The 55829-nt window shown below is 72.4% G+C and carries 55 protein-coding genes and 2 pseudogenes (2 of these 57 running past the window's edge); 31 read left to right on the top strand and 26 right to left on the bottom strand.

Annotated features, from left to right (window positions below; translation table 11 throughout):
- Nucleotides 1-516, top strand: the 3' portion of a protein-coding gene (locus OG562_RS43285; protein ID WP_266408008.1) for a UTP--glucose-1-phosphate uridylyltransferase. 417 nt of this gene lie to the left of the window's left edge; 516 of the gene's 933 nt are visible here — the last part of the coding sequence; the start codon falls outside the window, past its left edge; its stop codon occupies nt 514-516.
- On the opposite strand, the gene OG562_RS43280 is transcribed toward OG562_RS43285, so the two are convergent.
- The 7 genes from OG562_RS43280 to OG562_RS43250 all read right to left on the bottom strand — a co-directional run bounded on the left by OG562_RS43280 (nt 499) and on the right by OG562_RS43250 (nt 7453).
- The gene (locus tag OG562_RS43280) at nt 499-1713 is read right to left on the bottom strand and encodes a cytochrome P450 (protein ID WP_266408006.1); all 1215 of its coding nucleotides are present in this window, start codon (nt 1711-1713) and stop codon (nt 499-501) included. The genes OG562_RS43285 and OG562_RS43280 overlap by 18 nt on opposite strands.
- A 38-nt stretch (nt 1714-1751) precedes the next feature.
- The gene (locus OG562_RS43275; protein WP_266408004.1) at nt 1752-3182 is read right to left on the bottom strand and encodes an alpha/beta hydrolase; all 1431 of its coding nucleotides are present in this window, start codon (nt 3180-3182) and stop codon (nt 1752-1754) included.
- 4 nt (nt 3183-3186) lie between these two features.
- Nucleotides 3187-4335, bottom strand: a complete 1149-nt coding sequence (locus OG562_RS43270; protein WP_266408001.1) for a PP2C family protein-serine/threonine phosphatase — start codon at nt 4333-4335, stop codon at nt 3187-3189.
- 94 nt (nt 4336-4429) lie between these two features.
- Nucleotides 4430-5188: an IclR family transcriptional regulator gene (locus OG562_RS43265; protein WP_266407999.1), complete on the bottom strand. Its 759-nt coding sequence runs from the start codon at nt 5186-5188 to the stop codon at nt 4430-4432.
- Between the two features lie 78 nt (nt 5189-5266).
- A complete protein-coding gene (locus OG562_RS43260) occupies nt 5267-5653 on the bottom strand; it encodes a hypothetical protein (protein WP_266407995.1) in 387 nt (128 codons plus the stop codon).
- Between the two features lie 142 nt (nt 5654-5795).
- Nucleotides 5796-7001 carry a serine hydrolase gene (locus OG562_RS43255; RefSeq protein WP_266407992.1) on the bottom strand — a complete coding sequence of 402 codons (1206 nt, stop codon included), beginning with the start codon at nt 6999-7001 and terminating at the stop codon, nt 5796-5798.
- Nucleotides 7002-7126: 125 nt separating this feature from the next.
- A complete protein-coding gene (locus OG562_RS43250) occupies nt 7127-7453 on the bottom strand; it encodes a hypothetical protein (RefSeq protein ID WP_266407990.1) in 327 nt (108 codons plus the stop codon).
- Between the two features lie 164 nt (nt 7454-7617).
- Here OG562_RS43250 and OG562_RS43245 point away from each other — a divergent pair, with 164 nt between their 5' ends.
- From OG562_RS43245 to OG562_RS43235, 3 genes are all read left to right on the top strand, one after another.
- Nucleotides 7618-7830 (top strand): hypothetical protein, encoded by a 213-nt coding sequence (locus OG562_RS43245; protein ID WP_266407987.1) that lies wholly within the window; start codon nt 7618-7620, stop codon nt 7828-7830.
- A gap of 239 nt (nt 7831-8069) precedes the next feature.
- Nucleotides 8070-9722, top strand: a complete 1653-nt coding sequence (locus OG562_RS43240; RefSeq protein ID WP_266407984.1) for a serine/threonine-protein kinase — start codon at nt 8070-8072, stop codon at nt 9720-9722.
- Nucleotides 9719-10363 (top strand): hypothetical protein, encoded by a 645-nt coding sequence (locus OG562_RS43235; protein WP_266407982.1) that lies wholly within the window; start codon nt 9719-9721, stop codon nt 10361-10363. The genes OG562_RS43240 and OG562_RS43235 overlap by 4 nt, the downstream gene beginning before the upstream one ends.
- A 60-nt stretch (nt 10364-10423) precedes the next feature.
- Here the strand turns inward: OG562_RS43235 and OG562_RS43230 are convergent, their stop codons facing one another.
- Nucleotides 10424-11152 (bottom strand): TioE family transcriptional regulator, encoded by a 729-nt coding sequence (locus tag OG562_RS43230; RefSeq protein ID WP_266407980.1) that lies wholly within the window; start codon nt 11150-11152, stop codon nt 10424-10426.
- 90 nt (nt 11153-11242) lie between these two features.
- Between OG562_RS43230 and OG562_RS43225 the strand changes: the two genes are divergently transcribed.
- Nucleotides 11243-12415 carry an erythromycin esterase family protein gene (locus OG562_RS43225; RefSeq protein ID WP_266407977.1) on the top strand — a complete coding sequence of 391 codons (1173 nt, stop codon included), beginning with the start codon at nt 11243-11245 and terminating at the stop codon, nt 12413-12415.
- 37 nt (nt 12416-12452) lie between these two features.
- Here OG562_RS43225 and OG562_RS43220 read toward each other — a convergent pair whose 3' ends face one another.
- The 3 genes from OG562_RS43220 to OG562_RS43210 form a co-directional block, all read right to left on the bottom strand.
- Complete coding sequence (locus OG562_RS43220; RefSeq protein WP_266407974.1) at nt 12453-13691, bottom strand: aminotransferase class V-fold PLP-dependent enzyme; 1239 nt, start codon at nt 13689-13691, stop codon at nt 12453-12455.
- Nucleotides 13692-13873: 182 nt separating this feature from the next.
- The gene (locus tag OG562_RS43215; protein WP_266407971.1) at nt 13874-14050 is read right to left on the bottom strand and encodes a hypothetical protein; all 177 of its coding nucleotides are present in this window, start codon (nt 14048-14050) and stop codon (nt 13874-13876) included.
- A gap of 219 nt (nt 14051-14269) precedes the next feature.
- A complete protein-coding gene (locus OG562_RS43210) occupies nt 14270-15004 on the bottom strand; it encodes an SDR family oxidoreductase (protein ID WP_266407969.1) in 735 nt (244 codons plus the stop codon).
- A 109-nt stretch (nt 15005-15113) separates the two neighbouring features.
- On the opposite strand from OG562_RS43210, the gene OG562_RS43205 reads away from it, so the two are divergent.
- Complete coding sequence (locus OG562_RS43205; protein ID WP_266407966.1) at nt 15114-15776, top strand: TetR/AcrR family transcriptional regulator; 663 nt, start codon at nt 15114-15116, stop codon at nt 15774-15776.
- Nucleotides 15777-15838: 62 nt separating this feature from the next.
- Here OG562_RS43205 and OG562_RS43200 read toward each other — a convergent pair whose 3' ends face one another.
- Entirely contained in the window at nt 15839-16084 is a 246-nt protein-coding gene (locus OG562_RS43200) for a PLD nuclease N-terminal domain-containing protein (RefSeq protein WP_266407965.1), read from the bottom strand.
- A gap of 240 nt (nt 16085-16324) precedes the next feature.
- Between OG562_RS43200 and OG562_RS43195 the strand changes: the two genes are divergently transcribed.
- Entirely contained in the window at nt 16325-17284 is a 960-nt protein-coding gene (locus OG562_RS43195; RefSeq protein WP_266407963.1) for an SGNH/GDSL hydrolase family protein, read from the top strand.
- A 127-nt stretch (nt 17285-17411) separates the two neighbouring features.
- Entirely contained in the window at nt 17412-18563 is a 1152-nt protein-coding gene (locus OG562_RS43190; protein ID WP_266407961.1) for a PP2C family protein-serine/threonine phosphatase, read from the top strand.
- 3 nt (nt 18564-18566) lie between these two features.
- Here the strand turns inward: OG562_RS43190 and OG562_RS43185 are convergent, their stop codons facing one another.
- From OG562_RS43185 to OG562_RS43175, 3 genes are all read right to left on the bottom strand, one after another.
- Nucleotides 18567-20048 (bottom strand): MFS transporter, encoded by a 1482-nt coding sequence (locus OG562_RS43185; RefSeq protein ID WP_266409841.1) that lies wholly within the window; start codon nt 20046-20048, stop codon nt 18567-18569.
- A 350-nt stretch (nt 20049-20398) separates the two neighbouring features.
- Nucleotides 20399-21421 carry a helix-turn-helix domain-containing protein gene (locus OG562_RS43180; protein ID WP_323187625.1) on the bottom strand — a complete coding sequence of 341 codons (1023 nt, stop codon included), beginning with the start codon at nt 21419-21421 and terminating at the stop codon, nt 20399-20401.
- Nucleotides 21422-21458: 37 nt separating this feature from the next.
- A complete protein-coding gene (locus OG562_RS43175) occupies nt 21459-22124 on the bottom strand; it encodes a hypothetical protein (protein WP_266407960.1) in 666 nt (221 codons plus the stop codon).
- Between the two features lie 342 nt (nt 22125-22466).
- On the opposite strand from OG562_RS43175, the gene OG562_RS43170 reads away from it, so the two are divergent.
- Nucleotides 22467-23792 (top strand): lipase family protein, encoded by a 1326-nt coding sequence (locus OG562_RS43170; RefSeq protein WP_266407959.1) that lies wholly within the window; start codon nt 22467-22469, stop codon nt 23790-23792.
- Between the two features lie 28 nt (nt 23793-23820).
- Here the strand turns inward: OG562_RS43170 and OG562_RS43165 are convergent, their stop codons facing one another.
- The 3 genes from OG562_RS43165 to OG562_RS43155 all read right to left on the bottom strand — a co-directional run bounded on the left by OG562_RS43165 (nt 23821) and on the right by OG562_RS43155 (nt 25946).
- Entirely contained in the window at nt 23821-24342 is a 522-nt protein-coding gene (locus OG562_RS43165; protein WP_266407957.1) for a hypothetical protein, read from the bottom strand.
- 197 nt (nt 24343-24539) lie between these two features.
- Complete coding sequence (locus OG562_RS43160) at nt 24540-25391, bottom strand: chitosanase (RefSeq protein WP_323187624.1); 852 nt, start codon at nt 25389-25391, stop codon at nt 24540-24542.
- A 198-nt stretch (nt 25392-25589) separates the two neighbouring features.
- Nucleotides 25590-25946, bottom strand: a complete 357-nt coding sequence (locus OG562_RS43155) for a hypothetical protein (protein ID WP_266407956.1) — start codon at nt 25944-25946, stop codon at nt 25590-25592.
- 345 nt (nt 25947-26291) lie between these two features.
- Here OG562_RS43155 and OG562_RS43150 point away from each other — a divergent pair, with 345 nt between their 5' ends.
- Nucleotides 26292-26402 (top strand): tryptorubin family RiPP precursor, encoded by a 111-nt coding sequence (locus tag OG562_RS43150; protein ID WP_266407953.1) that lies wholly within the window; start codon nt 26292-26294, stop codon nt 26400-26402.
- A 104-nt stretch (nt 26403-26506) separates the two neighbouring features.
- A complete protein-coding gene (locus OG562_RS43145) occupies nt 26507-27553 on the top strand; it encodes a cytochrome P450 (protein ID WP_266407950.1) in 1047 nt (348 codons plus the stop codon).
- A 91-nt stretch (nt 27554-27644) separates the two neighbouring features.
- Here OG562_RS43145 and OG562_RS43140 read toward each other — a convergent pair whose 3' ends face one another.
- A complete protein-coding gene (locus OG562_RS43140) occupies nt 27645-27917 on the bottom strand; it encodes a hypothetical protein (RefSeq protein ID WP_266407949.1) in 273 nt (90 codons plus the stop codon).
- 198 nt (nt 27918-28115) lie between these two features.
- Between OG562_RS43140 and OG562_RS43135 the strand changes: the two genes are divergently transcribed.
- Nucleotides 28116-28814: a hypothetical protein gene (locus OG562_RS43135; RefSeq protein ID WP_266407946.1), complete on the top strand. Its 699-nt coding sequence runs from the start codon at nt 28116-28118 to the stop codon at nt 28812-28814.
- A 155-nt stretch (nt 28815-28969) separates the two neighbouring features.
- Here OG562_RS43135 and OG562_RS43130 read toward each other — a convergent pair.
- Together OG562_RS43130 and OG562_RS43125 are read right to left on the bottom strand one after the other, a co-directional pair.
- Nucleotides 28970-29196, bottom strand: a pseudogene (locus tag OG562_RS43130) (ABC transporter ATP-binding protein); the annotation flags it as partial.
- Between the two features lie 297 nt (nt 29197-29493).
- Nucleotides 29494-31758 (bottom strand): M4 family metallopeptidase, encoded by a 2265-nt coding sequence (locus OG562_RS43125; protein WP_266407943.1) that lies wholly within the window; start codon nt 31756-31758, stop codon nt 29494-29496.
- Nucleotides 31759-32245: 487 nt separating this feature from the next.
- Between OG562_RS43125 and OG562_RS43120 the strand changes: the two genes are divergently transcribed.
- Complete coding sequence (locus OG562_RS43120; protein WP_266407940.1) at nt 32246-32728, top strand: hypothetical protein; 483 nt, start codon at nt 32246-32248, stop codon at nt 32726-32728.
- Between the two features lie 14 nt (nt 32729-32742).
- Here the strand turns inward: OG562_RS43120 and OG562_RS43115 are convergent, their stop codons facing one another.
- Nucleotides 32743-33195, bottom strand: a complete 453-nt coding sequence (locus OG562_RS43115) for a flavodoxin family protein (RefSeq protein ID WP_266407937.1) — start codon at nt 33193-33195, stop codon at nt 32743-32745.
- A 335-nt stretch (nt 33196-33530) separates the two neighbouring features.
- Between OG562_RS43115 and OG562_RS43110 the strand changes: the two genes are divergently transcribed.
- From OG562_RS43110 to OG562_RS43065, 10 genes are all read left to right on the top strand, one after another.
- Nucleotides 33531-33905, top strand: coding sequence for a hypothetical protein (locus OG562_RS43110; protein WP_266407936.1), 375 nt, complete (start codon nt 33531-33533; stop codon nt 33903-33905).
- Nucleotides 33906-34088: 183 nt separating this feature from the next.
- Entirely contained in the window at nt 34089-34499 is a 411-nt protein-coding gene (locus OG562_RS43105; protein WP_266409836.1) for a helix-turn-helix transcriptional regulator, read from the top strand.
- A 70-nt stretch (nt 34500-34569) separates the two neighbouring features.
- Nucleotides 34570-35883, top strand: a complete 1314-nt coding sequence (locus tag OG562_RS43100; RefSeq protein WP_266407935.1) for a DUF3500 domain-containing protein — start codon at nt 34570-34572, stop codon at nt 35881-35883.
- A 236-nt stretch (nt 35884-36119) separates the two neighbouring features.
- On the top strand, nt 36120-36587 hold the full coding sequence (locus tag OG562_RS43095; RefSeq protein WP_266407934.1) for a hypothetical protein: 468 nt from the start codon (nt 36120-36122) through the stop codon (nt 36585-36587).
- A 271-nt stretch (nt 36588-36858) separates the two neighbouring features.
- The gene (locus OG562_RS43090; protein ID WP_266407933.1) at nt 36859-38292 is read left to right on the top strand and encodes an ATP-binding protein; all 1434 of its coding nucleotides are present in this window, start codon (nt 36859-36861) and stop codon (nt 38290-38292) included.
- Nucleotides 38289-38711: a roadblock/LC7 domain-containing protein gene (locus OG562_RS43085; protein WP_266407931.1), complete on the top strand. Its 423-nt coding sequence runs from the start codon at nt 38289-38291 to the stop codon at nt 38709-38711. Before OG562_RS43090 ends, OG562_RS43085 begins: the two co-directional genes overlap by 4 nt.
- Nucleotides 38708-39073, top strand: a complete 366-nt coding sequence (locus OG562_RS43080; RefSeq protein ID WP_266407930.1) for a DUF742 domain-containing protein — start codon at nt 38708-38710, stop codon at nt 39071-39073. Before OG562_RS43085 ends, OG562_RS43080 begins: the two co-directional genes overlap by 4 nt.
- Complete coding sequence (locus OG562_RS43075) at nt 39042-39668, top strand: ATP/GTP-binding protein (protein ID WP_266407928.1); 627 nt, start codon at nt 39042-39044, stop codon at nt 39666-39668. The genes OG562_RS43080 and OG562_RS43075 overlap by 32 nt, the downstream gene beginning before the upstream one ends.
- Complete coding sequence (locus OG562_RS43070) at nt 39665-40915, top strand: cytochrome P450 (RefSeq protein ID WP_266407927.1); 1251 nt, start codon at nt 39665-39667, stop codon at nt 40913-40915. The genes OG562_RS43075 and OG562_RS43070 overlap by 4 nt, the downstream gene beginning before the upstream one ends.
- Entirely contained in the window at nt 40912-42132 is a 1221-nt protein-coding gene (locus OG562_RS43065) for a cytochrome P450 (RefSeq protein WP_266407925.1), read from the top strand. Before OG562_RS43070 ends, OG562_RS43065 begins: the two co-directional genes overlap by 4 nt.
- Before the next feature lie 117 nt (nt 42133-42249).
- Here OG562_RS43065 and OG562_RS43060 read toward each other — a convergent pair whose 3' ends face one another.
- Nucleotides 42250-43788 (bottom strand): helix-turn-helix domain-containing protein, encoded by a 1539-nt coding sequence (locus OG562_RS43060; protein ID WP_266407923.1) that lies wholly within the window; start codon nt 43786-43788, stop codon nt 42250-42252.
- A 214-nt stretch (nt 43789-44002) separates the two neighbouring features.
- Here OG562_RS43060 and OG562_RS43055 point away from each other — a divergent pair, with 214 nt between their 5' ends.
- The 3 genes from OG562_RS43055 to OG562_RS43045 all read left to right on the top strand — a co-directional run bounded on the left by OG562_RS43055 (nt 44003) and on the right by OG562_RS43045 (nt 46892).
- Nucleotides 44003-44623 (top strand): L-threonylcarbamoyladenylate synthase, encoded by a 621-nt coding sequence (locus tag OG562_RS43055; RefSeq protein WP_266407921.1) that lies wholly within the window; start codon nt 44003-44005, stop codon nt 44621-44623.
- Between the two features lie 147 nt (nt 44624-44770).
- Entirely contained in the window at nt 44771-45526 is a 756-nt protein-coding gene (locus OG562_RS43050) for a dienelactone hydrolase family protein (RefSeq protein WP_266407919.1), read from the top strand.
- A 181-nt stretch (nt 45527-45707) separates the two neighbouring features.
- Nucleotides 45708-46892 carry a glycoside hydrolase family 64 protein gene (locus OG562_RS43045; RefSeq protein WP_266407917.1) on the top strand — a complete coding sequence of 395 codons (1185 nt, stop codon included), beginning with the start codon at nt 45708-45710 and terminating at the stop codon, nt 46890-46892.
- A 103-nt stretch (nt 46893-46995) separates the two neighbouring features.
- Here OG562_RS43045 and OG562_RS43040 read toward each other — a convergent pair whose 3' ends face one another.
- Nucleotides 46996-49395, bottom strand: coding sequence for a M4 family metallopeptidase (locus OG562_RS43040; RefSeq protein WP_266407914.1), 2400 nt, complete (start codon nt 49393-49395; stop codon nt 46996-46998).
- 357 nt (nt 49396-49752) lie between these two features.
- Here OG562_RS43040 and OG562_RS43035 point away from each other — a divergent pair, with 357 nt between their 5' ends.
- A complete protein-coding gene (locus OG562_RS43035) occupies nt 49753-50583 on the top strand; it encodes an MHYT domain-containing protein (RefSeq protein ID WP_266407913.1) in 831 nt (276 codons plus the stop codon).
- Nucleotides 50584-51125: 542 nt separating this feature from the next.
- Here OG562_RS43035 and OG562_RS43030 read toward each other — a convergent pair.
- Nucleotides 51126-51233 (bottom strand): annotated as a pseudogene (locus OG562_RS43030) (zinc-dependent metalloprotease); the annotation flags it as partial.
- Here OG562_RS43030 and OG562_RS43025 point away from each other — a divergent pair.
- Both OG562_RS43025 and OG562_RS43020 read left to right on the top strand, forming a co-directional pair.
- Nucleotides 51186-51485 (top strand): hypothetical protein, encoded by a 300-nt coding sequence (locus OG562_RS43025; RefSeq protein WP_266409890.1) that lies wholly within the window; start codon nt 51186-51188, stop codon nt 51483-51485. The pseudogene OG562_RS43030 and the gene OG562_RS43025 overlap by 48 nt on opposite strands.
- A 190-nt stretch (nt 51486-51675) precedes the next feature.
- On the top strand, nt 51676-52704 hold the full coding sequence (locus OG562_RS43020) for an LLM class flavin-dependent oxidoreductase (RefSeq protein WP_266407912.1): 1029 nt from the start codon (nt 51676-51678) through the stop codon (nt 52702-52704).
- A gap of 27 nt (nt 52705-52731) precedes the next feature.
- On the opposite strand, the gene OG562_RS43015 is transcribed toward OG562_RS43020, so the two are convergent.
- On the bottom strand, nt 52732-53706 hold the full coding sequence (locus OG562_RS43015) for a TauD/TfdA family dioxygenase (RefSeq protein WP_266407910.1): 975 nt from the start codon (nt 53704-53706) through the stop codon (nt 52732-52734).
- A 122-nt stretch (nt 53707-53828) separates the two neighbouring features.
- On the opposite strand from OG562_RS43015, the gene OG562_RS43010 reads away from it, so the two are divergent.
- Both OG562_RS43010 and OG562_RS43005 read left to right on the top strand, forming a co-directional pair.
- Complete coding sequence (locus OG562_RS43010; RefSeq protein ID WP_266407907.1) at nt 53829-54659, top strand: aldo/keto reductase; 831 nt, start codon at nt 53829-53831, stop codon at nt 54657-54659.
- A gap of 443 nt (nt 54660-55102) precedes the next feature.
- Nucleotides 55103-55829 carry the 5' portion of a DUF4157 domain-containing protein gene (locus OG562_RS43005; protein WP_266409835.1) on the top strand. The gene runs 710 nt beyond the window's last position, so only the first 727 of its 1437 coding nucleotides appear in the window; its start codon is at nt 55103-55105; its stop codon lies beyond the right edge, outside the window.

The following is a 55829-nucleotide window of genomic DNA, read 5'->3' as shown; positions in this document are numbered from 1 at the left end:
GTCGCCGAAGTCCCGCGCGCCCAGCAGCTGATGCGCGCCTACGAGCGGACCGGCTGCCCGGTGCTGGCCCTCCTGCCGATGGCACCGGCCGACTCGCAGCGCTACGGCGTGCCCGTGGTCGAGGAGGACCTCGGCGGCGGCCTGCTGCGCATCACCGGGCTGGTCGAGAAGCCCGCCCCGCAGGACGCGCCGTCGGCGTACGCGGCCATCGGCGGGTATGTCGTCACCCCCGGCATCATCGACGAACTGCGCGAGCAGACCCGCCGCTGGTACGAGCACCGGACCGGCGAGATCTACCTGACCGACGCCATCAACGCCCACGCCTCCGGGGCGGCGGTGTACGGGCAGGTCATCGAGGGCCGCTGGTACGACACCGGCAACCCGGCCGACTATCTCGTCGCCCAGATGGCCACCGCCCTCGCCCACCCCGAGTACGGGCCGGTCCTGCGCGGCCTGGTCGCCGCGCTCGACGCCGACGGGTCAGAGACGTCAGAAGGGTCAGAAGGTCACCGGTAGCGCCCGCAGCCCCCGGGAGCGCATCGACGGCCTCCAGTGCGGTCCCTCCGGCGGGAGGTCGAGGGTGAGCCCGGGGAAGCGGTCGAGGAGCGCGGCGAGGGCGATCTCGGTCTCCATCCGGGCCAGGGGCGCGCCGAGGCAGTAGTGGATGCCGTGCCCGAGGGCGAGATGACCGCGGGCGTCGCGGCCGAGGTCGAGGCGGTCGGGCTCGGTGAAACGGCGGGGGTCGCGGTGGGCTGAGGCCAGGCACGGCAGCACGGTCTCGCCCGCCGGGACGGTGACCCCGCCGATCGTGACGTCCTCGGTGGGGAAGCGACGCACGGCCAGCGGTACGGGACCGTCGTAGCGGGCCAGTTCCTCGACCGCGCCGCTGAGCAGGCCGGGATCGGCGCGCAGCGCGGCCAGTTGGTCGGGGTGGCCGAGCAGGGAGAGGACGGCGTTGCCGATCAGGTGGACGGTGTTCTCGTATCCGGCGATCAGGATGAGGAAGGCCAGGGACATCAGCTCGTCCTCGCTCAGCCGGTCCTCGTCGTCGCGTACGGCGATCAGGCCGGAGAGGAGGTCCTCGGCGGGGGCGGCGCGCTTGTCGGCGATGAGCCGGGTGAAGAAGCCGAGCAGGGCCCGGACGGCGTCCTTCGCCTGCTGCGGTCGCTCCGGGTCCGGGGCCGTCAGGGCGTCGGTCCAGGACCGGAAGTCGGGCCGGTCGTGCGGGGCGACGCCGAGCAGGCCGCAGATGACGGTGATCGGCAGCGGCGCGGCGTAGGAGGCGATGAGGTCGGCGCGGCCGAGCGGTTCGATCGCGTCGAGCAGTGACTCGGCGGTCTCCCGGATCGGTTCGCGCAGGAGGGCGACACGGCGAGGGGTGAACGCCTGGGACACCAGGCGCCGGATGCGGGTGTGGTCCGGCGGGTCCATGTTGAGCAGGTTGGCGTCCAGCGCCGGCGGCAGCGAGAGCCCGTGGTAGCCGCCGGGCTTGGCGTTGCGTTTGTCGAGGGAGAGCCGGGGGTCGGCCAGCGCCTGGCGTACGTCGTCGTAGCGGGTGACCAGCCAGGCCGGAAGCCCGTCCGTGCCGGTGATGCGGTGGACGGGCCCGGCCTCGCGAAGTCGTGCGTACACGGAGTGGGGATCGGAGTCGGGATCCGCGATCAGCTCGGCCGGGTCGACGAGGGGCTGTTGACTGGGCGTTGTGGTCGACATGGGCCCAGCCTAGACAGCCGCAGGGCGGTCGCCGTCCGTCAGCGCAGTGCGGCGAGGAACGGTGTGAGGGTGTGGGTGAGGGTGTTGTGCCGGGTGGCGGCGAACAGCGGGTCGAGGTGGTTCATGCCGTCGTCCGTGGCGTAATCCGCGTAGGGGACACGGGAGTTGTCCACGACCGTGCGGGCGGCCGTGACGATCGTGCCGCGGGCGTAGCTCGTCTGGAAGGCGTAGAGCGGGACGTCCAGGTCGGCGGTGTGCCGTAGGCGCAGTCCCAGGGAGCGGGCCAGGTCGGTGTCGGCGTAGGGGTCGGTGACGTCGAGGTCCACGGAGAGGCGGGACGGCCAGTACCACTCCCACACGGCTGGTTCGGGGCCGCCCGCGTACGCCGCCGCCACCCGGCTCAGGGGCGTGATGCCGGTGTCGACCCACCCGCGCACCTCACCGGTGTCGGCGATGTGTCCGGAGTGCACGCTGATGTCGTTGGGCCAGCCGAATCCGGCGTCCACCAGCAGGCCCAGCAGACCGGCGTTGGTGATCGGGTACGGCGGCCGCAGGGCGTCGGGCAGCCGGGGTTGGAGGACCGAGCGGCCGTCGGGGTCGGTGTGCGCGTACCAGCCCGCGAGCTGGTACCAGATCTGGGTGCTCTCCGCCCGCGCGCCCAGTCCGACGCCGCTGAGGGTCAGGTCGAAGACGGCCCCGCCGTCGATGGCCGCCAGCCGCTCCCGGACCTCGGCCGGTGAGTTGCGCACGGGCTGACCCGTGCCGTCGAACGCGCCGCGCACGCCGCCGTCGATCAGGACGAGGGCCGCGAGGTCCCGGTGGCCGGCCCGGCCGTCGAAGTCCCAGGCGGCGTAGGCCATCGCGGTGGTGGCGCCCCAGGAGTGGCCGCCGAGCACCACCCGTCGCCGACCGCCGCAGGAGGCGGCCGCTACAACGGTGCGCAGATCGTCCAGGGTCCGGGCCAGGCCCCACCGGGCGGCGAAGGCGGAGGCGGCGGGGTCCTGCGAGCGGTAGCGGCCGTCCAGGTAGTACGCGGCGGGCTGCGCGGCGGCGAACCCGGAGCGGTCGGCCAGGTTCTCCTCGCGTCGGTCGAACGCCCACACCTGCACTCCGGGCAGGGCCGCGACGAGGTCCCGGGCGAGCAGCCGGAAGTCATTGGCGGCTCCGAACATCCCCGGCACGAGCACCACGGTCGTGTGCGCCGTCTCGGGCCCGACCTTGAGCACATGCACCCGGTCCGTCCCGAGCGGACCGCCCCCGTCCCCCACCGCCAACGGGACGTACGGCTCCGAGCCCGTCCCCCGCTCCCGCCCGGCCCCTGCGGCGGTGCCGGCCACCGCGGCCGTCAGGGCCAGTCCGCCGGCCGTTCCGCCCAGCAGCGTTCTGCGCGACAGACCCCGCGTTAACGGCGTGGCCTGCGTCTTCCTCAGGTGTTCCCTGGGCATGTGGTTCATGGGCATGTGGTTCATGGGCTCAGTCTGCGACATCGACAACTTGCGTCACAGGGGTCCCACAGTCGAGGGCCGGGGTCGCCGGTCCGGGGAGGGCCGGTTTGCGGAGCAGGAGCAGGGCGGCGTCGTCGTGGAGCCGGCCGCCCACATGGGCCAGCAGTTCGTCGTGGAGCGCGGTGAGGGTGCGGGCGGGCTCGTCGGACACATGGCGGGCCAGTCCTTCGGCGAGCGGATAGAAGGCGCGGCCGTGGTCGCGGGCCTCGGTGACCCCGTCGGTGTAGAGCAGCAGCTGGTCGCCGTCGGCGAAGGGCAGCGTCTGGAGGTCGGGGGCGTGGCCGGCGAGGGCGCGCAGGCCGAGGGGCGGGGCGGGGTGCGCGGGGTCAACCGGCACGACGGTCCCGCCGTCGCGGACCAGCAGCGGCGGGGCGTGGCCGCAGTTCACCACTTCCAGCTGTCCCGCCCTGGGGTACCCGGCGACCACTGCGGTGACGAAGTCGTCGGCGCCGAGGTTGCGGGCGAGGCTGCGCTCGATCCGGTCGACGACGGCGAGGAGGTCGGGCTCGTCGTAGGCGGCCTCGCGGAAGACGCCGAGCACCAGGGCGGCGGTCCCGACGGCCGGCAATCCCTTGCCGCGGACGTCGCCGACGATCAGCCGTACGCCGTACGGGGTGGGCATGAGGGCGTAGAGGTCCCCGCCGATGCGGGCCTCGGCCGCCGCGGCGCTGTAGCGGACCGCCACCTGGAACGGGCCGACCGTCGCCGGCACGGGCATGAGCAGGGCGTGCTGGGCGGTCTCCGCGACCGAGCGGACGGCCGCAAGCACCCGTTCCCGTCGCCCGCGCAGCGCGCTGGCCAGGCCGCTGGCCAGGGTGACGGTCAGCAGGGCGGACAGGACGGCGGCCAGTTCGGCGTCCGGCACCCCGTCCCGGACGCCGAGGGTGGCGCCGAGCACGACGGCGAGGAGGCCGACGCCCAGGACGCCGCGCGGCCCGTTGGTGGTGGCGGCCAGCGCGGGTCCGGCCACGAGCAGGGGCAGCCAGATCATCCCGGCCGCACCGACGAGGTCGGCGAGCACGAGGGCGGAGACGATCAGCAGGGGCAGCGCGGGCAGTACGTTCGTGGGCGGCCGTATGGGCCGGTGGCCGCCGCCGTGCTCTCGGGCCTGACTCATGTCTCGTCCGCAGTCCTCACCTGTGTGGACACTACCGAAATGTCTGTTTCATCCAGGAAACGGGTTCGTCCGCCGCGTCACAAGGAGAGGATTTTCAGATAGTGAGCGAGAGGCTCCTGGTCACCCGGCCCGCGGTCGGGATCAGCCGCGCCCGGACCTCCGGCAGCCGGGAGAGCCGGTCCACCGGCATGGACACGCCGAGCGAGCCGAGGACGTCCCCGCTGTAGACGGGCACGGCGACGCAGACCGTGCCGAGCGCGTACTCCTCCAGGTCCGTGATGGCCGGGGCCACGGGCGAGGAGTCCAGTCGGCGCAGCAGCTCCGGCAGATGGGTGATCGTCCGGGGGGTGAGGTCGGCGAGCCGGTGCCGGGAGAGGTAGTCCTTGCGGGCCTCGTCGTCCAGTTCTCGCAGCACGGACTTGCCCAGCGCGGTGGCGTGCCCCGCGTCCTCGAAGCCCACCCAGAGGTCGACGCGGGGTGCCCGGGGGCCGTCGACGATCTCGGCGACCCGGATCTCGCCCTCCTCGTAGAAGGTGAGGTAGGCGGCGGTCGCCAGCTCGTCGCGCAGTGCGGCGAGCGTGGGACGGACCCGGCTGAGCAGCGCCTGTGCACGGCCCGTGGTCCGCAGCGTCTGCATCCTGTCGCCCAGGACGAAGCCGCCGTCGTCCAGTTTCCGCAGGTATCCGTCGTGGACCAGCGTCCGCAGCAGGTGGTAGGCGGTGGCCAGGGGCAGCCCCGTCTCGCGCGCGAGCTGTTTCGCCGGCGCGCCGGTCTCGTGGGCGCTCGCCGCCTCCAGCAGGCGGAAGGCCCGCTGGACGGACGTGATGAGCGTGGGGCCGTCTTGCACACCCATAGCAACAGCGTGCTCCAGGGGCGGTGCGGGAGCAAGGGGAGCAGGGTGTTGTTCCGGGGGCCTGGGGCGGGCCCCCGCTCACGCCGCGCGGCGGGTCCTCGGTCCCGGTCCGGCCGTACGGACGGGCGTCGCGGCGGGTATGCGGACGGTCGCCGTCGGGGTGCGGGAGCCGGTGGCCGGGGTGCGGGAGCCGGTGGCCGGGGTGCGGGCGGGGCGGACCCGGTAGGTCGTCTTCGTCGGATCGGTGACGGGCTCGCCGAGGGTGATCCGTCCGGCGGAGCGCAGCAGCTCGCACTCGACGGCGGACAGCGCGACGTAGCAGCCGCCCCGGCCGGTGGCCGAGTCCACCGGCCGCCAGTAGCCGTACACCCGCCGTCCGCCGGCGTGCTCGGTGACGAACACGGGGGTGCGGGAGTCGGAGACGATGCGCAGGATCTCGGATCCGGCGGGGCTCGGCGGCAGCATCGGTGGCCTTTCGTGGGCAGGGACTGGAGACCGCCTACCCGGCGAGGCCGGAGTTGATCTCCCGTCCCGCATCCTTCACCACACCACTGACAACGGGCCCCCGCCGACGCCCTCGTCGACAGGGCCGCCGCACGGATCCGGCTCAGCGCCTGCCGCGCAGCACTGCGCAGACGAAGTCCTCCTGGACCGACCGCAGTTGACGCAGGAGCCGCGGGGCGAGGTCCTGGTTGATCTGGGAGTTGACGGAGAAGGTCAGGGAGCGGCGCCCGTCGGGGGTGGCCGCGATCAGCTGGGTGTAGCCGGGGAAGTTGCCGGTGTGCCCGAGCACCACGCCGCATCGGGTGGTGTAGCGGAAGATGCCGAGCCCCACGGCGTTGCGCCCCGGTCCGGCGGGCTCGGACGCGCCGGCGATCCAGCGGCGCTGCTCACGGACGACGCCACGGCCGTACAGCGCGCCTCCCGCGTAGCCGCGGACGAAGCGGGTCATGTCGTCGGGGGTGGAGACGATGCCGCCCGAGGCCCAGACGCCGGAGGCGCTGAGGATCTCGCTGACGTCCTCCGTGGGCGAGGGCGGGGTCACGTCGTAGCCGTGCAGATAGGGCTTGGGCATGCGGTAGCCCTGGGGCAGGCTCGTGTGGCGCAGGTCCAGCGGCCGGTACACCAGCTGCTCCAGCAGGTGCTCGTAGGGGGTGCGGGTGACGGCTTCCGCCATCAGGGCCACGGCGATGTTGTCGGAGTTGGAGTACAGGTAGCGGCTGCCCGGCCGGAACCTCAGGGGCTCGTCGGCGACGTAGTCGAGCAGTCGGCGGGAGTCGAAGCGGTGGCGGGGGTCGGCGGTGACGATCCGCAGGAACTCGGCGTCCCGCGTGTAGTCGGGCAGGCCGCTGGTGTGGTTCAGCAGCTGACGCAGGGTCACCCGGGCCCATGCCCTGGGCAGGCGGGGCAGGCGCGCGCCGAGGGTGTCGTCCAGGCGCAGGGCGTGCCGGTCGACGAGGGACAGCGCCACGGCGCCGCTGAACGCCTTGGCCGTGCTCGCGATGCGCATGTGGTCCTGCGGGCTGGGCGCGCGGCGGGTGATCAGGTCCGCGACGCCGGCCGCGAGGACCCGTTGGCCGTCGCCGTCGCGGAGCACGGCGATGGCTCCGGGCGGGCCGCCGGGCGTGACGACCAGGTCGTCGAGCCGGCGTTGCAGGGCTACGTCCGTCCCCGGACCGGGCGGCGCGGCGGCGACCGCGGTGGGCGACAGGAGTCCGCTCAGGCAGACGACCATCAGGGAGACCGTCTTCAGACGGGCCCCGAGCGGGCTGCGGCGGTGCGGCGGTACGGGTCTGACGGGGCGGATCGGCATCGGTTCTCCCGGGGCGGTACGGGCGGGGCTGGGCGTCCAGCTTCACCTCGTTCGGCGCGGAGAACTTCTCGTGCTGCTCCAGACGGCCGCAGGACGCAGCGGTGTCCCGGGGCGCTGCGCGGGCGTCAGCCGCCCTCGTCGTCTCCCGCGCAGGGCGGGTAGAAGGGGGTCAGTCCGGCGTTGGGGAGTTCGACCGGGGAGTAGTGTCCCGTCCCCGGTTCCTCCACGGCGTACCGCCGCCCGGTGTCGGGCACCAGACCCGCCGCCCGGTCGCCGAGGTGCGCCAGCGTCGCGTACACGCCGTCGCCGATGTACGCGTACGTCGCCAGGTCGGGGAGGCGGTCGTGGTCGTAGTCGGCGACGGCTATGTCCCTCGTGGCCTGGACCTGGGGCTGGACGGTCTTCTGCCCGCGGCCCGTGTCGGAGAAGGGCCCAAGCCTCAGCTCGGTCACCCGGGGGGGCGATCGGGTCGTCGCCCGCCTGTCGCTCCCCGGCGACGACGACCAGGTCGGTCCGTCCGTCACCGTCGAGGTCGGCCACGGCGGCCCTGACGTACTGCTGGCGGGCCCCGGTGCGGTCGGCCAACGCGCGCACCCCTGCGACGGTTTCCCGGGGCGTGCCGACGCTGAAGGCGATGGTCAGCTGCGCGCCGCCGTGCGACGGGTCGGAGACGCGGTCCGGATCGCCGTCGTCGTTCACGTCGGCGATCAGATCGCCCGAGGTCGTCGTGCACGCGGTGACGGCGGACGGCCCGGTCGGCGGCGGAGGCGGGCTTCCCCGGGAGTCCTCGCAGCCGGCGAGGAGCAGCAGACCGCCGACGACGCCGTAGACGCCGTGCTTGAACCGCCTTCCGTCGATGCTCCGCAACACTGGGACAGGCATCGGCGGGCCCCCTCCCGAGACGCGTGCGCTCAGTATGGAGGAACGACCGGGACGGCCGGGATACGAGCGCTGTACGACCGATTTGTGCGCCCCTGCAACCACGGTGGCCGGAATCGTGTCTCTGGTGCCGTGGCCCGACGCACCTGGGCCACGCAGGCGCGGGCGCGTCGGGGCAGGGGGATGGCGATGAACACATGGGCGGTACCGGGGTACACCGAGTCGCTCGAGCTGGGCTCCGGGGCCAGCGGACGAGTGGTGCTCGCCGTGCACGAGCAGACCGGTCTGCCGGTGGCCGTCAAGTACCTCAGCGAGTCGCTGCGGGCACGGCCCGGCTTCGTGCGCGGCTTCCGCGCGGAGGCGGAGCTGCTCGGCGGGCTGCAGAGCCCGTACGTGGCCGGTTTCTACGAGTACGTGGAGGCGGCGGACGGCGCGGCCATCGTGATGGAGCTGGTGGACGGCGTCTCGCTGCGGACCCTGCTCTCCCGGCAGGGCCCGCTGTCGCCCGAGTCCGCGCTGGCGGTGCTCAAGGGTTCGCTGCTCGGTCTGGCCGACGCGCACCGGGCCGGTGTGGTGCACCGCGACTACAAGCCGGAGAACGTCCTGGTCGCCTCGGAGGGCGTGTCCAAGCTCGTCGACTTCGGCATCGCGGTGGACGCGGGGATCAGTGCCGGTGTGGCCGGGACGCCGGCCTATATGGCCCCGGAGCAGTGGACGGGGGCGCCGGCCTCGCCCGCCGGGGACGTGTACGCGGCCACGGCCACGTTCTTCGAGTGCCTGACGGGCCGTAAGCCCTACTCGGGCGACAACCTCGCCGCGTTGGCGTTCCAGCACGTCGAGGAGCCCGTTCCCGTGGCGGAGGTGCCCGAGGGCGTGCGCGAGCTGGTGCGCCGGGGGCTGGCCAAGACGGCGGCGGGGCGGCCGGCGGACGCGGCGGCGTTCGTGACGGACCTGGAGCGGGCCGCCGTCGCGCACTACGGGGGCGACTGGGAGGAGCGCGGGCGTGCCCGGCTGGCCGCCCTCGTCGCGCTGCTGCTCTTCCTCTCCCCCGCCGGCCGTCTGACGCCACGGACGACGACCGACACGGCTCGCACCGTGCTCGGCCGCGAATCCGCCGGGGGCCGGCTGCACACATGGCGGCCGACCTGGCCGGGAGCCGCCGTGGCGGCGGCCGCCGCACTCCTGGCGATCCTGCTGAGCCAGGGCGCCGGTCCGGGCGGCGGCGGGGACTCCGGCCCGGCGGCGCAGGCCCTGGCCACCACCAGCGCGGCCCCGCTCTCCGCCACCGACCCCCTCCCGTCGACCACGTCGGCTCCCGTGCCGTCGGCCACGACGTCCTCCACGCCCTCCACCACCTCGCTGTCGCCCTCCCCAGCCGACCCCTCCGCGTCCCCGTCGACGCCGGTCGCTCCCCCGGCGTCGCCGCCGACCCCCGGGGCGAGCACGACGAGCGACGCCCCCACGCCTCCCGGCTCCCCCAGCCCGACGACGAGCGCCTCGCCGCCGCCGTCCCCTCCCGCCGTCAAGGACGTCACGGTGACCGGCTTCCGGCAGACGGGCGCCGCGACGGCCACCGCGACCATCACGGTCACCGCGGACGGCACCGGCCCGATCACCGTCACCGTCGACTGGTCCACGGCGGACGCCGGCGCGGGCGCGGGGAGCGCGGACGGCGCGCCGGTGACGTATCGGCGCAGCGGTGCCACGCAGTACACGCTCACCGTCGATCACACCTTCCAGGGAAACGGCTGCTACTGGACCGTGCGGGCCGCCACCAGCCCCGCCTCCGCCGACGGCGGCGCGTCCGAGCAGCTCCTGACCCGGCGATGCGAGCTCCGATGACCACGCCCCGCGACCGCAGGCCCGCACCCGCCACCGGCGCCGAGTACGACTACAGCGCCACCGTGCTGGGCAGCCACTGGGTTCAGCGCCCCGACGACGACACGACGAAGGTCGACGACTCCGACGCCACGATGGCGCTCCCCCGTCCCGACACGGCGGTCCTGCGCTTCGGCCCGGGAGTCACCGCCGCCCTGTCGCACGGCACGAGCAGAACGCTCGCCGCGGCCGCTCCCCTCCCGGCCCTTCCCAACCGCCGACTGCGCCGGCACACGCTCCCCGCGCTCGTGCTGATCGCGGCCCTCGTGTTCCTGTTCTGGCGCCAGCACTCCCCGCCGTCCCTCTCCCTCCGCGACGTCACGGTGACGACCGTCCGGCCCAGCACCGGATGCGACGGAACCGCGGACGTCGTCGGCGTGGTCCGCACCGACGGCCACGGGGAGCTCTCCTACCGCTGGATCCGCAACGACGGCACCTCATCCGCCGTACACCACACGACCGTCGCCCGGGGCCGCCATCAGGTGCGGGTGCATCTGCTGTGGACCTTCCAGGGGCACGGCCACTACGCGGCCGGCGCGGAGCTGCGCGTGCTGTCTCCGGGCTCGGCGACGGCGAAGGTCGACTTCACGTACGACTGCCCGTGAGCCGGCCGGCTCAGAAGTCGCGCAGGCTGGAAGTCGCGCAGGATCAGAGGTCGAGCAGGCTCAGAGGTCGAGCAGGCTCAGATAGCGGCTGAGCCGCGTGGCCGCGTCGAGCATGGCGAGACCCTGCGCGGTCAGCTTGCGTTGCCAGCCGTCCAGGGCGCTCGCCAGTGTGTCGGCGCCGCCGGCCGTTCGGATCTGCTGGACCACCGTGGAGATGTGGTCCAGGGGATAGCCCCCGCGCCTGAGGAGGTGCGCGAGTTCGGCGTCCCGGATGTCGCCCGCGCGGAAGACGCGGTATCCGGTGACCGGGTCGCGTGCGGGCGCGAGGATGCCTACGCCTTCCCAGGTGCGCAGGGTCGCCGGGGTGACCTGCAACTGGTGCGCGAGTTCGCCGATGGTACGGGAGGGGGTACGGGTGTCGGGGTCTGGGCCGGGGGCGGTCGACCGGTCCGGAACGGTCTCGGACTCCGCCGTCAGATGGCCTATCGCCTTCCGCACCGCGTCGAGGGTGTCCCTGTCCCGGAGCAGCTGGCTGTGGCCGCGGTCGATGGCCGCCAAGGCGTCGTCGAGTCCGGCCGCGTGGAGTGCGGTCATGATCCGGCCGGCGACCGGGTACCCGTACGCCGGGACGAGGGAGAGGTAGGCGCGGAGCGCCGCCGCATGCACCTCGGTGTAGATCCGGTAGCCGCTACGGCTGCGTTCGGCGGGCGGGATGAACCCGTCCCGCTCGTAGTTGCGGACCGCCTGGGTCGAGATGCCGTGCTCACGCGCGAGGTCGGTCGGCCGCAAGGTGATCCCCGGTTTGAGACTTCGAAGGACGGTTGAGCGGTGAAGGCTCCAGAAGCCTCAACCGAGCTTTCAAGGATACGCTTGTGACACATGACTCAGGACATACGAGACTTCGTGACTCCGTCATGCGACCTGCTGGCGCTCGGCGAGCCGACCCACCAGGAACCGGCCTTCGGGTCGGTCCGCAACGAACTGTTCGTCCAGCTGGTCGACCTCGGCTTCCGGTCCATCGCCCTGGAGACCGACCGCGTGGCCGCGCTCGCCGTGAACGACTTCGTCCAGGGGGAGGCGGGCACCCTCGACACGGCGATGAGCGAAGGCTTCTCGCACGGCTTCGGAGAGCTGCACGCCAACCGGCGACTGGTCGCCTGGATGCGCGCGTACAACGAGGGCCGCCCCGCACAGGAGCGACTGGCCTTCCACGGCTTCGACGCCCCGATGGAGACGACCAGCGCACCCAGCCCGCGCCGCTACCTCGAACACGCCCGCGCCTATCTGGACTTCGACCTCGACCCCGGCCTCGACCTCGACCTCGCGAACCTCCTCGGCGACGACGAACGGTGGAGCCGTACGGAGGCGGTCATGGACCCCGCCCGGTCGGTCGGCGCGACGGCCGGGGCCGAGCGGCTGCGGTCGATCGCCGACGACATGCTCACCTCGCTGCACGCACGCGCGCCGAAGCTGATCGCGGCGACCTCGCACGCCGAGTGGCTGCGCGCCAGGACACACCTCACCGCCGGTCTCGGCCTGCTGCGCTATCACCGGCAGTCGGCACGGCCCCTCGATGATCAGAGTGCGCGGATATCCGGTCTGGCCGCCACCCGGGACGCGCTCATGGCCCAGAACCTCCTCGACGTCCGAGGCATCGAGGCGCTGCGGGGCCCGACTCTGGTCTTCGCCCACAACCTCCACCTCCGGCGACAGCTGAGCACCATCCGCATGGCGGACCTGGACCTCGACTGGTTCGGCGCCGGCGCCATCGTGGCGTCTCTGCTGGGCGAGCGGTACGGCTTCGTCGCCGGCAGCCTGGGCCGCAGCGAGGCCCTGGGGCTCCAGGAGCCAGAGCCGCACACCTACGAGGGATGCCTACAGCGTCGTACCGCCGGCGCCTGGAGCCTGACCGCGGCCACCGCGATCGCTCCCGCAGACACGCGCACCGACACCACTCCGCGACAGGGTTACTTCCCGCTCGACCGGGAGACCCTCGACACCGCTGACGCGGTGCTGCACATCGGCGTCGGCGCGGCGACGGGATCGCCCTAGCCGTCGGCGGGTGAGCGGCCGACAGGCTCCGCTCGCTTCACGCGACCTGCGCGGCACGCGCCTCGCGCGCCCACTTCTCGACGACGGGCACGCAGTGCTCCGCGAAGTACTCGTAGTCGGAAGGGGTGTTGTAGACGTGGGCGGACAGCCTCAGGTAGCCGAGGCCGGCGAAGCTGGTGAAGGAGGCCTCCACCCCCAGTTCGACGGTCGCACGGTCGCGTAGGGCGTCGGCGTCGATCCGGGTCGCGCCGAGGCCCCGGGGCAGGCGGACCAGGCGCATGCCGGGCACGGGCGTCCCGACGTCCACGGGCTCGGCCGGGGTACCGGCCCGGGCGAAGGCGGCGGCGACGACGCGGGCGCCGTACTCCGCCAGTTCGTCCATGTACCGGCGAGCGGCGTCCCATCCCCAGGCGTCCTCGACGAACTCCAGTGCCGCGGGCGCGGCCAGGCAGCCCGTGGCGTCGAGGGTGCCCTGGTGGTCGAAGCGGTCCGGGAAGGGCTCCTCCGCTCCCCAGGAGTCGATCAGCGGGTGGAGGTCCTCCCGCAGCGGGCCCCGGGCGACGAGCGTCGCGGAGCCGCGCGGGGCGCACCCCCACTTGTGCAGGTTCCCGACCCAGGCGTCGCAGACCAGGCCTTCCAGGGGCGCGGCGAGGAGTCCGGGGGCGTGTGCGCCGTCGACGAGGAAGGCGATCCCGCGCCGTGCGGCTTCGGCGCCCACGCGTTCGACCGGCATCCGACGGGCCGTCGCCGAGGTGATCTGGTCCAGGACGATGAGCGCGACGTCGTCGTCCATCTCGGCCGTCACCGCCTCGTAGGCCTGCTCGGCGTCGGCCGCCAGCGGTACCCGGGCCGTGCGGACCCGGCTCCCCCAGCGGCGGGCGAGCCGCTGCGCGCCCATCGTGACGGCGCCGTAGCCGTGGTCGGTGACCACGATGTCCCCGCCCGGCCGTGCGGCGAGCGCGGCGAGGACGACGCTGACGCCGGCGCTGGCGTTCGGGACGAGGGCCAGGTCGTTCGCGTCGACCCGCAGGTGGTCGGCGATCGGGGCCCGGGCGGCGGCGATCCTCTCGGGCAGCGTCGAGAACCACGCGACCGGAGCGCGCTCCATCTCGGCCCGCAGCGCGTTCTGCCGCTCCTGCGCCACCCGCGGAACCGCTCCGAAGGAGCCGTGGTTGAGATGCCGCCTACGGGGGTCGAGCGTCCAGGCCCGCATCGCCGGCCGCCCATCGGGCAGCAGCAACGGACGTGGCACGGTGGCGACTTCGCCCTCGCTCACGATTCTCCTCGGGTCGTCCCTGGACCATGCCCGGCCGGCATCGGCGCGCGCGCCCACGATACCTGCGCCGCGACCTGCACCGTTTCGGGGCTCCCGACGGGCGTCCCGACACGTCGGGCGACCTCAGAACCTCAGGATTTCAGGGACTCGACAAGGCCTCAGGAGCTCAGGAGCTCAGGAGCTCAGGAGAAGAATCCCCGCGGCGCGGGCAGACCGGGCGTGAAGGAGGAGGGGGCTCTCATGACGCGGTCGAGGTCTCGCTGGATGCGTTCGGCCTCGCCGCGCACCTGGGCGGGCACGTCACCTCGTTCGATGATGAGGCGGTGGTAGATCGGAGTGTCGTCGAAGACGGGGGTCACCGAGGTGGCTCTGCTTTCGTGGACGGTCGGGCTGGCCGACGCGGCGGGACTTGCTTCGGGCGCGGCCGCCGATCCGACGGGCCGAACGGGGGCTTCCGTGACGTCGCCTGACGGCCCGACAACGAACCGTTGGCGTCGACATCATCGCATTGTCCCCGACGCGGCCCGGGGTGGGTGACCACAGAGCGGACATCACACCCCCACGGTCCACCCGCCGCCTCAGGCGATCCCGCCGTTGGCGAAGAGGACCTGCCCGTTGACCCATCGGCCCGGTCCGGCGAGGAAGGCCACGGTCTCCGCGATGTCCTCCGGGGTGCCGAGGCGCTCCAGCGGGGGTTGCGCGGCGAGGCGGTCGATCGTCTCCTGGTCCTTTCCCTCCAGGAAGAGCGGGGTGGCGGTGGGCCCGGGCGCGACGGCGTTGACGGTGACGTCGCGGCCGCGCAGCTCCCGCGCGAGCACCAGCGTCATCGCCTCGACGGCGCCCTTGCTCGCCGCGTACGAGGCGTAGCCGGGGAAGGCCAGCCGGGTCACCGAGGTGGAGAAGGTGACGACGGCGCCGCCGCCGCGGACCCGGCGGGCCGCCTGCTGGGCGACCACGAAGGCGCCGCGGACGTTGGTGCGCATCATCCGGTCGAACGCGTCCAGGTCGAAGTCGGCGACCGGCCCCAGGGTCATGACTCCCGCGGTGTGCACCACGACGTCGAGCCCGCCGAAGGCCCGCTCCACGGCGTCGAACGCCTCGGCCATGGCCCTTTCGTCGGCGACGTCGCCGGTGACCGCGAGCGCCCTGCCGCGGCCCGCCTCGATGGCGGCGACGGTCTCGTCCGCGGCCGCCTTGTTGCCCGCGTAGTGGACGCCGACCGCCATGCCGTCGGCGGCGAGCCGCTGCGCGACGGCTCGGCCGATGCCCCCGGAAGCGCCGGTGACGAGTGCGACCCGTGTGCTGTCGGACATGATCCTGCCTGCCTCTCAGTTATGAACGTAAAGTCCATATAATCATGTGGTGAACGCAGCGTCCATATGCCAGGGTGGGCCGGTCGGACGATGCTCGGGAGGGCGGCGCATGCAGGAACGGTCGGATCGCGACACCCCACGGGCACGGCGGGGCCGGGGGCGGCGGCCCGCGGACGAGGTGCGCGCCGACGCCCTCGACGCGGCCGGCGCGATGCTGCTCGACCGGGGCATGGGCGCGTTCACCATCGAGGCGGTCGCCGACCGGGCGGGCGTCAGCAAGACGACGCTCTACAAGTGGTGGCCGTCGAAGGGGGCGCTCGCCCTGGACGGCTACTTCCACGCCGTCGAGTCCGTGCTGGCCTTCCCCGACACCGGCGACATCGAGGCCGACCTGACGGAGCAGCTCCGCGCCTTCGTCCGGGTGCTCACCGAGACCCCCGCCGGACGGGTCGTCGCCGAGCTCATCGGCCAGGCCCAGACCGACCCCGACCTCTGCGCCGCCTTCCTGGAGCGCTACTCAGGCCCCCGGCGGGAGCTCGCGGTCCAGCGGATACAGCGGGCGCAGGAACACGGGCAGCTACGGGCCGACGTCGACCCCGAGGACCTGGTGGACCAGCTCTGGGGCGCCTGCTACCACCGCCTTCTCCTGCCCAACCTGCCCGTCACCGAGGAGTTCGCGGTGCGTCTGGTCGCCAACTTGATGCGTGGTATCCGGATCCGCCCGGAGGGCACCGTCCCGGGGCACGGCGGCGACACGGCCGCCACCGGTTAGCCGGACTCGGCCGCCACCGGACAGCCGGACAGCCGGACAGAGGGTGCCGGCTCCGGCCGAGCTCAGGATCCGTGGCCGAGCGCGCCGGATGCCCGCCCCGCCACGCCTAGGTCGCCCGGCTCGGACCGCTTCCCCAGGTACAACCAGGCGAGGCTGCCGAACACCGGCGCGCTGACCAGGAGAAGCAGCCAGAGCACCTTCGGCCCGCACCGGACGCGGTGCGCCGGAGTGCCGACGCAGTCGATGACGGCGTAGAGGCACAGCAGGGCCACGACGAACGCCAGGGCAGAACCCGCCCATCCCAGCATGGTGTTCACTCCTTTTCCGCCCGGCACCGTCCGGGCTCCACCCCCTCATCGGACGAGGGGGCCCGAACGGTTCACGGCGTCGCGGTTTCCCCTCGGCCGGACCGAAGCGCCGGACCGAAGCGGTTGGCTCCCGGCTATGGCCCTGGTGACATACCGAGCGGTATACAGGCCCCTCGAGCGGTACGCGGGCGGAGCGGGACTCCGTCGGCGGCCGGGGGCGGGCCCAGCGGGAGGACTGCGATGCAGCGCGACACGAGAACCACGCAAACGGCCGGACAGCGCCGATGGGCGGTCACCGTCGCGGCGGCGCTGGGGAGTTGCGCCCTCGTCGCCGCCTCCGCCGTGCCGGCCGAGGCGCACGGACAGGCCGACGGCACGACGCACGGCACAGGTCGCCCCGGCCAGAACTACGTGGCCCTCGGCGACTCCTACACCTCCGGGCCCTACATCCCCCAGCAGGTGGACGCCAATTGCGCCCGCTCCGACCACAACTACCCCTCGATCGTGGCCGGACAGCTCGCCACGGCCCCGCTCAAGGACGTGAGCTGCTCCGGGGCGACGACCGAGAACATGTGGAACGCGCAGGGCACGAACGCGCCCCAACTCGACGCCCTGGGCCGGGACACCAACCTCGTGACCGTGCAGATCGGCGGCAACGACGTCGGGTTCGGCTCCATCATCGGCACCTGCGTGCAACTCGCCCCGCAGGATCCCACCGGCAATCCGTGCCAGCGGCACTACGACAGTTCGGGCGTCGACCAGCTGACGGTCGCCATCGCCCGGACCGGCCCCAAGGTGGCCCGCGTCCTGCAGGCCGTCCACGCCCGGGCCCCGCACGCACGCGTCCTGGTCGTCGGCTATCCCGACCTCCTGCCCGACGACGGCAGCGGCTGCGCTCCCTCCGTGCCCTTCGCGACGAAGGACTTCCCCTACCTCCGGGACACCGAGAAGCGCCTCAACCTGATGCTCCGTCTGGTCGCCCGCTGGAACCGTGCGGACTACGTCGACACCTACGGCCCCACCATCGGCCACGACATGTGCAAGTCCCCGGCGGACCGCTGGATCGAGCCCCTGCGGCCCGCCTCGCCCGCCGCCCCCGCCCACCCCAACGCCAAGGGTGAGGAGGCCATGGCCCGCGCCGTGCTGCAACGGCTGGCCCACGGCCGTACGACGCAGAAGGCGGAGCAAGGGCACTACTGACCCGCTGACCCACCGATCCACGCTCGCCGTGTCCCGCCATGTCCCGCCGTGTCCCGCCGTGTCCCGCCGCGACGCCCTCCCACGGGCGCGGGTCGCGGCGGCCTGCGCGTAGGCGGATATTGAGACGGTGGGCACCTCCCTGGATGCGACCGACCCGAACCCCTCGTCCGCGGCGGCCGGCCGGCCGACGCCTCCGTTGCGCTGGTCCGTCGTCGTCTTCTGGCTCCTGTTCGTCACCGTGGTCCTGGCGGGTACGGGCATCGCGCTCGGCCGGGAGACCCGGCTCGCGCCCTTCCTGGTCGTGCTTCCCGCCCTCATCGCGGGACGCGGCACCGTGCGTCAGACCACGGTCGCCTCCGTCTGGGTGACGCTCGTGATCGTCGCCTCGCTGTTCGACACGCCCTTGGACACGCTCGGCGAGGACACGGCGGTCGTCGTCTTCGCGCTGGTCTTCAACGGCCTCAGCATCGCCCGGGCCACGCAGCGGATCCGCCGGGAAGGAGAGATCGCCCGCCTGCGTTCGGCGGCTGCGGCCCTGCAACGGCAGTTGCTGCGGCCCTTCCCGCTGATGACCGACCAGCTCCTCGTCCACGGGCTCTACCGGCCGGTGGAGGAGGACAGCCGGGTGGGAGGCGACGTCTACGAGGTGGTGTCCTCGCCGTACGGCAGCCGGGTGTTCATCGCCGACGTCCAGGGCAAGGGACTGCCCGCCATCAGCGCGGCCTTCGCCGTGCTCAGCGCGTTCCGTGAGGCCGCCGTGGCCGAGCCCACCCTCACGGCCGTCGTCGACGCCCTGGAGGAGGCGGTGCTGCGGCACAACTCCTTCGCCGCGCAGGCCGGCGAACGGGAGCGGTTCGTGACGGCGCTGGTCCTCGGCATCGGCGACGGACCGGAGGCCCAGGCCATCAACTGCGGCCATGTCGCGCCCCTGCTGCTGCCCGACGAGCACCACGCCGGGCACGCCGGGCCGGTGCTCCACGACGAACCGTGCGTGCCCCTCGGCCTCGACGACCTGGCTCCGCGGCCGCGTACCGTCGAGTGGTTCTCCTTCCCCCACGGCGGGACCCTGCTGCTCTGCACGGACGGCGTCACCGAGGCCCGCTCGCCGTCGGGGGACATGTACCCCCTCGAAGAGCGCGCCCAGGCCTGGGGCGAGGTCCTTCCCCGGGACGTGCCCGCCACCGTCTACCGCGAGCTGCGCCGGCACACGGCGGGCACGCCCAGCGACGACACCGCGCTGATGGTCCTGCGCAGACGCCCGGGCGCCGGCCCCGAATGAGGCTCACACGCCCCCTGGCCCCACTCCGCCCTTGAGGCGTTCCAGGTCGGCGGGGCGGACCTGGATGACCACGAGGGCGATCAGTGCGGCGACGAGGGTGAAGATCGCCGCCATGACGAAGGCGGCCGAGACCCCGGACGAGAGGATCTCGTCGGACCAGGGCGCGGGGAGCTGCCCGGTGCGCTGGAAGCGCAGGCGTTCGGCCGGGGTGGCCTGGGCCAGGAAGTCGGGGATCTGCTTGTCCGCCTCGTTGCGGCTGGCCGTGCCGTACATGGTGACCAGGATGGACAGGCCGAGCGAACCGCCCACCTGCTGGGTGGCGTTGAGGAGTCCGGAGGCGGCGCCGGTCTCCTGGGGGGTGACGTTGGAGAGCGCCATCAGGGTGAGCGAGACGAACTCCATGCCCATGCCCAGGCTGAAGACGAGCATCGGGCCGAGGATGCTGCCCAGGTAGGTGGAGTGCACGTCGGTCAGGGTGAGCCAGCCCAGACCGGCCGCCGCCAGGATCGCGCCCACCACCATGAAGGGTTTCGGGCCGTACGTCGGCAGGAAGCGCGACGCGAGACCGGCGCCCACCGCGATGACCGCGCTGACCGGGAGGAAGGCGAAGCCGGCGGCCAGGGGGCTGAAGTTCAGCACGTTCTGCACGAAGAGCGTCAGGAAGAAGAACATGCCGAAGATCGCGGCGGCGAGGCTCAGCATGATGCCGTAGGTGCCGGCGCGGTTGCGGTCGGCGAACATGTGCAGCGGTGTGATCGGCTGCGGGGAGCGCCTCTCGAGCAGGATGAACACCGCGAGGACGACGACGGCCGCGCCGAACGAGGCCAGCGTGAGCGCGTCCGTCCAGCCCTCCTGGGCGGCCCGGATGAAGCCGTACACCAGCAGGACCATGCCGACGGTCGAGGTCAGCGCGCCCGCGAGGTCGAAGTGGCCCGGGTGGCGCTCGGACTCCTTGATCCAGCGGGGCGTGGCGAGGGCGATCAGCAGTCCGATGGGGACGTTGACGAACAGCACCCAGCGCCAGTTCAGCCACTCCACGAGGATGCCGCCCGCGAGCAGGCCGATCGCGCCGCCGCCGGCCGAGACCGCGGCGAAGACGCCGAAGGCCCGGTTGCGCTCGGGTCCCTCGCGGAAGGTCGTGCTGATCAACGCGAGGGCGGTCGGGGAGGCGATGGCTCCGCCGACGCCCTGCAGGGCGCGCGCGGACAGGAGTTGGACCTCGTTCTGGGCGAGGCCGCCGAGCAGCGAGGCCAGCACGAACAGCAGGACGCCGAAGACGAACACCCTCCGCCGGCCGAGGATGTCGCCGACCCGGCCGCCGAGCAGCAGCAGACCGCCGAAGGTGAGGGTGTAGGCGTTGACGACCCACGACAGGCTGGTGGTGGAGAAGCCCAGGGAGCGCTGGATGTCCGGCAGCGCGATGTTCACGATGGTGATGTCCAGGACCACCATCAGCTGACAGGAGGCGATGACCAGCAGGGCCATCGTGTTTCCCCCGCCGCCGTCGGGCCCGGCGGAGGTCGTGGCTGCGGAGGTCGGCTGCGGAAGGCTGCTCATGACGTGTCGCACGCTCGGAACCGGGCCCTGGGCGAGAAGAAGGCCGGGCCCTCGGGAGGGCTTCAGTGAACGGTGCCGTCCACTGTCGTGTCCACCGTTCGACGGTACGCCCGTGCCGATGGCGCGACCACTCGATCTTCCACCCGTGCGCGGGGCCGGGGGCCGGGCCAGGACTCCCCCGTGGTCCTGGCCCGGCGGCGGACTTCGCGGCTGTGCGCCGCGGTGATCACCAGGATGCGTGAGTGATCACCGGTACGTCCTTCGCGGACCGTCCACACTTACTTGGCAGAGCGTCCACCGCCGGGTCCGGGGACGTCGTACGCGCCGGACAGGGCCTGTTCGCGCAGTTCGCTGGGTGCGAGGCCGTATGCGGTGCGGAAGGCGCGGGTGAACTCGGCGGCGCGCGGGAAGCCCCAGCGGGCGGCGACGGCGTGGATCGGCCGGGCGCGCAGCCGCGGGTCGGCGAGGTCGCGGCGGGCGTGCTCCAGCCGCTGGTCGCGGATGTACGCGGCGACGCCGAGGCCTTCGGCCTGGAAGAGGCTGTAGAGGTGGCTGCGGGAGATGTGGTGCGCTGCGGCGATCCTGGCGGGGGTCAGGTCCTGCTCGCCGAGACGGCGGCGGATGAACGCCTTGATGCGGAGGGTGAGGGTCCGGCCGTGGGCCTCGGGCGGCAGCCGGAGGTCGGCGTCGAGGGTGTGGGCGATGACCGCGGTGACCAGGTCCGTGACCACCGCGCCCAGCCGGGGCGCGTCCGTGGGCCGGTAGAGGGAGGTGTCCGAGACGAGTTGGAGGAGGAGCTGCGCCAGCAGCGCGCCGATGCCCTCCTGACCCGAGACCCGGCGCCCGATGGCCTCGTCCGCCCGCCGTCCGGGCACGGCCACCAGGGCCCGGGGGATCTCGACGCCGACGATGGTGACCGGGTCGGATCCGGTGATGATCTCGTACGGGCGGGAGGAGGAGTTGATGTGGAACTCGTTGATCCCGTAGGCCGCCTGCCGGCGGCCCCAGTCGGCCGCTCCCTCGCCCTTGAGCAGGAGGGAGAGATGGTAGACCTCGGGATCGGACTGGCGGATGAGTTTCGGTGTGCGCAGGAAGACCAGGGGGTCGAAGGTGGCCGGCCACACGGTCACCTCGCCGAGCCCGATCACGCGTTGGAAGGCGTGGTAGTCCGCGGCGTGGTCGCTGCTGAGCCGCATGGGCGCGTGCGTACGGCCCATGCGGTCCGTCCACGCCTCGAACCGGTCGCCCGTCGGCAGGTCCATGGTCCGGAAGACCGACTCGTGCCACACACGGGCAGTCAACCACACGGCTCTTTGCGGCTTGTTGGCGACCTTCGGATCACCGCAGGTGGGCGGTGTCGACGGTGGCCGAGGTGAGGCCCAGGGCCGTGACTGAGATGTATCCGGGGTCGCCGTTGCGGTCCAGGTAGCAGACCACGGACGTGACGCCGATGTAGACGGCCCGTACGGGGTGTTCGGCGACGGCGTCGCGGCAGCCTTCCGCCGTGGGGACGGCGGACGTGCTCCAGCCTGCGAGTTTCCCGTTGGTGGCGTACAGGGAGCTGCCCTGGAGGTAGATCGCGTCCGTGCCGGCGTCGGCGACGACGGGCGGGGCGTGGGTGAAGTCGTAGCCCTGGGGCGCTTTCTGGCCGTCCGACTTCATGACGAAGCCGCGTACCAGGGCGGTCGACGGCGACGGGGTGGAGTCGGGCAGGGACGCGTTGATCGCCGCCCCTCCGCCCCCGACGACGACCGCGGCCATGAGAGCGGCGATCAGCGGATGGGCGTAGGCCAGGCTCAGCACGGGCCCGAGGACGGGGACGGAGAACTTCACCTGGGTCTTTTTGTGGGTGGTGTGGTGGGTGCTGTTGTCGGTGGTGTTGTGGATGCTGTTGTCAGTGGAGTTGTGGGTGGTGTTGTAGGTGGTGTCACGGCTGTTCGCGAAGGTGTTGTTCTGGGTGTTGTGGTCGCCGACTTGGGCACTGTGGGCGCGGTCGATGTGCATGGCTGTGCACGCTAGCGACGCGGAACCGCATGGTCTTGTTTTGCCGGAACTTGTCGCCAAAAGGCCGTTTGTCGGCGTCTGTTGGGATACGTGTGATCGACTGCGCGGGCGGACCAGGCTTGCTACTGGCGAGTCATATTACTGAACCGTAACCTTCCGACCGCTACCCCAGGTAACCCAGCTCTCGCTACGGTCCTGACAGTTCGTCTAGGAGCGGTACGGGGCAGCGGTGGGCGACCGAGGCCTCGGACCGCTCGGTCGTCACGGTCCGCACCCCACCGGGCCGTCCCCCACCCGAGCCGCAGACGAAGGCTCGGCCTCCCCCTTTCCCGGAGGTCCGCCATGTCCACCCCCACCCGCCTGCTCGCCGCAGCCGTCGCCGCTGCCGCCTGCCTCGGCGTCACCGTCGTACCCGCCGACGCGGCGTCGCAGTCGGACGCCGTCGTCTCGCGCGGCGTCACCATCCCCACGTTCTACAACCCGCCCGCCACCCTCCCGGCGGCCGACGGGGCCCTGGTCCGCAGCGAGCCGCTCCCCCTGGCGCTCAGCCTGCCGGGCGTCGACGGTCCGCTGCCCGGCACGGCGACCCGGCTGATGTACAAGTCCACCGACTCCGGGGGCCGGCCCGCGGCGGTGACCGGCGCCTACATCGAGCCGACGGCCCGCTGGACCGGCGAGGGAGCGCGGCCGCTGGTCGCCGTGGCGCCCGGCACCATGGGCCAGGGCGACCAGTGCGCCGCCTCCCTCGGCCTCGAACGCCCGCTCCTCGTCAACGCGCAAACCCTGTCGGTCGGTTACGAGGACCTGGCGATCTACCGGCTCCTCGCCCGGGGCATCGCCGTCGTGGTCACCGACTACATCGGGCTGGGCGCGACGGACCGGCTGCACACCTACGTCAACCGGGTCGACGAGGCCCATGCCGTCCTGGACGCCGTCCGCGCGGCCCGCTCCCTGGACGGCACGTCGCTGACGGCCGACTCCAAGGTGGCCCTGTTCGGCTACAGCCAGGGCGGCGGGGCCACCGCGGCCGCGGCCGAACTCCAGCCGTCGTACGCCCCCGACGTCCCGCTCGCCGGGACCTACGCCGGTGCTCCGCCCGCCGACCTGGCCGCCGTCACCCGGGCCATCGACGGCAGCGACCTGGCCGGCGCGCTGGGCTGGTCGGTCAACGGCTTCCTGGAGTCCGACCCCGCCCTGAAGCCGATCGCCGAGGCGCATCTCAACGCGGCCGGCGTCGCGGCGCTGAAGGATCTGTCGACCATGTGCGTGGGCGACGCCCTGCTCTCCTACAACTCGGCGCGCAGCACCGCCTGGACCACGGACGGGAGCTCCATCAGCGACGTCGTCGACTCGGAGCCCGCACTCAAGGCGTTCCTGGCCGACCAGCGCATCGGGACCCTGAAGCCGGCGTCCCCGGTGCGGGTGGCGACCGGCACCGCCGACGACCTCGTGCCCCACGCGCAGGCGCGGGCGCTCGCCGTCGCCTGGTGCGGCAAGGGCGCGAACGTCACCTACAAGCCGGTGGTGCTGCTCCCCGCGGGCCGGGCCCTGATCAACCACTTCCTGCCGTTGCTCACCGACCAGGGCGACGCGATCGCGTGGCTGACCGACCGGCTCGACGGCGAGTCCGTCAGGTCCAACTGCTCCACGCTTCCACTGCTGCCGTGACCGACGGGTAGGGCGGCGAGTACTCCGCTCACTCGCCGGGCGCAGGAGCCGGAGCAGGAGCAGGATCCGTGCCGGGGCCTGCCGTCTCCTGCTCCCGCGCCCGGCGTTCCGCCGTGGATCTGGCGGCCAGTGCCAGGGCGCCGGATCCGCCGGCGAGCACGACGACGAGCGTGTTCGCCGTGGCGTAACCGCCGCTGCTGGTATAGGTGGTGCCGTCGTCGAGGACGCAGTCGAAGGCCGGCGGCAGATAGGACGCCCGGTGTCCGACGAGGCGTCGGACGGTGTCCGGGGCGACGTCCTCGCGGCAGGCGGGGGCGGGCGAGGAGTCGGCGCCGGACTGGGACTCGTGCACGGCGAATCCCACGGCGCCGGCCGCCATGAGGTAGAGGTCGACCGCGCCGACGGCCGCCATCCAGGCCGACCAGCGCAGCAGGTTCACCGCCCAGTCCGGACGGCGTCCGGGCAGGGCCACGGAGACGAGCTTGAAGAGCACCGCGAGCAGCCACACCGGGCTCACCAGCAGGATCGCCATTCCCAGCAGGGCTATCACGGCGGGCTCGCCTTCTGTCGGGCGCCGCCCGGTCGGCGCCGCAGGATCGGCGCCGCACGGCACGGCACTCGCCGATCTTGGACGGGACCCGATCACTCCGGCCGTGACGGAGGCCACAAGCAGCGTCACAGCCACGTCACAGTGACGCGGCGGCGGCGCTGCCGGGCCTCCGGCCGGTCCCCGCGGGCGCTGCCCGGTCAGCCGAGGTGGTAGCTGTCTCCGTAGACCTTCCAGTCGAGAGGCGGGTCGAGGTCGAGGTTGCCCTTGCGCAGGAAGACGCGCTGGGCGGTGTCGACCCTGCTGGTGTCGCTGTGCGCCTCCTCCTGCTTCATGGCCCAGACGCGGGCGTCGAGGAAGGCGTTGAGGTACGTCGTCTCGTCGCCGCCCTGGGCCGGCGGCTTCGCCTTGTTCAGGGCGCGCTTGCGGATGTTGCGGAAGCTGGTGGGATCGGTGCCGTCGCCGTGCATGACGATGGCGTCGTAGTAGGCGAACTGGCCCAGGGCGCGCAGGCCGTCGGTCTTGCCCTGGCTGACGGCCGGGTTGAAGTAGACGCGGTCGCGTTCGTCGTTCTGGGCCTGCTGGAACGCGGTGTCCTGGGCGGCCGTGCGCCAGTCCTTCGGATAGTTCGGGTCGAGTCCCGCGTGCGAGTCGCTGCCGTCGACCGCGCGCAGGGCGGGCAGGTACTTGGCGAGGACGTTGCCGGGCTTGCGGTCGGCGTAGAGCTGGACGAGGTCGAGCATGTCGCCGGTGCCGGAACAGAAGCCGATGATGCCCGCGGTGTAGCCGCGGCCGTCGCCGATGTCCTCGATGTACTTGTACTGGGCCTTCCAGTCGAGCGAGGAGTTCTCCGCGCTCGACACCAGCTTCATGGCGATCTCCTTCTTCGCCGGGTCGTCGAGCCCCCGCGCGGCGCGGGGCGTGGGGGAGGCGACGGCGTGCGGGGAGGCGAGCAGCGGGGCCGCCGCCAGCGCTCCGGTCAGGGTGAGGAACGTACGGCGGGAGGCGGGAAGGGCGGCGAGGCCGTCCGCTGCCCGGAATATGTGCACCACAGTGGCTCCCGGTGAGGAGTGGGGGGTGGGTGGATGACTCTGTGCCGCAACTGACAGGAAAGTTTCCTATCAAGCTGCGGGGCAAGAAGTAACCCATCGATGAAATGTTCGTACGATCGAACAAACACACCCAACTGCCGTGCCGCGCCGGGAGCTTGACGGCGAGAAGCCTCGCGACGGGAGCGGTCGTGACGCGCGCTAGAGCGCCCCGCTCACGATCCAGACCACGAAGCCGGTGAAACCGACGTGGAAGAGGACCAGGCAGATCCACTGCGGGAGCCGCATGCGCCAGGACGTCGCCCGGAGGATCTCCCACTCGCTCGCGGCGAAGGCGGCCAGCACGAGCGCGAGGACCGCCCACGCCACGATCCACCAACCCGTCGGACCCGCCGGGCCCGCCGGACTCGCCTGACTCGCCCCCGGCATGCCGTCGATCGCGGCGGGGATACGGGTCGCCCGGGTCAACAGGAAGAGACCGAGGAGGAGTTTGTGCCAGCCGTGCCGCACCGTCGGCGCGACGGGCACATGGGCGGCAGGTGGAGATCCAGTCGACATTCGTACATGTGACCACCTTCCCGCGCGGGAAGCGATCGGGTTTCGGCTGGGTCGGCGCACCCGTCGACGACAGGAGAACCCGCGGTCCGTGAAACCCGCGGCCGCGCATACGGCGCGCCGGTTTCCCCGCTGTGTCGATCCCTGCTTTATGGCCGCCTCGATCGGTTTTATGGACCTCATTACCCAGCGTTTATGCGGAGGTTTCTGCCTGAGAGTGCACGACTGTTTATCCAGCAGTGCACCGCCGTTTTCACACCTCCGCCGGGAATTCTGGCGGGATCGTGTCGCGTGTTCCCCGTCACCGTTGACCGGCCTGACGCCCGGGGATTTACTCGTCCCGATTCCGTGTCACTCTCCCAGCGACGGAGGCATTCCATGAAGATGCTCGGGTCCCTGAAGAAGAAGATCACCGGCGAGAAGAGCCTGAAGGCGTATGCCTGGTACATCTGGTTCTGAGTCGCCGGTGTGTGAGTGACCCCCCGCGTGCGCCCGCCTTTTCCGGTAACGGAATCGGCGGGCGCACGCCCCTTTTACCTCCGTCGCTCCGATCTGGAGATCCCATGTCACTGTCGCCCTCGCTCACACAGGACCGCAGAGTGGATTTCGCCCCGCGGATCCGCTCGCTGCTGGACGACCACCTCGGGGACCGGGTGTTCCGGCTCGACCCCGAGACGGTGGGAGTCGCCTCGGCCGAGCTCATCGAGCGGATCATGGCCAGTCGGCCGGCCAACGACTTCGAGCGGCCCACCTTCAAGCCGCTGCTCGGTAGATCGATCCCGCGGACCGAGGCGTCGGCCGTGATGCGGGCCGTGGGCCAGGACGTACGGGCTGCGCTCGCCGAGCCGACCGATCTGTCCGCCGACCTCTCCGGAAACTGGCCGCAGGTCGCCCACACCTATCTGCGGGACACCGTCTTCGGCCGTGACCCCCGCCGGCTGAAGGTCCTGGTCGACCGGCGGCTGGAGTGGACGCCCAAACTGACCTGGGCCGTCGTCACCGTGGGCGCGGGACTGCCCGGGCGGCGCGGGGCGCTCGCGGGGACCTCGCGGCTCGCCGCCGGGACCGCCGAGGCGTCGACGTACGCGGCGCGACGGCACGCCATGGGCCTGTACCGGCGGGCGGCGGCGCCAGTCTGCTTCACCGTCTCGGCGCTGGTCGCGAACGCGCTGTGGCTCGGCGCGCCCTTCGCTCCCGACACGCCCAACCGGCACATCGTCCACGAGTCGCTGCGGCTGCTGCCGGTCTCCTGGAACCTGCTGCGCGTGGCCTCCCCCGAGTTCACCCGCCTCGACGACCGTATCGGCCCGAAGGACGACGTCCTGATGCTGCCGCTGCTGTCCCACCGCGACCCGGCGCTGTGGGACGACCCCCAGGCGTTCCGCCCCGAGCGATGGAACGACCTCGACCCGGACACCGCCCCCGGCTACCTGCCCTTCGGCCACACCGACGAGCGCTGCTGGGGCCGGCACATGGTCCTGCCGCTGGCGGAACGCCTGTTGGACATCGCCCGGCACAACGGACTGGCCCCCGACCCACGGCAGACCGCGGCCAGAGTGCCGTTGGCCGGACTGATGAGCGTGGTCGACGTGGACATGCGCTCCCGGTGACCGCTGCGGGACACGGGGGTCGACGTGCGCCCGACTGTCACGGTCTACACGGACATCAACGTGGACACGGGTGGCGAGGCGGGCCCGGATGTCACGGCGTTCCCGGGGCGTCGGCCCGCCAGTCGAAGCGGCGGCCGTCGGCGCCCCGGCGCACGTACACGGTCCGGCCGCCGGGGCCGTAGCGGCCTATCTCCGTCGTCAGGGCCACCTCGCGCAGCGCGTGGTCGGAGCGGTCCGTGACGTCCAGCAGCAACCCGTCCAGCGGACCGCCCACCAGCTCCGCGTACACGCGCTCCGGGCGGGGCCCCGCGTCGTCGTGATCGGCGCCGTAGACCCGCCCCCGCAAGAACTCAGCCTCGTCCATGACCAGCAGCTTGCCATCCGCCACTGACAACGGCCCCGCGGCCGACGGCCGACCAGGCTCGACGAGGGACGTGGGGACGCTCTTCGGCCAAGACCGTGGCGGAAACGCGTCGCATGGGGGCATGTTCCGTATCGGCCCCGAATCGGCGGGTATCACGCTCTTACACATCGTGGTGTACGGGCTGGGGGGCCGACCCTGATGGCACGCAGGCAGGAGGAGGCGCGGGCGGCCGAGTCGGCGTCCGCACGGCGTCGGCGGACCGTGCGCGAGCTGCGCGCGGCGGGCCGCTACGGGCCCCGATTACGTGAGGTGCTGCCCGCCCTGACCGGCCTGGTGGTCGTGGTGTGCGCCGCGGTCGTGGGACTGACGCTGGTCTCCCGGGTGTACGGCGGGTGGGCGGGGGCGCTCGTCCTCGTGCCGCTCGCCGTCGTCGCCGTGGTCGTGCGGCGTCTCTCCCGTCGGCCGGCCCGGCGGCGCAGCGGCTACTACACCGCGCAGGAGCTGGCCGAGCTGGACATGCCGGCGCTGGTGCTCGCGGTGGCCCGGATGCTCCGGCGGGACGGCTGGCGGGTGCTGCCGCCGCCCCGGCACGACGCCCTCCATCTCGCCGCCCACGACGGCCGGGGACGGGTGCTCGACGTGGCGTTCCGGCCCGTGGCCGAGCCGCTGCCCGGCGAGGACACCGCCTGTTCCTGCCGGCCGCGGGTGCGACGGCGGGCCGGTCCCCCGCTGCGGCTCGTCGTGCACCGGGGCACGTTCACCCACCGCGACGAGGTGTGGGCCGCGCGCGAGGGGCGCACCTTCCTGATCGACGGCCCCCGGCTGCGGCTGTGGGCCCTCGGCACACCGCTGGCCCAGCTCGCCGTGGGCGCGGCGCCCTCGCCCCGCCGGACGTGAGGCGACCGCGTCAGCCGTCCCGCCGCACCGTCGGTCGTCCCCCTCCACCATCAGCTGTCCCCCTCCACCGTCCGCAGACACACGCCGAGTCGGGCGATGGCCGAGGGGCTGCGGGGGCTCTCCGCCGGGTCGACGTGGTCGAGGACGAAGATCCGGCGTTGGCGCCCGCCTCCGGACAGGGCCAGGAAGCCGCGGTCGGCGAGGTGGACGACGCCGGTGGCGTCCATGGCCCGGGCGCAGACGTCCCGGTCGGACGCGGTGGTGCGGTCGCGGCGGTGCGGTCGCGGTGGGGCAGGCGTCCCCTGGCGACGGCCTCGGCGACGGTGAAGTCGAACTCGGCGGAGGACTCCTGCGGCGGCGCCGCCAGGACGCGGGCGGCGGCCAGGGCGCCAGGTGAGGCGCCATCAGCCCGACGAACCCGATGGCCCCGCTGACCGACGGTCACGGCGGCGATCGGCACCTGGGTCCAGGTCGCCCCGCCGAGGCAGCACAGCAGCCACATCATCGCCGAGCGGGCCGCCGGAAGGGCCGGAAAGGCACGGAGAGACAGAGATCGCGGCAAGCGGCCTAGGGGAACAGGGCCGCCGCCCGGACCCTCGGGGGGCCGGGCGGCGGTCGTACGGTCGGTGCTCTCCTGAGAGCCGGTCAGGGGATCAGGAGAGCAGGGAGATCAGGGAGATCAGGGAGTGAGCTGCCAGCGCTGGATGTAGCCCACGTCGATCGACGCGCGGTCCTGGACCCGCAGCTTCCAGACGCCGTTCAGGGGCTGCGCGGAGGCGTCGACGGTGAAGGTCTGGTCGACGTTGTCGGCGGAGCCGCCGCTGCGGTTGAGGAGCGAGTAGACGGTGCCGTTCGGGCCGACGAGGTCGACGGTCAGGTCACCGCGGTAGGTGTGGACGATGTTGACGTACACCGAGGCCGTGGCCGAGGCGTTGCCGTCGCGGCCCGCGATGGTGATCGGGGACTCCACGGCCGCGCCGTTGTCCGGGATGTCGACACGAGTGCTGGTGGCGTAGACGTACGCGATCCGCCAGGCGAAGGTGTCCGTGACGGACGCTCCCGTGCTGTCGGTGACCTTGAGGGTGACGTCGCTGGTGCCGAGGGTGGTCGGCGTGCCGGAGATCAGTCCGCTCGGGCTGAGGGACAGACCGTCGGGCAGGCCGGTCGCCTCGTAGGTGAGGGCCGAGCCGCTGTTGGTGGTGTAGGCGTCCACCTGGAGGGAGACGGCCTGGCCGACGCCGCTGGTCTGGTCGGCGATCGGGGCGAGGTTGACGCCGAGGGCTATCCGGCTGCCGACGTTGATGCCGGCCCAGGCGTCGGCGACGGCGAGGTAGGTCGGGCTGTAGGCGCCGAAGAGGTCGCCCGCGGCCTGGAGGGTGGCGGTGCGGGCGCCCGCGTAGTTGGTCGACGACGTCATGTACGTCGTCAGCGCCCGGTACCAGATCGCGGCCGCGTTCTCGATGCCGATGCCGGTGACGGCCTGGCCGTCGTAGGTCGGGCTGTCGTAGGCGACGCCGTTGACGGTCTTGGGGCCGCTGCCCTCGGAGAGGAGGTAGAAGAAGTGGTTCGCGGGGCCCGAGGAGTAGTGGACGTCGACGCTGCCCAGGGTGGAGCTCCAGCTGTCGCGCGAGGAGCCGTCCTTGGAGGGCTTGTCCATGTAGCGCAGCGGGGTGCCGTTGCCGTTGATGTCGATCTTCTCGCCGACGAAGTAGTCGCCGGGGTCGGCCGGGAGGTTCTCGTAGAACTCGACGGCGGCGGCGAAGATGTCCGAGGTCGCCTCGTTGAGGCCGCCGGACTCGCCCGAGTAGGTGAGGTTGGCGGTGGCGGCGGTGACGCCGTGGCTCATCTCGTGGGCGGCCACGTCGAGTGCGGTCAGCGGGTGGGTGTTGCCCGAGCCGTCGCCGTAGGTCATGCAGAAGCAGCTGTCCTGCCAGAAGGCGTTGACGTAGCTGCTGCCGTAGTGGGCGCGGCTGTAGGCGGCGACGCCGTCGTTGCGGATGCCGTTGCGGCCGTACACGTTCTTGTAGTAGTCCCAGGTGGCCGCGGCGCCGAAGGCCACGTCGACACCGGCGGTCTGGCGGTTGGCGGTGGTGCCGTCGCCCCAGACATCGTTGTCGTCCGTGAAGAGGGTGCCGGTGCCCGAGGTGCCCTGGTTCAGGTCGTACGTCTTGTGCCCGGCGCGGCCGCCGTCGGTGAGCTGGTACGTCGATCCCGACAGGGTCGTGCCGAGCGGGACCGTGCCGCTGTACTGGCCGGTGCCGCTGCCCGTCTCCACCTTCTCGGCGGCGAGGATCTGCTTGCCGGTGGTCGCGTCGGTGACGACCTGGAGTTCGCTGGGCGTGCCGTCCTGCTGGACGCCTTCGACGACCGTCTCCCAGGCCAGGACGGGCTTGCCGTCGCCGGCCCAGACGATCAGACGGGGTGCGTCCCCGGTCTCGGAGCCCTTGACCTCGGCCTTCTTCGAGGCGGTGAGGGCCTTGCCGGTGGCGTCGGCGGCGGAGAGCTTCGGGGTGAGCGACGGCACCGCGAGGGTCGCCCCGCTCGCCTTCGTCACGGTGCTGCTGCCGTTCTTGAGGTGGACGACCAGGTCGCCGCCGAGGACGGGCAACCCGGCGTAGGTGCGCTCGTAGCGGGTGTGCGTGGTGCCGTCGGCGTCCTGGATGACGTCCCTGACGACGAGCTTCTCCTTCGCGCCGAGGCCGAGCCGCTGCGCCGTGGCGGCGGACGCGGTCTGCGCGCTCTTCAGCAGCGAGGTGCGCCGGGCGGGCGTCAGGGACGCGGCGGCCGCTCCGGCGCGCGGAGTGGCGGTGATCTGCGCGGGACCGGGGTCCGCGGGGGCGGCGGACGCGCCGCCGGTCTGGACTCCGAGGGTCAGCAGGGTGCCGACGGTGGTGAGGGCGAGGACGGTGGCGCGTCTGCGCCGGTGCTGGGGTCGCCTGGGCAACGGGTTCTCCTTCTGCGACGGTCGGCCCGTGATGGAGGCCGGGGAGGGGCGGAACGGCGGGGTGGGGCCGGTCCGGGGCGCACGGCACTGCAGGCGGGTGAAGGAGGCTGTGGGGGGAGTGGGGGGTGAGGAGGAACGGGGGGTGGGGGGTGGTGCGGGCTGCGCCGCAGGGTGGGGGGTGTGACGCATGGTGGGGGTGTGAAGAAAGGGTGAACTTCGGCAGAAGCGTTGCATCGGGTCCACAGGTTTGTCATGGGAGCGTCAAAACATCGGCTGGAATTGACCATGCCCAACTGGGGATTCGGCATGATCGGCGCAGGTTTTCGGCCTCGCGCGGGGAGACGCCGGAACACCCGCGGAGAGGGAGTCGAAGGCCGCCGGTAGCCCGTTCGAGTGGTCCGCTTCCGCTCGTCGTCGTAGCGTCGAGAGAGAACTCACCGGGGCGCAGCACACAGGCGGGTCCCGGGACGCACGGGCGGGAGCGGCGATGCGACACACGACGAGATCAGCGGTCACCCTCTGCGCGGCACTGGGGCTCACGGCGGCGATCGGCTCGGCCACGGCATCGGCCGCCCCTGCCGCCTCGCCGTCCGGGGCGCGGGCCGTCGCGCCGGCCGCGGTGCGGCAGACCGACGCGCCCGTCCTCGTCGACTGCTTCTGGCACCCGCAGGTGCGGCCCACCGACTTCATCCTGGCCTGCGGCGACGGCAACAGCCGGCTCGTCTCGCTGCACTGGGACACCTGGAACGCCGACTCGGCGCGGGCCACCGGGGTGAACGTCGTCAACGACTGCGATCCGTACTGCGCGGTGGGCACCTTCCACCCGTACGCCGTCGTCGTGAAGCTGGACCGGCCGGAGGCGTGGAAGAAGGACCCGCGGCTCCAGCACTACAGCCGGATCAGCCTCACCTACCCGGGGGCCCGGCCGGAGCAGTTCGGGCCTGTGGTGACGTATCCGCTCTGGAACTGACGCGTCGGGGCCGGTCAGTCCGTCAGGGTCGCGGCCAGCGTCGCGCCCAGTTCCCAGCAGGCCTCCGTGTCCGCCTTGGTCGGCTCTCCGGTGACGGTGACGGGGTCGGCCGTGCGCCGCCAGCCGAGGCCGGTGGTGATGGCCTCGATGGCGCGGACCGCACCGGTGACGTCGTTGCCGCCGTGGACGTAGTAGCCGAAGGGGCGGCCGCGGGTGGTGTCGAGGCAGGGGTAGTAGACCTGGTCGAAGAAGTGCTTGAGCGCACCGGACATGTAGCCCAGGTTGGCCGGCGTGCCCAGCAGGCAGGCGTCGGCGGCCAGAACGTCGGAGGCGGTGGCGGCGAGGGCCGCCCGCCGTACGACGCGGACGCCCTCGAGCTCCGGAGCCGTCGCGCCCGAGACGACCGCCTCGAACAGCGCCTGGCAGTTCGGCGAGGGGGTGTGATGGACGATCAGCAGGGTGGCCACGGCACCGACCCTGCCCGTTCGAGCGGTCCGGTGGCAAGCGGCGGGGCCGTCTGCCGGGCCTGCGGCCGGAGCCGGTGTTCCCGTCGACCGGAGCAAGCGCGCCCGTCGGCTGGCGCAGGCGTTCCCGTCGACCGGAGCAGGCGTTCCCGTCGGCGACGCTGAGTCGCTCAACTTCCGTACACCTGCGGTCAGAAGAACGCACGGACCTTCGATTTCCGAAGGCGAATAGGCCAGTCCCGGAGCATGTCACCTTCTCGGGGGACGCGCTCCGTACGGTTCGGGGCACGAACGGGGTCGGAGGAGCCCGGGCCCGTGCAACCGGCAGGAGGAACGCCATGGCGAATGTGGAGATCTCGCTCAAGGAGATGATGACCACGGTGGAGGGCGCGCTGGGCGTCGCCGTCGTGGACTACACCAGCGGTATGGCACTGGGCACGCTCGGCGGCGGCAAGGACCTCGACCTGAACGTCGCCGCGGCCGGCAACACCGATGTGATCCGCGCCAAGGTGCGCACCATGGAACACCTGGGCCTGAAGGGCGAGATCGAGGACATCCTCATCACGCTCGGGAGCCAGTACCACCTCATCCGGCTGATCAAGGGCCGGCAGGGCAGCGGGCTGTTCATCTACCTCGTGCTGGACCGCGGCCGCTCCAACCTGGCCATGGCCCGCCATCAGCTCAAGCGGATCGAGAACGAACTCGAGGTGTAGACACCCGGACGGTCCTCGGCTTCGCACGCCCTCGAATTGCAGATGTCTTCATCTCGACATCTCGCCACTTCGACATCTGGGCATCTCGACACATCCAGATCAGCGCATCACACGGGTGTGCGGAGCCCGCAGCCACGAGGATCGAGACTTTCACCGAACGCGGCAGGGAGCGAGCGATTGACCATGCAGGTCCCCCTCTACCAGGCCAAGGCCGAGTTCTTCCGCATGCTCGGGCACCCGGTGCGCATCAGGGTCCTCGAACTGCTGCAGAACGGCCCCGTCCCCGTGCGGGACCTGCTCGCAGAGATCGAGATCGAACCGTCCAGTCTGTCCCAGCAGCTGGCGGTGCTGCGCCGCTCCGGCATCGTGGTGTCCATCCGGGAGGGCTCGACGGTCAGCTACGCGCTGGCCGGCGGCGACGTCGCCGAGCTGCTGCGGGCGGCCCGCCGCATCCTCACCGAACTCCTCGCGGGGCAGAACGAGTTGCTGGCCGAGCTGCGCCAGGCCGATCCGCCGCGGCCCGTACCCGATGCACCCCTGTCCGCACCCGGTCCGCCGCTGTCCGTGCCGCACGGCGACCCCAGCCGGACCTGACGGAAGGGGCTGCGGCGACGCTTCGGCGGCTCACAGGTTCGCTTCAGGTCCGTCATGGAGTTTGGTCCCCATGCACGGACACCGACCACGCACCCTCGCAGCGGAGCGCAGCCGCCGCTGGTTCATGAACAAGGCGCTGCTCGCCGGCGGAGTCGCCGCGATGGCGACCATGACCGGCTGCTCCTCGGACTCCTCCGACTCGGCGGCCTCCGCCTCCGGCGCTCCCTCCGGCGGCCCGGGCGGCATGCCGTCCGGCGGGCCCGGCGGCGGGGCCGGGGGCATGGGCCCCGGAGCGAGCGAGGTCAAGTACGCCGACTTCACCGGGGTCACCGCCGACGGCAAGATCGTCGACGACCTGTACTCGATCCACGCGACGGAGGTCTCCACCGACAAGGCGGTCAAGGCGGCGCAGGCCTTCCTGGACGGGCTGACCGCCAAGGAGCGCAAGGCCTCCGTCTTCGACGTGGACGACGACGAGTGGCTGAAGTGGAGCAACGTCGACGGGTACGAGCGCCAGGGCGCCCGGATGGGCGACCTGACCGAGAAGCAGCGCGATCTCGGCTACGCGCTGCTCGGCGCGGCGCTGTCCGCCGACGGACTCACCCAGACCCGCAACATCATGAAGCTCAACGCGTTCCTGGGCGACTACAGCGGCGGCAACCGGGACACCCTCACCGAGGGCGCGTACTTCTTCACCTTCATGGGCACGCCCTCGACGACCAAGCCATGGGGCTTCCAGTACGAGGGTCACCATGTGGCCGTCAACTACTTCGTGCTCGGCGACCAGGTCGTCATGACGCCCACCTTCATGGGCTCGGAGCCGACCTCGGCCACCTACGACGGCGAGAAGATCACCCTCTTCAGGAAGGAGACCACCGCCGGGCTCACCCTGCTGCGGTCCCTGACCGACGCACAGCGCAAGAAGGCGATCTCGTCCGAGGAGAAGGCCGGCGACAACCTCAAGGCCGGCGCGGGCCAGGACAACCTCAAGCTCGCCTACCAGGGCCTCGTCGCCTCCGGATTCACTGCCGCACAGCAGCAGAACCTGCTGGACCTGGTGCGCGTCTACGTCGGCAACATGGACGACGGGCACGCCGACGTGAAGATGAAGGAGGTGGAGGACCACCTCGACGCCACCTACTTCTACTGGATCGGCGAGACCGAGGACTCCTCGGCCTTCTACTACCGCGTGCACAGCCCGGTCGTGCTCATCGAGTACGACGCGCAGTCCCCCCTCGCCTACGGCACCAAGGACAGCAGCGGCGGCATGGGCGGCCCCGGCGGAACGCCCACCCAGCAGCACATCCACACCATCGTCCGCACTCCCAACGGCGGCGACTACGGCGTGGACCTGCTCAAACTGCACCTGGAGAACGACCACTAGGTCCTGACCAGGTCCGGGCCAGGTCCTGGCCCGGACCTGCGTGTCGCGTGGCGGTCCGTCGGATTCGGGCGGTCCGTTCCGTCGGCGTGGGTCGAACGGCAGCACGGGAGTCGAACGAAACAGACCGAAACGCCAGGGTCCGCCACCCCTTCCGCCACGTAGAAATATCTACCAGCATGCTGGGTCCCGGTCGGCGTGGGGCCGACGGCGGACGTCACGTGACACGGAGCCGGACCATGAACGATGCGATCTCGACCTGCGGCGTGGAGTGGCTCGCCGCAGCCGCCACGGACCCTCGGGTGTGCAAGCGGGAATGGGACCACGGCGAGGGGATCGCGCTGCTGGAGGCGGGCCGCTACTGGGACGTGCTCAGCGTCCCCGACCGGCTGGGGCTGCTCACGCTGGACCTGCTGTGGCAGACCGCGCTGCCCGTGCCGGGGCCGACGCTGGTCGACACCAGAGCGCACCGGGTGGGCTTCTTCCTGCCGCCCGATCCGGGCAGCCGGTGGATCGGGGACGGGCTGCGGCACGCGAGCCGGGGCGCCTGGGTCGCCGTGCCGCCGCCGTACCGCCCCGCCCGGTTCCTGGAGTGGCTGGTCCCGCCGGACGGGAGCGGCTCACTGCACCCGCCCGTGACGCTGGAGCTGGCGCTGCGCCAGGCCAACGGCACACTGGCCGTGCTGACCCCGCCGTACGGCGGGTAGCGCCGCGCGGTCGCCGGAGTCCCGGCCCTCGTCGCCCGACCGCGAGACGCTCGGTCAACTCCGTCAGCCCGCCTGTGCTCCATGGCAATTCGGGCAGTCGGCACAGAAGTGAACAGATGCAGGTCACTTCAGAAGCCAAGTCTCGCTCAACCGGGCGGGATCGATCAATGACGGTGTGTACTGTGCTGCGAGTGCCCGGTCCGAAACGCCTCGGACCCACTCCTGCCCTGCTCGCTCCGGATCGACGCCCGACCCTCCCTGGAACCAATCCATGATCGAATTACCGGACCTGGCGGCCGGCGGCCTGACCGTCGGCACACTGTCCGCGCTCGCCCTCGCCGGCGGGCTGCTGCGGTTGCGTCGGCAACAGACCCGGCAGCGCGCGGAGATCGCCGCACTGCGCACCCAACTCGACGGGTCCCTGCGAGCGTTCACGGCCGAGGTGGAGCATCTGGCGGCGCGCCGGGTGCCCGCCGCCGCCCAGCGGGTCGCCCATCCGCACCTCGAAGTGCCGGGCCCCCTCCAGCCGTTGACCGCGGGCACCCCGCTGGGCATCGCCCTGGAGAACGTGGTGCTGGCGCTACAGGCCGAGGTGGCCGCCCAGCGCACCCGCGTCGACGCCGCCGCCCAGGCCGGCATGCGGGGCGCGACCCGGGAGATCCAGGCGGCCCTGTACCGGCTGCAGGACGCCCTGCGCGGGCTGCAGCAGCGTTACGACGACCCGGAGTTGACGCAGACCCTGTTCCGCCTCGACCACGAGAACGAGCAGTCGCTGCGCCGGGCGCAGGTCGCCGCGGTGGTGTGCGGGGCCTGGGTCGGACTGGCGCGCGAGGAGTCCCATCTGGTGGACGCGGTGACCGGCGGTCAGGCCCGGCTCGCGGGCTACCAGCGGGTCAAGGTCCACAACCACCTCGAGGCCGGCACGGCCCTGGTCTCGCACGCCGTGGAGCCCGTCGCCATCATCGTCGCCGAGCTGCTCGACAACGCGCTGCGGCACTCCGCGCCGGACACCGACGTCGTGGTCGGTCTGGAGCACGTCCACCACGGCGTGTGCGTGACCGTCGACGACGCGGGCCTCGGCATGACCCAGGACGAACGCGAGCGCGCCCAGCGGCTGGTGGCCGGCGACGCCCCGATCCTGCTGACCGACCTGGGCGATCCGCCCCGCATGGGGCTGGCCGCGATCGGCCGGCTGACCCGGCAGTTCGACCTGGGCGTCGACGTCTCCTCCGCCTCCCCGTACGGCGGGGTGCGGGCGGTGCTGCGCGTCGACAGCCATCTGCTCACCCGTATCGACCCGGACCGCCGGCCGCCCGCGGCGAGCGCCCCGCGCACGACGCGCACCACACGCAAGGGCACGCCTGACCGGCCCGCCGCCCCGACGGCCCACGCCTACGGGACCGAGGTCGCCGCGTCCGACCCGGCCCGGCACCACGGCCCCCTGGACGCCGACGGTCTGCCGCAGCGCCGTCGCCGCGGCCGGGCCGCCGTACCGGCCCAGGAACGCGCACAGGACCGCGTACAGGACCACGCGGAGGCCGGGACGCCGCGGCCGGCGGCGCGCCGGCCCGAGGAGGCGGCGGCCGCGCTCGGCGCGCTGCAGTCCGGGACCGCGGCGGCCCGCTCCGGCGCGGCCGAGGCCCCCGCGGGGGCGGCCGACCACGACACCGACCAGACCGACGACGAAGGAGGCGCGGCCAGATGACCAGCCGCAACACGGGCGACACGGCATGGGTGCTCGAACCGATCCTGCAGGTGCCGCACGTGGTGGCCGCCGTCATGCTGACCCGGGACGGGCTCGTGACGGGATACACCGATGCGCTGTCCCAGCCGTCGGCCGAGCGGGTGGCCGCCATCACCAGCACGGTGCAGGGAGCGTGTCGGACCGCGGCGGCCGCGTTCGCCGACCGGGAGCGGGCCGAGGTCCGCCAGATCGTCATCGAGTCGGACCACGGCTATGTGCTGATCGTGCCGACCGACCACGGGACCTGTGTCGCCGCGTACGGCGACGGCGAGGTCCGGCTGGACCTGCTGGCGCACCGGGTGCACTCGCAGGTGGCGCGACTGGGCGAGAAGGCCATGGCGGCCGCGCCCCGAGGAGCCGACGACAACGCACCGGCATGACCGACCGCCCCGCCGGCCGGCCTCTGGTTCCCGCGTACCTGTCGACCGGCGGTGTGGCCCGGCCCAGCCGCCCCCATCTGGAGCGGCTGTCGGTGCTCGTGCGCGGCGACGAGCCGCTGCCCGCCGGGCTGCCGGCCGCCGAACTCGCCCTGCTGGACGTCCTGGAGGGCGGTGCGCTGGCGGTGGTGGAGGCGTCGGCGCTGCTCAGGCTGCCGGTCTCCGCGGTGCGGGTGCTGGCGGCCGACCTCGCCGACCGCGGTCTCGTCCTCACCCGTGCGCCGATCCCGCCCGCCGAACGGTTCGACCCCGACCTGCTGAAGAGAGTGGCCGATGGCCTCCGCGCCCTCAAGCACAGTTCGTAGCGCCGGCTCACCTGGCGCCGTCCACCTGCCCGACACCGCCCGTGACCTGGTGAAGATCCTGGTCGCGGGGCCGTTCGGGGTGGGCAAGACGACCCTGATCGACTCGGTGTCGGAGATCCGGCCGCTGCACACCGAGGAGCAGCTGTCCGAGGCGTCCGCGCGGGTGGACGATCTGGCGGGGCTGCGGGACAAGGAGTCGACCACCGTCGCCATCGACTTCGGCCGGCTCAGCCTGTCCGGCGGAGTGGTGCTGTACCTGTTCGGCACGCCGGGACAGGAGCGGTTCCGGCCGCTGTGGGACGACATCGCCTACGGGGCGCTGGGGGCGCTCGTCCTGGTGGACAGCCGCCGGATCGACGCGTCGTTCGACGTGCTGGGGCTGGTGGAGGAGAGCGGGCTGCCGTACGCGGTGGCCTTCAACGACTTCCCGGACGCGCCGCGCCACTACGGCGAGGAGCAGCTGCGGCGGGCCCTGGACCTGGACGCGGGGACGCCGATGGTGACGTGCGACGCGCGGGACGCGAACTCCTCGATCGACGCGCTGCTCACGCTGGTCGACCATCTGATCGCCCACAACCCCGTGGAGGCCCGGTGACCGCCTATCCCCCGGACCAGCGCGACTTCTCGCGCTCGGCGCCGGTACGGCTGTGGGAGGACGGTTTCGCTCCGGACCCGAGCCGCTACTACGCCGCCCTGCACGCCCAGGGGCCGATCGGCTGGGCGGAGTTGGCGCCGGGCGTGCCCGCCTACGTGGTCACGGACCGGCGGGCGGCGCTGGACGTGCTGCACGACGAGGAGACGTTCTCGCACGACCCGCGCGCATGGGAGTCGACGGTCCCCGTCGACTCGCCGGTGCTCGGCATGATGCGGTGGCGGCCCAACGCCCTGTTCTCCGACGGCGCGGCGCACCTGCGCTACCGCACCACGCTCATCGACGTCTTCGACCTGGTGGAGCCGTACGACCTGCGCAGGCGGGTGCACCGGGCGGTGCGGCTGCTGGCCGGGCGCATCGGGCCCAGTGGCGAGGCGGATCTGGTGGCGGACTTCTCGCGGCCGCTGCTGGCGCTGGTGCTCAACGACCTGTTCGGGCTGCCGGACAGCCAGGGCGACCGGCTCAACGAGGGCCTGGGCAAGATGATGGAGGGCGGCGCGCAGGCCGTCGAGGGCGAGGCGCAGTTCGCGCAGTACGTGCTGGAGCTCATCGCGGCCAAGGCGGCGCGGCCCGGCGACGACCTGCCCAGCCGGCTGCTGGAGCATCCGGCGGGGCTGACCCGGGAGGAGGTCACCTGGCAGGTGTTCCTCACCCTCGGCGCCGGATACGAGCCGACGGCGAACCTGCTGTCCAACACGCTGTCCAGGATCCTGGGCCACTCGGCCTACTACTCGACGCTCACCAGCGGCGCCCGTCCGGTCATGGACGCGGTGGTGGAGGTGCTGCACCACGAGACGCCGCTGGCCAACTACGGCGTCTACTACGCCCGCAAGCCCGTCGCCTTCCACGGGGTGTGGCTGCAGGACGCAGTGCCGGTGGTGGTGTCGTTCGGGGCGCTCGGGCACTTCGCGGAGCGGGAGGTCACCGAGGGCCGGCATCCGAACGACGCCTCGCACCTGTCGTGGGGCGCGGGCGCGCACGCCTGCCCGGTCAAGCAGCACACGCTGCTGCTCGTCACCGAGGCGATCGAGCGGCTCACCCAGTGGCTGCCCGACCTCGATCCCCTCCTGCCCCGCGAGCGGCTCGCCTGGCGGCCGGGGCCGTTCCATCGCTCGCTCACCGCACTGCCCGTCCGCTTCAGCCCCCGCTCCCCCGATCCCTCTCCCGACCAGCCAGGAGTCCCGTCGTGACCGTGACCGACCGCATCGCCCTCGACCCGCTGGGCGCCGACATCGCCGCCGAGAGCGCCCGGCTGCGCGCCCTGGGGCCGATCGTGCCCGTGGAGCTGCCCGGCGGCATCCCGGCCTGGGCGCCCACCGGGTACGACACCCTCAAGGAGCTGATCCTCGACCCGCAGGTCAGCAAGGACCCGCGGCTGCACTGGCGGCTCTGGCCGGAGCTGGGCGAACACCCGTCCTGGGGCTGGATCCTGGGCTGGGTCGGCGTGGTCAACATGCTGTCGACGTACGGCGCCGACCACACGCGGCTGCGCAAGCTGGTGGCGCCGAGCTTCACGCACCGGCGCACGGAGGCGCTGCGGGAGCGGGTGGAGACGATCACCGGGGAGCTGCTGGACGCCCTCGACGCGGGCGGCGGCGAGCCGGTGGACCTGAAGGCCGGGCTCGCGCACCCGCTGCCGATGCAGATCATCTGCGAACTGTTCGGTGTGCCCGAGGAGTTGCGGGACGCCACCGGCCGGCTGATCGCGGCGATCATGGACACCTCGGATCCGAGCCCGGAGCACGCCGCGTTCGTGCAGGAGCAGATCGGCGCCGTGCTGGGCGCGCTCATCGCCCACAAGAGCGAGCACCCCGGCGACGACATGACGACCGAGCTGATCCGGGTGCGGGACGAGGACGGGGGCCGGCTCAGCGACGAGGAACTGCTGTACACGCTGCTGCTGGTCATCGGGGCCGGGTTCGAGACGACCATGAACCTGGTCGGCAACGCGGTGGTGGCGCTGCTGCGCCGGCCCGAGCAGCTGGCGGCCGTGCGGCGCGGGGAGATCTCCTGGGACGCGGTCGTGGACGAGACGCTGCGGGCGCATCCGTCGATCGCCTCGCTGCCGCTGCGGTTCGCCGTGAGCGACCTGAAGGTCGGCGAGGTGACGATCCCGGCCGGGGACGCCATCATCACGACGTACGCGGCCGCGGGGCTCGACCCGGCGCACTACGGGCCGGACGCGGACGTCTTCGACGCGACGCGGGCGGCGGAGGACCATCTGGCGTTCGGGATCGGCGTGCACCGCTGCATCGGCGCGCCGCTGGCCCGGATGGAGGCGCTGACCGCGCTGCCCGCGCTGTTCGACCGGTTCCCGCAGCTGCGGCTGGCGGACGACGAGCTCGAGCAGGTGCCGTCGTTCATCGCGTTCGGCTGGCAGGAGATCCCGGTCCTGCTGCGGGGCTGAACTGCGGGGAGAACGACCGATCCCCCGATCCGGTCGTTCCCCCGCGCCACCTCGAACCTACGGGCCGGCCGACCGCGTTGTGAACCGTGACCGTGCCCGCTCCGGGGCCGGGAGGGCTCACCTGTGCACAGGTGCGTCCGGATGGCCCGTTTCGGCCTCCGGGGTCCGGTCCGCGGGCAGGTCGGGCCGGTCGAGCTCGCGGATCGCCAGGTGGGCCAGGACGACCTCGTAGAGGTCGCTGCCGCTGGCGAGAAGCTGGCGTTCGAGGACGGGTTCGGCGCTGCGGACGTGCTCGCGCACGGTCTGGGCGTGCACGCCGACCAGGTGGGCGGCCCGTTCGGCGTTGCCCCCGGCGGCGATCCAGGCGCGCAGCGTACGGCGCAGGTCGCGGCCGTCGGTGTCCAGGCGGGCCAGCAGGTCCTGGGCCCAGGCGTGCAGCGCCGGTCCGGTGAGCAGGTCGCCGAGCCGGGCGGGGGCCGCCGTACCGCCCGTGAGGTCCTCGCCGAGGCCGGCCTGGGCGTTCAGGGCCAGGTGGACGGCGGCGCGGACGGTGAGGTCGGAGAAGTCGGTGCGCAGCAGGCCCTCGACGCGGTCCATGCGGGCGCGGACGGTGTTGCGGCTGACGCCGAGCACCTTCGCCGCGCTGACGGCGGTGAACTCCAGGCCGAGCCGGGTGGTGGCGAGGAGTTCGGCGCGGGTGTGGTGCGGGAGGGCGTCGAGCGGGCGCAGCAGCCGGGTCGTCCAGGCGCGCAGCACCGCCGGGTCCATGAGGCGTTCGGGGTGGGTGCGTTCGGCGTAGACGGCCGTCCGCTCGGGGCGGAAGCGGGCGACGGCGAGGGCGCTGACGGCCTGTCCGTAGGCGGTGGCGGTGCAGGCGAGGCTCTGGCGGGCGCTGCCGCCGAGGACGGCGCCGGTGTGCCGGTCGCACAGGGCCCGCAGTTCAGCGCTCGTGGCGTCGTCCGGGACGACGACGATGACATGGCCGTCCACGGCGGGGCAGCGCACGACGAGGGCTTCCTCGTGGGTCGCGGCCAGACAGGCCTCGGCGAGACGGTCGCGGTCCTCGGGGCTGCTCTCGACGACGTACACGCAGGCGGTGTCGGTGTCGAGGAGGCCGGGCCACAGGCCGGCGGCGACCCGGCGGGCGGCGACCGTGTCCTCGACCATGAGCAGTTGCAGGATGGCGAGCCGCAGGTCGGAGGTGGCGCGGGCGAGACGGCGGTCGGTCGCGGTGGTCTGCTGGGCGCGCAGCAGAAGGCGCAGGACGCTCGCGGTGTGCGCGACGGCGTCGGAGGCGCGCCGGTCGAAGGGGGCGGTGCGGGAGACGACGAGCACGCCCGCCGCGGCCGGCGGCGGGAGGTCGACCCTGATCATCCGCACGTAGCGGCCCGTGCGCCCCAGGGCGGCGGAGGCGAGGCGGCCGCCGAGGATGTCGGCGACCAGGCCCTCGTCCTGCGGTGCGGGCGGTCCGGCGAGGGGCGTGCCGGCGTCGTCGCACAGGGACACGACGGCGTCGACGGTGACGGCCAGCCAGTCGACGATCCTGCGGACGTCGGCCCCGGCGGGGCGCAGCTGCTCGAGGAGTTCCTGCGCCCAGGTCGCCTCGGCGCCGCCCGTGCTGTCGGTGTGACGGTTTCCGTCGTCCCGCCCGGCCATGTGCGTGCGCTCCTCGTCCTTCGCGGCCCCTGGAGGCCGAACCAGCCATGTCGGTCGGGGACGTTACCCCACCCGCCCCGACCCGCCCGTCGTCGACCCTACGGCGTGTGACCAGCGCGAAGACAGGAGCCGGCACGTCGAAGGCGTCGCCGCCCCGCACCCCGGAGGGGGAGCCTGGGCGGCCGACCCCCGGGCCACGGCATAAGCTCAGCCAATGGCGAAGTACTACGACGTGCACCCCGACAACCCCCAGCCGCGCACCATCGCCCAGGTCGCGGCCGCCATCCGGGCGGATGCGCTCATCGCGTACCCGACGGACTCCTGCTACGCGCTGGGCAGCCGGCTGGGCAGCAAGGACGGCATCGACCGGATCCGGGCCATCCGCGAGCTGGACGACCGGCACCACTTCACCCTGGTGTGCCAGGACTTCGCGCAGCTCGGCCAGTTCGTGCGGGTGGACAAGGACGTGTTCCGCGCGATCAAGGCGTCGACCCCCGGCAGCTACACCTTCATCCTCCCCGCGACGAAGGAGGTGCCGCGCATGCTCCAGCACCCGAAGAAGAAGACGGTGGGCGTGCGCATCCCCGACCATGTCGTCACCCAGGCGCTGCTCACCGAACTCGGCGAGCCCCTGCTGTCCAGCACCCTGCTGCTGCCCGGCGAGGACGAGCCGATGACCCAGGGCTGGGAGATCAAGGACCGGCTCGACCACGTGGTGGACGCGGTGCTCGACTCCGGGGACTGCGGCACCGAGCCGACGACGGTCATCGACTTCTCCGAGGGCGAGGCGGAGATCGTGCGGTACGGGGCGGGCGACACCTCCCGGTTCGAGTAACGCGCCCGGCACCGGAGCCCCCCGTGCCGAGCCCCGGCGCCGGGGGTCCTCGCGGCCCGTTCGTTGGTGCATGCAACGATGGTCGCCGCCCGGTCCGACGGGCCGATCGACCGCTTGCCGACGTGAACCGCGCAGAGAGGCACTCCCATGACCTCCGTACAGGGCACAGCCGTGGACATCCCCACCGAGGACGGTGTCGCGGACGCCTATCTGGCGCATCCCGGTGACGGGACGCCCCGGCCGGCCGTGCTGCTCTACCAGGACGCCTTCGGGCTGCGTCCGCATCTGCGGGCGATGGCCGACCGGCTCGCCGAGGCCGGCTACACGGTGCTGGCGCCCAATGTGTTCTACCGTCACGGGCGCGCTCCGGTCGTGCAGATGCCGGAGTTCATCGACGCCTCCGCTCGCCCGGAGATCTTCCAGGCCGTGGGACCGCTGATCGCGTCCCTGACTCCGGAACCGGCGGAGCGCGACGCCGGGGCCTATCTGCGCTGGCTGGCGGAGAACCCCCTGGTCGTGGACGGGCCGGTCGCGGTCACGGGTTACTGCATGGGCGCCCGGCTCGCGCTGTTCACCGCCGGCGCGCACCCGGAACGGGTCGCCGCGGCGGCCGGCTTCCACGGCGGGCGGCTCGCGACGGACGCCCCGGACAGTCCGCACCTGGTGGCCGGGCGCGTCACCGCGGAGCTGTACTTCGGCCACGCCGACGACGACCCCTCCCTGCCGCCCGAGCAGATCGAGCGGTTCGAGGAGGCGCTCACCGCGGCCGGGGTTCGCCACACGTGCGAGGTCTACAGCGGCGCCCGCCACGGTTACACCCAGGCGGACACCGCGGAGTACGACGAGGCGGCGTCGGAGCGGCACTGGGCGGCGCTGCTGGATCTGCTGAAGCGGACCTTCTGATCGCGGTCCCACCCCAGGGGCGCCCGGAGCCGACTCACCGGACGCCCCTTCTTCTTGTGCCAACCGTTGACATGAACACATCGCGGTGCAACTTTGAGAGCGCTCTCAAACAGGTATGGACCAATCCCCGAACCGTCCCCACCGGCCTGCCCCAGAGGCCTGTCCCCCACGGAGGTGGAGAGTGCTCGCAAAGATCGCCCTCAGACTGGTCGGAGCCGCCGCCCTGGTCGGCGCGCTGCTCACCCTCGGCCCGCCGGCCCAGGCAGCCGTCCCCGACACCATCCCGCTGAAGATCACCAACAACTCCGCCCGCGGCGACCGGGTCTACGTCTACAACCTCGGCACCCTCCTGACGACGGGTCAGCAGGGCTGGGCGGACGCGAACGGTACGTTCCACGCCTGGCCCGCCGGCGGCAATCCGCCCACCGCGGCGCCCGACGCCTCCATCGTCGGACCGGCCGCCGGACAGTCCGCAACGATCCGGATCCCGAAGTTCTCGGGCCGGATCTACTTCTCCTACGGCCAGAAGCTCGACTTCCGGCTCACCACCGGCGGGCTGGTGCAGCCGGCCGTGCAGAACCCGAGCGACCCCAACCGGAACATCCTGTTCAACTGGTCGGAGTACACCCTCAACGACTCCGGGCTCTGGCTCAACAGCACCCAGGTCGACATGTTCTCCGCGCCCTACGCGGTCGGCGTGCAGCGCTCCGACGGGAGCACGGTCAGCACCGGGCACCTCAAGGCGGGCGGCTACACCGGGTTCTTCGACGCCCTGCGCGGACAGCCGGGCGGCTGGGCCGGTCTCATCCAGACGCGGTCCGACGGCACGGTGCTGCGGGCGCTCGCGCCGGGGTACGGAGTGGAGACGGGCGCACTGCCGAGCACCGTGCTGGACGACTACGTCAACCGCGTCTGGCAGAAGTACGCGACGACGACCCTGACCGTCACACCCTTCGCCGACCAGCCGAACACCAAGTACTACGGCCGGGTGTCGGGCAACGTCATGAACTTCGCCAACACCGCCGGGACGGTCGTCACCAGCTTCCAGAAGCCGGACGCGGCCAGCGTCTTCGGCTGCTACAAGTACCTCGACGCGCCCAACGACCTGGTACGCGGGCCGATCTCCCGCACCCTGTGCGCGGGCTTCAACCGCTCCACGCTCCTGGTCAACCCCGCCCAGCCGGACGCCACGACGGCGAACTTCTACCAGGACGCGGTGACCAACCACTACGCACGCAAGATCCACGCCCAGATGGCCGACGGCAAGGCGTACGCGTTCGCCTTCGACGACGTGGGGCAGCAGGAGTCGCTGGTCCACGACGGCGCCCCGCTCCAGGCGTATCTGACGCTGGACCCGCTGAGCTGACCCGGGCTGACCCGGCACGACGACTTCCCGCACCCGGAGGGAGCCCGGGTGCGGGAAGTCGGTCACAGCGAACGGAGAGAACCCCGAGAACTCGGAGAACGGATCAGCCGGTCGTCACGGCGGTGTCGTCGATGACGAAGCTGGTCTGGAGCGAGGAGTCCTCGACGCCGGAGAACTTCAGGGCCACGGTGGTGCCCGCGTAGGACCCGAGGCTGAAGGACTTCTGCACGTAGCCGGTGGCCGCGTTGAGGTTGGAGTAGGTGGCCAGGGTGGCGGTCCCGGCGGTGACCGTCAGCTTGTCGTACTGGGTGCTGGTGGTGGTCTCCGCCGTGTCGATGTGGATGTAGAAGGTGAAGGTCGTGTTGGTGCAGCCGCTCGGGATCGTCACCGACTGCGAGAGCGTGTCGGTGTGGGTCGATCCGTAGCCGTCGAGCCACGCCTTGTAGGAGCCGGTGCGGGCCGCCTGGCTGCTGGAGTTGGTGATGACTCCGCTGCTCGCCGTCCAGGTGGTGTTGCCCGACTCGAAGCCGTTGTTGCCCAGCAGCTGCGTCGAGGTGCAGCTGCCGCCGCCGCTGGAGCTGACCGTCCAGGTGAAGGACGCGGTGCCGGTGGCGCCGGTGGAGTCGGTCACCGTGACGGTGGTGCTGTAGGAGCCGGCGGTGGTCGGCGTGCCGGAGATCAGACCGGTGGAGCTGATCGACAGGCCGGTGGGCAGACCGCTGGCGGCGTAGGTCAGGGTGCCGCTGTTGGTGCTGCTGGCCGAGACCTGCAGGCTGACCGAGGTGCCGACGGTGGTGGACTGGCTGCCCGGGTTGGTGACCGTGACGCCGGTCGACGGGACCGTGATGTGGCTGCCGACGTTGATGCCGGCGAACGCGTTGCCGACGCCCGCGTACTGGGCGGAGCTGGAGCCGTACAGGGCCGCTGCCGCGCTCAGCGCGGCGGTGCGGGCGCCCGCGTAGTTGGTGCTGGACGTCATGTACGTCGTCAGCGCCTTGTACCAGATCTGCAGGGCCGCGGCCCGGCCGATGCCGGCGACGGCGACGCCGTCGGAGGTGGGGCTGTTGTAGGTGACGCCGTTGATGGTCTTGGAGCCGCTGCCCTCGGAGAGCAGGTAGAACATGTGGTTCGCCGGACCCGAGGAGTAGTGGACGTCCAGGTTGCCGACGCCGGAGTACCAGCTGTCGGCGGAGCCGCCGTCCTTGTCGGGCTCGTCCATGTAGCGCAGCGGGGTGCCGTCGCCGTTGATGTCGATCTTCTCGCCGATGAGATAGTCGCCGACGTCGGAGGAGTTGTTGGCGTAGAACTCCACACCGGTGCCGAAGATGTCCGAGGTCGCCTCGTTGAGACCGCCCGACTCACCCGTGTAGTTCAGGCCCGCGGTGTTGGAGGTGACGCCGTGGCTCATCTCGTGGCCGGCCACGTCCAGCGAGGTCAGCGCGTGGGTGCTGCTGGAGCCGTCGCCGTAGGTCATGCAGAAGCAGTCGTCGTCCCAGAAGGCGTTGACGTACGCCGTGCTGTAGTGGACGCGCGAGTAGGCGGCGACGCCGTCGTTCTTGATGCCGCTGCGGCCGAACGTGTTCTTGTAGAAGTCCCAGGTCGTCTGGGCGCCGAAGTGGGCGTCGACGCCGGCGGTCTGGGTGTTGGAGCCGGAGCCGGTGCCCCACGTGTCGTCCGTGTCGGTCATCAGCGTGCCGGTGCCGGACGTCCCGTTGCTGAGGCTGTACGTCTTGTGGCCGCCGCGCGTGGTGTCGTACAGCTGGTACGTCGAGCCCGACAGCGTGGTGTTGATGCTGACGGTGCCGCTGTACTGGCTGTTGCCGGTGCCGGTCTCGACGCCCTCGTACTGGGAGAGCTTCGCGCCGGTGGCGGCGTCGGTGATGACGTGCAGCTTGCTCGGCGTGCCGTCGTCCTGCAGGCCGCTGACCACCGTCTCCCAGGCGAGCTTGGGGGTGCCCTCGCCGGCCCAGATGACCTTGCGCGCGGTGCCCGCGGCGGGGTCCTTGGCGTCGAGCGCCTGGGCGGCCTTCAGCGCCTTCGTCTGGGCGGCCGCCTTGCTGTACGTCGGGGTCGTGGACTTGACCGAGACCGTACGGCGGTTGTTGTTGAAGGTCGTGCTCACCGTGCCGGCGGCCAGCGTGGCCGGGGGCGTGTGCACGACGAGGTCGCCGCCGAGGACGGGCAGTCCGGCGTAGGTGCGCTCGTAGCGCGTGTGCACGGTGCCGTCGTTGTCCTTCACGACGTCCTTGACGACCAGCTTCTCCTGGGCGCCCAGGCCCAGGGACTCGGCCGTCTGCGTCGTCTTCGCCTCGGCGCTCTTGACCAGCGCGGTGCGCTGGGCGGGCGTGAGGTCGGCGGGCAGACCGCCGGTGCGCACGGGGGTGGGGTGGGGGGCTGCGGGCAGCGCGCTCGCCGGAACCGTCTGGACGCCGACGGCGAGGAGGGCGGCGGTGGAGAGCAGGGCTGCTCCTACCGCGGTCCGCTTGCGGGGGTTGGGTCTCACTCGTTCTCCTACTGCGGCGGCCGCAGGGGCGGCCGGTGACAGACCGGGCAGACGGGTGTGCTGTCCGGGACGAGCTGAGTTGTGCGGGACCGAGATGGGGGGGTGGGTAACGTGCCGCTGGTGTGCGGTAGTTGGGAGGGAGAATGGCAGGCTTGACAGTGGCATGTCAGCTGATGCGGGGTGCTTCGAGGGTTATCCCTCGGTGCCCTAGGCGACCGGGGCCGCCACACCCGTCCCGCCTGTGAGCCTCCTGTGCGCCCGGCCGTCTCCGAACCCCGTTTCAGGAAACGCTTGCTTTCCCCCTCTCCTCCCCGTAGACCTTCCTGACAACAGCAGTCACTCTGGGGGGAGTTGACCATGGACGGCACAGTCGACGGGTTCCGGTACGGGGCGGTGACCCCGATAGCGGCCTATGTGATGGCCTGTCTGGGAGGAGCGCTGGGGCTGCGCTGCATCGTGCGGTCGCTGCTCGACGGCGACTCCTGGAAGCCGGGCTGGCTGGCCCTGGGGGCCGTGTCGATCGGCTGCGGCATCTGGACGATGCACTTCATCGCCATGATCGGCTTCCAGGTGGAGGAGACGCGGATCGGCTACCACGTCGGTCTGACCGTGCTCAGCCTGGCCGTCGCGATCGCCGTGGTCGGCATCGGCGTGTTCATCGTGGGCTACCGCGGCAGGGCCGGCGGGTCGCTGTGGATCGCGGGCGCCGTCACCGGTCTCGGCGTCGCCGCCATGCACTACCTGGGCATGGCCGCGCTGCAGCTCAACGGCAGCATCGACTACGACCCGCGCACGGTCGCGCTCTCCGTGCTGATCGCGGTCGTCGCCGCGACCGCCGCGCTGTGGGCGGCCGTCACGGTCCGCGGGTTCCTGACCAGCCTCGGGGCCAGCCTGGTGATGGGCGTCGCCGTGTCCGGGATGCACTACACCGCCATGGCCGCGGTCAGCGTCCATGTGCACAGCGGGACCCCGTCCTGGGCCGGCGACTCCCCGACCTCGCTGCTGCTGCCGATGCTGATCGGGCCCGTCATCTTCCTGCTGCTGGCCGGCGTGGTGGTGATGTTCGACCCCCTGCTCGTCCTCGGCGACGGCGAGTGGCACCACGCCGCCCCACCGACCCGGACCGCCCCGACGAAGCCCGCCGACCGACCCGCCGCCGGACGCTCGTGGACCGGGACCAGGCGGTGAGGCGGGCGTCGGGCGTCAGGCCGTACCGCCCTACCCGTGCGCGCACAGCGATCGACCGGAGCACGCGCCGGTCGGTTTGACGCGCACGGCGGGCCCGCCGCGCCGGAGCCGCCGGGCGACCTGCCGACGGCGACCTGCCGACGGCGACCTGCCGACGGGCGACCTGCCGACGGGCGACCTGCCGACGGGCGGTCGCGGACCGGGTGGTTCTCGGGCGTTCCGCCGTCAGGCCGTACCGCCCTACCGATGCGCGCACAGCGGTCAGTCGGCCGCCCGCGCAGGTCGATCGAGCGTGCCGGACCGGCTAGTCGGGCGCGCCCGGCGGGATCCGCGGGGGCGGGTCCAGGCGGGCCGTGGCGGGGTCGGTGAGTCGGCGCCCGAGCAGGGCGGCGGCCTCGTGGGCGTGGTCGTCGGTGCGGAGCCGTAGCTCCGCCTCCAGTCGGCGCAGGCCGCTCCGGAGCTCCGACCGTACGTCCGACGGCGTAGGCGTCGCGTAGGTCGAGCGCGCCGTCGTCGGTCACCCGGACACGGGCGGGCGGGTAGTCCATGACGGACGGGACCAGGTGGTGGCTGCCGGCGAAGTTGTGCATGAAGCCGAGCGCGTGCCCGATCTCGTGCGCGGCCGGCTGCCGCAGCCGGGCCAGCGCCAACTCCTGTACGGCGGCCAGGCGTTCGACCTCGTCCGGGCGGCCGTACGGGGCGAGGAGGGCTTCGCCGAGGGCGCGGACCTGGTCGACGCGCTGGGAGCCGAGCCGGACCCGGGCGTGCAGCACCTCGCCGGTGCACGGATCGGTCAGCCCCTGCCCGAGCGACGAGCCGCGCCCCGCCCGGTGCACCCACACCACGCCGTTGACGCCCGGTTCGTAGGGGTCGAATCGTCGCCGCCGGGCTCGACGCGGTAGGAAATCGGGGAAACCGATGCGGGCGAAGGCCTCCTGCCACCAGTTGCCGCGGTCCGGCTGCGCTGCTTCGCGGCCACCGGCAACCGCGCGCAGGAACTGAACCCGCCGGTCGAGGACGAGGTCGTCATCCCGCTGGCCTGAGCCGACCTGCGACAATCGACGCAGAACCGCTACCTTCGTGGAGGAGCCCGTGCCGCCGACCTCACGCCCCTTGCGCAAGCTGGGCTTCCTGACCATCGGACTGTTCGACGGGGACGACCCGGCCCGGGGGCACCAGACCACGCTGGAGATCATCGAGCTGGGCGAGCGCCTCGGCTTCGACAGCGCCTGGCTGCGCCACCGCCATCTGCAGTACGGCATCTCCTCCCCGGTCGCCGTCCTGGCGGCCGCCTCGCAGCGCACCCGGCGCATCGAGCTGGGCACCGCGGTCACCCCGCTGGGCTGGGAGAACCCGCTGCGCCTGGCGGAGGACCTGGCGACCGTCGACGTCCTGTCCGGCGGCCGGCTCAACCCCGGGGTCAGTGTGGGCCCGCCGATGCACTTCGACCAGGTCAAGGAAGCGCTGTACCCGGACACCGCGGACGCCGAGGACTTCTCCTACGAGCGGGTGCGGCGGCTGCTGGACCTCGTGCGCGGCAAGTCCGCCACCGACTTCAGCGGGGTCGAGGGGTTCGAGGTGTTCTCGGACCGGGTGCAGCCGCACTCCCCCGGCCTGGGCCGCCGCATGTGGTACGGCGGGGGCAGCGTGAGCTCGGCGCGGTGGGCGGGCGAGCACGGCATGAACTTCCTGACCAGCAGCGTCGTCAAGGCCGACGGGCCGGACGACACACGGGACTTCGCCGAGATCCAGCTCTCCCACGTCCGCGCCTTCCGCGCCGCCCACCCCGACGGGGAGGCCGCCCGCGTCTCCCAGGGGCTCGTGGTCGTCCCCACCGACTCCGCCACCCCGCAGCAGCGGGCGAAGTACGAGAAGTACGCGGCCGAGCGCCTCCCCCGTACGACCTCCCCGCAGGGCCCGGCGCGGCTGCTGTTCGCGCCGGACCTGGTGGGCAGCTCCGAGGAGATCGCGGAACGGCTGGACGCGCACGTCGCGTTCCGCGAGATCGACGAGGTCGCCTTCGCCCTGCCGTTCAGCTTCGAGCCCGAGGACTATGTGCAGATCCTCACCGACATGGCGACGAAGCTCGGCCCGGCGCTGGGCTGGCGGCCCGGCGGCTGACGGCGCCCCACCGCCACTGCGCGGCCGTCACCAGCGGCCCGGCTCCGTGCCGACGAGCGGCTGCGAGGGCCTGCCGTCCACGCCGACGGGCACGTCTCCGGCGAGCATCACCCGGTGCATGGTCCGGGAGAAGCCGAGGTGGGCGTTGTCGCTCGGGGCGAGGTGGATGGTGGCCCGGTTGTCCCAGAAGGCCACGCTGCCCGGCTCCCAGCGGAACCGGACCGTGTACTCGGGCCGGGTCGCCTGCTCCAGCAGCATGTCCAGCAGGGCCCGGCTCTCGGGGCGGGAGACGTCGACGATCTGCTCGACGTAGTAGCCGTTGACGTACAGCACCCGCTCGCCGGTCTCCGGGTGGACGCGTACCAACGGGTGTACGGAGGCGACCTGACGGTCGAGCAGATGGCGCAGGTAGGCGTCGTCGCCGGGGCGTGACTGGTAGCCGACGCCGAGGCGGTGCTCGGCCCGGAGCCCGGCCACGAACTCCCGTACCGGCGCGGAGAGTCCGGCGAAGGCGGCGGCCAGATTGGACCAGGTGGTGTCGCCCCCGTAGGGCGGGACGGTCTCCGCGCGCAGGATCGTCGCGGCCGGCGGGTCGACGCGGGCGCCGTGGTCGCAGTGCCAGCCGCGCAACAGGGTGTGCCGACGGCGCTGCAGCCACTCCTCGTGCTCCATGCCGAACTTCCCGCCGAGCTCCAGCCGGTCGGCGGTGGTCTCGATCTCGGGGAAGTCGGCCGGCGACGCGCTGCCGCGCCGAGGCAGCACGACCGGCTCCCCGAAACGGCGGGCGAAGGCCACGTGTCCGGCATGGTCCAGGCGCTGCTCGCGGAAGAAGACCACCTTCCAGCGCAGCATCGCGGCCCTGATCGCGGCGACCTGGGCGTCGTCGAGGCCGTCCGCCAGGTCGACGCCCGTGATCTCGGCGCCGATGTGTCCGGCGACCGGCAGCACCTCGATCCCCGCCGCCCGCTCCCCCGCGTGTCCAGTGCTCCGGTCGGTCGTCATGCGCGCTCCGTCGATAGTCGCCAGTGGTCCACAGTCCGGCACAGTCCGGTTGATCAATCCTGCCTCCATCCGTGAGGCTGGAGACAGGACACGAAGGACACAGTCGAGGGAAGGTCCGGCAAGTGATCGACATCCCGGCACACACGCTCAACGACGGCACGGGGCTCCCGGCCGTCGGCCTGGGCACCTGGCCCATGGACGACGCGCAGGCGGAGGAGGCGGTGGCCGGGGCGCTCGAACTGGGCTATCGGCTCGTCGACACGGCGACGAACTACCGCAACGAGAGCGGGGTCGGCCGCGGGGTGGCGCGCGGCGGGGTTCCCCGCGAGGAGATCGTGGTGACCACCAAGCTCCCGGGCCGCCATCACGGCTACGAGGAGACCCTCGCCTCCTTCGAGGAGTCCCGCCGACGGCTCGGCCTCGAGTACGTCGACCTGTACCTGATCCACTGGCCGCTTCCCCGGGTCGACCGGTACGTCGACTCCTGGCGGGCCATGATCAAGCTGCGCGAGGACGGTCTGGTCCGGTCGATCGGCGTCTCCAACTTCACCACCGCGCACATCGAGCGCCTGGAGAAGGAGACCGGTGTCCTGCCCTCCGTCAACCAGATCGAGATGCACCCGCTCTTCCCGCAGGACGAACTGCGCGCCTTCCACGAGGCCAAGGGCGTCCGCACGGAGAGCTGGAGCCCGCTGGGCCGCGGCTCGGCGCTGCTGGAGGACCCGGTCGTCGCCTCCGTCTCGGAGGCGCTGGGCGTGACCCCGGGCCAGGTGGTCCTGCGCTGGCACCTCCAGCTCGGCGCGGTGCCCATCCCGAAGTCGTCGAGCCCCGAACGGCAGCGCGCCAACCTCGACGTCTTCGGCTTCGAACTCGGCCCGGCGCAACTGCGGGCGATCGCCGACCGGGCACACCGACGGCTGGGCGGGGATCCCGAGGCGCACGAGGAGTTCTGAGCCCGCGCGGGGGCGGGGGCGGGTGCGGAACAGGCCCGGGTGCGGGTGCGGAACAGGCCCGGGAACGGCGCGGGCCCGGGGACGGCGTCGGGCGCGCGCTCGGCCGTCCGGCGGCGGCCTGTACATCGAGGTCCCCACACCGATGGCCCGTCCATCGGCGGCCCGCACATCGGCGGCGCGCACATCGATGGCCCGTCCATAGGGGCCCGTCCATAGGGGCAGCCGAGTCTGCCCCCGCGTTCCTGTACGCGTCCGGCGGTCGGCCTGTATGCAGAGATGTACTGTCTCGCCCACTTGGAAGGCACCTCGTGCGCACACCGCAGCCCAGCAGGACTCCCGACGACTCGCCCCGTCGGGGAGCGGCGGCCCCGGCGAAGGCCGGCAGCCCGCTGCATCGACTCCTCGCCCTGCAGCGCGCCGCGGGCAACGCCGCCGTCGTCCAGATGCTCCGCGAGGAAGGCCACCCCCTGACCCCGGCGTCCCCGGCGCAGGAGCGGCACCGGCACGGCCCGGGCTGCGGGCACCAGGGCGGCCCGGGGACCGGGTCCCCTCCCGTGCAGCGCTCGGCCGTCCACGACGTGCTGCGCAGCGGCGGCCGGCCGCTGGACGACGCCACCCGCGACGACATGGAGAGCCGCCTCGGCGCCGACTTCTCCGACGTGCGCGTCCACACCGACGCCGCGGCGAAGGCCTCCGCGTCCGAGATCGGCGCACGGGCCTACACCTCGGGCAACCATGTCGTCCTCGGCGACGGCGGGGGCGACAAGCACACGCTGGCACACGAGTTGACCCATGTCATCCAGCAGCGCCAGGGGCCCGTGGCCGGCGCGGACAACGGTTCCGGGCTGCGGGTGTCGGATCCCTCGGACCGCTTCGAGCGGGAGGCGGAGGCCAACGCGACCCGGGTCATGCGCGCCCCGGCACGCACGGGCGCACCCGAGGCCGAGGAGCGCCCGCAAGCCTCGCGGCCGGGCGGCGCACGGTCAGGTCCCGCGCGGCCGTTCGTGCAGCGCGCGCTGAACCACACCGCCGTGCCGACCGCCAGCAGGCACGAAGCGGTGCAGGACAACCAGGGCCGGGCCGTCAGGTCCGAGATGCTCAACGACGGTTCCCTGCAGGGAGCGGCGCCGTCGGCGGATCCGCCCGGCTACGACTACATCCGCTCCCTGA

The sequence above is a fragment of the Streptomyces sp. NBC_01275 genome (assembly GCF_026340655.1).
Taxonomy (GTDB): domain Bacteria; phylum Actinomycetota; class Actinomycetes; order Streptomycetales; family Streptomycetaceae; genus Streptomyces.
The sequence above is the reverse complement of the archived record's forward strand: the minus strand, read 5'-3'. Positions and strand labels throughout refer to the sequence as shown.

Excerpts from the sequence above, each read along its gene's own strand:
- OG562_RS43280 (WP_266408006.1), bottom strand. The coding sequence starts at position 1,713 with ATGTCGACCACAACGCCCAGTCAACAGCCCCTCGTCGACCCGGCCGAG.
- OG562_RS43275 (WP_266408004.1), bottom strand. The coding sequence starts at position 3,182 with ATGAACCACATGCCCATGAACCACATGCCCAGGGAACACCTGAGGAAG.
- OG562_RS43270 (WP_266408001.1), bottom strand. The coding sequence starts at position 4,335 with ATGAGTCAGGCCCGAGAGCACGGCGGCGGCCACCGGCCCATACGGCCG.
- OG562_RS43265 (WP_266407999.1), bottom strand. The coding sequence starts at position 5,188 with ATGGGTGTGCAAGACGGCCCCACGCTCATCACGTCCGTCCAGCGGGCC.
- OG562_RS43260 (WP_266407995.1), bottom strand. The coding sequence starts at position 5,653 with ATGCTGCCGCCGAGCCCCGCCGGATCCGAGATCCTGCGCATCGTCTCC.
- OG562_RS43255 (WP_266407992.1), bottom strand. The coding sequence starts at position 7,001 with ATGCCGATCCGCCCCGTCAGACCCGTACCGCCGCACCGCCGCAGCCCG.
- OG562_RS43240 (WP_266407984.1), top strand. The coding sequence starts at position 8,070 with ATGAACACATGGGCGGTACCGGGGTACACCGAGTCGCTCGAGCTGGGC.
- OG562_RS43235 (WP_266407982.1), top strand. The coding sequence starts at position 9,719 with ATGACCACGCCCCGCGACCGCAGGCCCGCACCCGCCACCGGCGCCGAG.
- OG562_RS43225 (WP_266407977.1), top strand. The coding sequence starts at position 11,243 with ATGACTCAGGACATACGAGACTTCGTGACTCCGTCATGCGACCTGCTG.
- OG562_RS43210 (WP_266407969.1), bottom strand. The coding sequence starts at position 15,004 with ATGTCCGACAGCACACGGGTCGCACTCGTCACCGGCGCTTCCGGGGGC.
- OG562_RS43205 (WP_266407966.1), top strand. The coding sequence starts at position 15,114 with ATGCAGGAACGGTCGGATCGCGACACCCCACGGGCACGGCGGGGCCGG.
- OG562_RS43200 (WP_266407965.1), bottom strand. The coding sequence starts at position 16,084 with ATGCTGGGATGGGCGGGTTCTGCCCTGGCGTTCGTCGTGGCCCTGCTG.
- OG562_RS43195 (WP_266407963.1), top strand. The coding sequence starts at position 16,325 with ATGCAGCGCGACACGAGAACCACGCAAACGGCCGGACAGCGCCGATGG.
- OG562_RS43185 (WP_266409841.1), bottom strand. The coding sequence starts at position 20,048 with ATGGCCCTGCTGGTCATCGCCTCCTGTCAGCTGATGGTGGTCCTGGAC.
- OG562_RS43175 (WP_266407960.1), bottom strand. The coding sequence starts at position 22,124 with ATGCACATCGACCGCGCCCACAGTGCCCAAGTCGGCGACCACAACACC.
- OG562_RS43170 (WP_266407959.1), top strand. The coding sequence starts at position 22,467 with ATGTCCACCCCCACCCGCCTGCTCGCCGCAGCCGTCGCCGCTGCCGCC.
- OG562_RS43155 (WP_266407956.1), bottom strand. The coding sequence starts at position 25,946 with ATGTCGACTGGATCTCCACCTGCCGCCCATGTGCCCGTCGCGCCGACG.
- OG562_RS43145 (WP_266407950.1), top strand. The coding sequence starts at position 26,507 with ATGTCACTGTCGCCCTCGCTCACACAGGACCGCAGAGTGGATTTCGCC.
- OG562_RS43140 (WP_266407949.1), bottom strand. The coding sequence starts at position 27,917 with ATGGACGAGGCTGAGTTCTTGCGGGGGCGGGTCTACGGCGCCGATCAC.
- OG562_RS43135 (WP_266407946.1), top strand. The coding sequence starts at position 28,116 with ATGGCACGCAGGCAGGAGGAGGCGCGGGCGGCCGAGTCGGCGTCCGCA.
- OG562_RS43120 (WP_266407940.1), top strand. The coding sequence starts at position 32,246 with ATGCGACACACGACGAGATCAGCGGTCACCCTCTGCGCGGCACTGGGG.
- OG562_RS43110 (WP_266407936.1), top strand. The coding sequence starts at position 33,531 with ATGGCGAATGTGGAGATCTCGCTCAAGGAGATGATGACCACGGTGGAG.
- OG562_RS43105 (WP_266409836.1), top strand. The coding sequence starts at position 34,089 with ATGCAGGTCCCCCTCTACCAGGCCAAGGCCGAGTTCTTCCGCATGCTC.
- OG562_RS43100 (WP_266407935.1), top strand. The coding sequence starts at position 34,570 with ATGCACGGACACCGACCACGCACCCTCGCAGCGGAGCGCAGCCGCCGC.
- OG562_RS43095 (WP_266407934.1), top strand. The coding sequence starts at position 36,120 with ATGAACGATGCGATCTCGACCTGCGGCGTGGAGTGGCTCGCCGCAGCC.
- OG562_RS43090 (WP_266407933.1), top strand. The coding sequence starts at position 36,859 with ATGATCGAATTACCGGACCTGGCGGCCGGCGGCCTGACCGTCGGCACA.
- OG562_RS43085 (WP_266407931.1), top strand. The coding sequence starts at position 38,289 with ATGACCAGCCGCAACACGGGCGACACGGCATGGGTGCTCGAACCGATC.
- OG562_RS43080 (WP_266407930.1), top strand. The coding sequence starts at position 38,708 with ATGACCGACCGCCCCGCCGGCCGGCCTCTGGTTCCCGCGTACCTGTCG.
- OG562_RS43075 (WP_266407928.1), top strand. The coding sequence starts at position 39,042 with ATGGCCTCCGCGCCCTCAAGCACAGTTCGTAGCGCCGGCTCACCTGGC.
- OG562_RS43060 (WP_266407923.1), bottom strand. The coding sequence starts at position 43,788 with ATGGCCGGGCGGGACGACGGAAACCGTCACACCGACAGCACGGGCGGC.
- OG562_RS43055 (WP_266407921.1), top strand. The coding sequence starts at position 44,003 with ATGGCGAAGTACTACGACGTGCACCCCGACAACCCCCAGCCGCGCACC.
- OG562_RS43050 (WP_266407919.1), top strand. The coding sequence starts at position 44,771 with ATGACCTCCGTACAGGGCACAGCCGTGGACATCCCCACCGAGGACGGT.
- OG562_RS43035 (WP_266407913.1), top strand. The coding sequence starts at position 49,753 with ATGGACGGCACAGTCGACGGGTTCCGGTACGGGGCGGTGACCCCGATA.
- OG562_RS43015 (WP_266407910.1), bottom strand. The coding sequence starts at position 53,706 with ATGACGACCGACCGGAGCACTGGACACGCGGGGGAGCGGGCGGCGGGG.